Genomic DNA, 57,671 nt, shown 5'->3' with positions numbered 1-57,671 from the left:
TCATATGAAATGCGGTGCAAAATTTTGAAATTTCTTCTTCATTTATCCAGATGTAGCCACTCTCTCCCGTGCAACACTTACCGCCGCAGCTCTCGCAAAAGCTGGCATCAAACTCATAGCTAAAGCCTTGCACTCTCACGTTAGCTCCTGATAATCAACGCTGTTTGTATCAGCTTTTTTAAAAATTTCAATCGCCTCTTTTGTATGCGAGCCATTTTCACTCATCACTAAAGGTGGCAAAATTTTTAGCTTTGAGTTTGAATTATTTCTCACCTCAAATAAGGCTAAATTTGCTGGTTTATCAGCCTTTGTATGAATAAATTTTAGGCTTACTAAATTTAACTTAAACTCTTTTAGACACGCTACAATCTGACTAAGATCATCAGGTGCATAGCAAAAAAACGCCCTTTTGTGAGGCTTTAAATTTATGCTTATACCTTTTATAAAGTCTTTTAAACTTAAAGAGCTTGTGTATCTACTAGCCTTTATATGCTCATCTTCGCTTTGTTTTACACCCTCGTGATAAAATGGCGGATTTGATACGATGAGGTCAAATTTCTCCCTATCTTTAAAATTTGCAAAATCAGCATTTATGATTTCTGCCTCCAAGCCGTTCTTGCTGGCATTAAATTTAGAAATTTCACCATTTATTTGCAAGATATCAAGCAAGCTTAGGCTGGAATTTTTAAAGTCGCGTTTAAGCAAAAGCCCAAGTATCCCGCACCCTGTGCCAACGTCTAAAATCCTGCCCGAAAAATTTTTCAAACTTGAGCTTATAAAATCATAAAGTACCAGCGTATCGCTGTTGTAGCGATAGCCACTTTTTAGCTGAGCCAAGATCATCTATAAACCTTGATGATAAAGCCACGCGTGACATCTTTTACGATCACTTCTGAGCTAAAGCTGATCCTTGCAAAATCGCCAAATTCTTCTTTTATAAGCTCGGCTGCTGCCTTTGCACGCTCTTTACCAACGCCATAATTTACATAGTTATTTAGTCTACCAAGATCGTCTTTTTTGATGCTTTGAGCCACATTTGACGGGATGACAAAATTTTTCTTATCTACGATTGGAATTATCTCATAAAGGTAGTTTGAGTTAAATCTTTGCAAAAATTCGCTCACTCTATTCTTGCACATCACGCTAATCTTATCTTTTGCGTCCATGTCATCACACTCAAGGCTAGAGATCAAAACTAGCTTTGTTGGCGTCTCTGGCTTAGTTGTCGCCTGCAAGATATTTTTTAAATTCACATTTTCGTTTTCAAGCTCATCTTGCCTATTTAAATTTTGCTCGATATCTTTTTGAAGTTCGATGATTTTGGCATTTACTGGACTTCCTTTTACGCTAGATGAGCTAAGTTCATTTATTTTAGAATTTAACCTTTCAATCGTCTTATTACTCTCGTTTAACTTATGTTTTGCACTTTCAAGCTCATTTTGTAAGCTTAGTAAATTTTTACCACCACTTTTATTGCTATCAGCAAAAAGAGCCGACGTATCAGCTATCTTCTTTTGCAAAATATTTATTTGCTGACGCAAAATTTCATAATTTTGCATATCGATCTTTAGCGTTCTTTTTTGAGCTTCTAGCTCACTTTGCTTTGCTGCTAGCATTTGGCTTGTTTGCGTGAGATTATTTTCTAGCTCTTTTATCTTTTCATCTTTTAAATTTATCTTTGCACTTAAGTTTTTTAACTCGCTGTCATTTAAACCAAGCTTTTGAGTCTGCAAAGAGATAGTTTGATTTTGCTCAAACAAAGTTTTTAAAAATTTATTCGTCTTTGTATCAAGCGTCTTTAGCTCATTTCGTGCATTTTTAAAGCTCTCTTCACTTAAATTTAGCTTTTTATTTAGCTCACTTAGACTTGCATTTGCATCTAAATTTTGCTTCTCTAACTTTTTGTTTATCAAATTTACCCGTTCAAGCTCTTTTTTAAGTGAATTTATATTTTCATTTGCGAGTTTATTTTCCTGCTCGCTTTTAAGATTTTTTTCTTTTAGATCATTAAAACTTTTATGAAGTGCCGCAAGAGAGGCGTTTAGCTCTAAATTTTTACCATTATAGTTTTCAACTGCTAAATCTTTTGAGTTTAAATTTTTCTTTATCTCATCAAGCTCATAAATTCTGTCTTTTAAGGCAGTCTTGCTTGACTCAAGAGCCTCCTCAAGATCAATTATCTTGTTTGCCTTTTTTGAAAGCTCATCCTCCATAACACTCTTTTGTGTTTCAAAGCCATCAGTTAGTGCATTTATCTCTTTTTCGTAGCTAAATTTTTGTATATTAGCGTCACTTTTTGCTCGCTCGATCTCCTCTTTTAAAAGCAAAATTTCTCTTTTTTCGTTTTTATCTTTTTCATTTTGAGTATTTTCATACTCTTTTATTAGTGCATCTTTTTGAGCCAGTGTCGTATTTAGCTCTATATTTTGCTCTTTTAAAGCTGTGTAATTTGCCTCAGCTACCTCTTTAAATTTAGCAAAATTTGCTTCGACATCTTTTACCTTACTTTCATCACCATTTTTTGCCTCATTTATCGCATTTTCAAGGTCTATTATCTTTTTTTCATAAGCTTTTGAGCTCTCTATCATATCAGCTTGAGCTTCATTTAGCCGTTTTGTAAGAGTTTGTATATTTTCAAAGTGTTGTGCTTCAAGCTCGCCTAGCGTCTTTTGATTTTTTTCAACTATCTCATTTTTTTCATTTTCGATATTTTTTTTCATCTCTGAAATTTTGCTTATAAAGTCTAAATTCTTCTCGCTGATATCGACATTATCAGTAGCTAAAATTTTATTTTTTTTACTTAGCTCACGAACTTGTTCTTGAAGTTCGTTTACATCATTTGATAAATTTTGATCGTTCGTTTCAGTAAAATTTTGGATATAGCTTTTTGGAGTTATATATCCGCCATATTCGTAAAGATCGTCTTTGCTGATATATTTTTGTCTCTCTTCTTCCGGTAAATTGTCAAAATTTATAGAATAAATCGTTTGATTAGTATCTTTTGGTATCTCATCTTCTTTTGGATATTTAAAAAACGATAGGCAAAAGCCAGCTATCAAACAAAAAATAGCTAGTAAAATTTTATTTATCAAGCTTATGCCTTACCCTTTAAAATGTCTTTTATGACGTGATGAGCGTGATTTAGAGCAACGACTATTGAGCCGCCATTTTTTAGCACGATGTCACCGCCCACATAAAGTCCTGGTACGCTACTTTGGTAGTTGCTATCAACTATTGGAGTGCCTTTTTCATCAATTTTTATCTGACATTTTTGTAAAAAATCAACCGGGCTTGAGCCACCTATTGCATAGACAACTCTGTCATAAACGCGGATCTTGCCATTTTCATAATGCACTCTAACTTTGCCTGATTCGTTATCTATCTCTTTTATATCGTGATTTAGCCTAACTTTTATCTTGCCGTGCTTTTCTAACTCCCAAAGTGCGCTTAAATTTGTCTCATTTACGCGGCTAAAATTATCTTTTCTATAAGCGATTGTGGTTTTATTGTATTGGCAAAGCTCGATCGCATACTCAACTGCTGAGTTTCCGCCACCTACAACAAGCACCTTTTCGCCGTTCGTACAGCTATCAAGGTTAAAATTTACAACTGAGTTTAGTGAAGGCGGGATTTTATAATCAGGCTTATTCGGTCGTCCCATTTTGCCAATTGATATCATCACATTTTTAGCTTCATAGACGGCTTTTGAGGTAGTTACTTTAAAATTTTCTCCATCTTTTTTCACGCTCTCTACTTCAGAGTTAAAAAAAGCTTCAATCTTTTCAGTATCAAGCAGCTTGTCAAAATAATCAAGCGTGCTCTCTTTCGTGCCATCCTCAAATGAAACTACGCCATGTATCGTGCTATCTTGCCCTTTATACTCTTTATCTACACGTTTATTATCTTTATAAAATTTTCTTATCGTTTGGCTGTGATTATCGCCTTTTTCAAGAAGCAAAACGTTGTTTAAGCCATTTCTTTTTGCCTCAACTACGCTAGCAATTCCACAGGGTCCGCCACCAACAACGATTAGATCATAAACATTTACCATCTTTTTCTCCAAATTTTATAATTTTAAGCTTTTTTAACTAGATCAGCCATCAAAAACGCAAGCTCAAGTGCCTGATCAGCATTTAGCCTTGGATCACATTGTGTTTCATACCTTTGCTCAAGCGAGCTTTCAGTGATATTTAATGCCCCACCCGTGCACTCAGTCACGTCTTGTCCTGTCATCTCAAGATGTACGCCGCCAGCCCTTGTGCCCTCAGCCTTATGAATTTCAAAAAAGCTTCTAACTTCACTTATTATCTTGTCAAATTCTCTGGTTTTGTAGTTATTTGAGGTTTTTACGGTGTTGCCATGCATCGGATCGATACTATAAACGATATTTAGCCCTTCTCGCTTTAGCTCTCTTAAAATTTTTGGTAAATTTTCGCCTATCTTATCAGCGCCCATTCTGATTATCACATTTAGTCTACCAGCTTCATTTTCTGGATTTAGCTTATTTGCAAGTGCGAAGACGTCCTCAGCCTTTGCACTTGGTCCGATCTTTACGCCGATAGGATTTTTCACACCGCTTAAAAAATGCACGTGAGCGTCGTTTATACCACGTGTTCTCTCACCTATCCAAAGCATATGAGCCGAGCAGTCGTACCACTCACCGCTAAGACTATCAACCCTAGTCAATGCCTCTTCATAAGGTAGCAAAAGTGCCTCGTGAGATGTATAAACCGCGGTTTGATTTATGACTGGCGTATTTGCTGAAGTGATGCCACAAGCTGCCATAAATGAAAGCGTCTTTGTTAGTTCATCAGCTAGTTTTGCGTATTTTTCGCCGATCTCTGGCTTTTTGACAAAGCCTAAATTCCACTTATGTACTTGATGAAGGTCGGCCAAACCGCCTCTTGAAAAGGCTCTAAGTAAGTTCATCGTAGATGCACTTTGATAATACGCCTCGATCATGCGTTTTGGATCAGGCACTCTTGCCTTTTCGTCAAATTCAAAGCCATTTATGATGTCACCTCTATAGCTTGGAAGCTTAACGCCATTTACCTCTTCAAAATCGCTACTTCTAGGCTTTGCAAACTGCCCTGCCACGCGGCCCACTTTAACCACTGGATAGCCACCAGCAAAGGTTAAAACTATCGCCATTTGAAGTAAAACCTTAAACATATCTCTGATATTGTTTGCATTAAAATTTGTAAAGCTCTCAGCACAGTCGCCACCTTGAAGCAAAAATGCCTCGCCATTGCAAACTTTTGCAAGTTCTTCTTTTAAACTTCTAGCCTCGCCAGCAAAAACCAAAGGAGGAAGCGATTTTAATTTTTCTTCGACCTCTTTAAGCTCTTTTAAATCTGGGTAATTTGGTTGTTGCAAGATATTAAATTCTCTCCAGCTATCGCGGTTCCAAGTCATTTATTTTCCTATCTTTTTTGCCTTAAATTAGACGCTGATTATATCACGGCAAACTTAAAAAATAAAAGCCATTAATGGGCTATTAAAGATATTTTGCCTACAATCGCTACTTTAAATTTACCCAAAAAGGAGCAGAATTTTTTCATGATAAAAGGCATATTTTATTCGCTTTTGGCATCTGTTTTGTTTAACTGCATCTACTACATGTCAGTGCTCATGAACCCCATCAGCACGCAAGCTCTTGTTGGATACCGCATGATCTTTGCCATGCCTTTTGTCATCGCAGCCATTTTTTTGTTAAAACAGCAGCGAAATTTCAAATTTTTACTTCTAAAAATAAAGCTAAAACCTAAAATTTTACTAGTTTTACTAGCTACCTCGCTCATTGTCTCATTTCAGATGTGGCTCTATCTCTGGGCTCCAAGCAACGGATCAGCGCTAAAAGTCTCTATCGGCTACCTCATCATGCCAATAGTCATGGTCCTTTTTGGACGGATATTTTTTAAAGAGCACCTCTCTAAAACAAAGCTAGCCTCGATATTTTTTGCAGCCCTTGGCGTCTTTAGCACAGCTATACTAAGCGGCGGCATCTCGTGGGAGAGCGCTGTAGTTTTTTGCCTTTATCCAGTCTATTTTGCCATTAGAAAGTACTACAACCTTGCAAATTTCTCAAGCTTTGTTATAGAGATAATTTTTATGTTTTTATTCTCATTTTATTTTGCGCTCACAGCCGATATGAACTACGTGATGAGCCAAAATCCAAACATCTACTATCTGCTCATCTTGCTTGGTGCTATCAGCGGCATAGCCCTCATCGCTCAGATCCTCTCAAGCACACTTGTACCAATAAACGTCCTTGGCCTACTTACATACTTTGAGCCGATAATGATGCTTTTTGTCTCTTTTGCCATCGGCGAAAGGCTGGAGAAAAGCTCATACTTTTTAATGATCTGCCTAGCCATCTCGGTCACACTTTTGATGATAGATAGTATAAATTCTATAAAAGGCGACAAAAATACCAAGACTAAATGAGAGCCAAAAAGGCGTTATTCTCGCGCTTAGCGCCTTTTTTATGTGGGGGTTTTTGGCGGTTTATTTCAACCTCTTTAGCAAAGATGTCGATGCTTATGAAATTTTAGCTCATAGGGTCATTTGGTCATTTTTCTTAATGGCTGGAGTGCTTTATTTTAGTGGCAAAATGGGCGAAATTTTTACTTTACTTAAAGATATTCGTTCGCTAAAAATCCTATTTTTGAGTGGCATATTTATCACTACAAACTGGGGCGTTTATGTCTATGCAGTTAGCAATGGAAAAATTCTTGACACAAGTTTGGGCTATTTTATAAATCCACTAATAAGCATGCTTCTCGGTGTTATCATCTTTAAAGAAAGGCTAAATAAAAGCGGAATTTTAGCCATTTACATAGTCGTTTTAGCCATTAGTATACAAATTTATGCCCAAGGCGGATTGCCATTAGTTTCCATTATCTTGCCACTTTCATTTGGATTTTACGCAGCAGTTAGAAAGATAGCAAAGATTAGCGCATTTAACGGACTTTTTATAGAGACATTTTTTATGTTCCCATTTGCACTTGCCTACGTTTTTTACATAGCATTTTTAGGTAAAAGCCACTTTGGACTAAATGAGGACTCACTTTTAATGATCGCCTCAAGTATCGTAACCATCGTGCCACTTGTCGCTTTTAACGCAGCTGCAACAAGGATAAATTTAACAACGATTGGCTATTTGCAATACATCTCGCCAACCATCGCGATCCTTTGCGCGGTCTTCATTTACGGCGAAAATTTGGACGGCTACAAGGTCATCTCGTTTTGTATGATCTGGCTGGCACTTGCAATAATTAGCATAGATAAATTTAGAAAAAGGAGTAAAAATGAATAATGTGACAATTTATTTGCTACTTGCGTTTTTTGCAGCGCTTATTTTATATTTTCAGATACAAAAACTAACCAAAAAGCTAGATGAAGAAGGTGCTGTGCCAGCTTATCAAAAGGCTGCACAAGAGGTTTTAGAAAATTTAAGCAATGCTGAGAAATACCCTAAATTTTGTGGCATTATCCTAAAAAAGATAAATGGCTTAAGACAGGATATTTTATTTGAAGATGTGTTAAATGAGGCTGGCGACAAGGATAAGGCGCTTGATATGCTTGAGCAGATAAGAGATAAGGTCGAGGCGCTTTTAAAGCGGGAAAATGCAAACTGGGAGAGCGAACTCTTTGCGATCTTGGACAAGCTTGATGGCTTTGTAAGAGCAAATTTCAAAGACGGCGAAAACAAGTCCGAGAGCTTAAGAGACCAACTCAAAAGAGAATTTGATGGGTTGTGAGAGCAACTTTGGTAAATTTTAAAAATTAAAGGAGTAAGTATGTTTGAAGATATAGACTATGACGGTTTTAAGATTTATTGTGATGAGAATAAAAAAATGATAAAGAGCTCTACTGAATCATATCAGTCCTATTTAAGAAGCTCCATTAATTTTTTAAAAGACAACAAAATTTATTCATTTTCTGATTATCACAATGCAAATAAAAAATACTTAGAAAAAGAATTTATAAAGACAGGTAGAGACGAACAAACTTTTAATAAATATATGCGCGCAGTAAATTATTATATAGAATTTAAAAATGGCAAAGGATACACAATGCCAATAGCAAATAATCAACAACAAGAAATAAAAGCAAATTTTTCACTAAATCAAATTTTATACGGCCCTCCAGGAACTGGAAAAACCTATAGGCTTTCAAAGATTATGGATAAATTTACTCAAAATCTCAATGTAAAATCCAATAATGACACTGACGCCCTATATGAAATATTAAAAATAGAAAAGTACACTTGGTATCAAGTAGTAGCAGCCATCTTGTGTGATGCAGCTGAGTCAAACACTAATGGCGGTTGGCTTAAACTTAAATATACAAAAAACGACAACGACATAGTAAGCCATGATTTGTTTAAAATGCGAGCACTGAAAGCAAATTCTCAAGATCCAAAACAAACTGTTTCTAGAGACCTGCAAGCTCATGCAAGGCTAGATTGTGAATACGTAAAAACAAAAAGAACAGAGCCTTTTATCTTTGAAAAAAATGAAAAAAGCGAGTGGAGAATAGTAGACAAAGAAACCCTTGAAAATGAGTGCCCTAAAGCCATAGAACTTTACGAAAAATACAAAGAGATAAAAGAGCAAAAAGCAGGAACAAGCTACACTAAAGAAAATTTTAAATTTATAACATTTCACCAAAGCTACGGATATGAGGAATTTATTGAGGGCATAAAGCCTCTATTTGACAGTGAAAACGAAGATGGCAATATAACTTATGAGATATCAAAAGGAATTTTTTATCAGTGCTGCGAAAATGCTTTGCTTCTTAGTGGATACAAAGGAAAGCTTAGGGATTTTTGCGATTTGTCAAAAGAGGAGCGACAAAAGTTTTTTAATGAGAACACACCAAAATATGCCATCTTTATCGACGAGATCAACCGCGGAAATATATCTAAAATTTTTGGTGAGCTCATAACTCTTATAGAGCCATCAAAAAGGCTCGGAGCGACTGATGAGATAATGGTCGAGCTACCATACTCAAAAGAGAAATTTGGAGTGCCGTCAAATTTATACATAATAGGCACGATGAATACAGCAGATCGAAGCATAGCACTTATGGACACGGCTCTTAGAAGAAGGTTTGAATTTGTGGAGATGATACCAGAACACAATAATCTAAAAGAAGTTGCTGGCATAGATATCGGACAAATGCTAAAAACGATAAACGAACGCATAGAGTATCTTTACGACAGAGACCACACGATAGGACATGCTTATTTTATAAATGTGTCAGACATGGAAACGCTTGCAAATGTCTTTAAAAACAAAATTTTACCGCTACTACAAGAGTATTTTTACGACGATTGGGAAAAGATAAGGCTAGTATTAGGGGATAATGGGTTTATAAAAGAAAAAGAGAAAGATAGAAAATTACTTGTTTTGGATGGCAAAGAATATGAAACGGATAAAATTTTATATGAGATAAAATTTGAAGCCTTTGAAGAGCCAGAAAGCTATATAAAAATTTACGAACAAAACAAAATGCAAGAGCAATGACCAAATACTTAATAGAGTTTGAAAAATTTCGCCCGGAAGATAACCAAGACCTATTTAACGCCGTAGATGCATTTACTAGAGAAAATTTTGCCACAGTGGAGTTTTTAAAGCCCGGCAGAGACAAAAAGAGCGATTTTTTACAAGCTCAAAACTACGTCGGTATCATCCAGACAAAAAGTGGCGATAGCCTTGAGATACTTCCAAAGATCCACGATAACGATAATGGCAACAATAAAGAAGCGGTAGAAAATTCTAAAAGAATTTTACTAAGAATGTTAAAAACTTTAAAAAATCATCCATTTAAAAATATAAACATTGCGAATTTAAAAAGTTTAAATCTACCACTTCTTGAAATTTTTATATTGATGTTCCTAGATGAAGTATCAAAACTCATAAAAATAGGCATAAAAAGCGACTATGTAGAGCTTGAGGATAATCTAAAATTTTTAAAAGGAAAGCTAAAAATCTCGGAGCAAATACGTAAAAATATCATCCATAAAGAGAGATTTTACGTTTGCTATCAGGAATTTTCCATAGATAGAGCCGAAAATCGCCTCATAAAAAGTACGCTCGAGTTTTTATACAGGCACTCAAAATCAAGCAAAAATCAACGGCTTATTAGGGAATATTTATTTATCTTTGATGAAATTTTATCTAGCTCCGATATAAACGCAGACTTTAGCCGATTAAAACTAAATCGCCAAACAAAACACTATGAGCAAGCGCTTTTATGGAGTAAGATATTTTTACAAAATAAGTCGTTTAGCCCGTATAGAGGTAGCGATGTAGCTTTTGCTTTGCTGTTTGATATGAATACGCTTTTTGAAAGCTATGTCGGAAATTTTATAAAGAAAAAGCGTGCAGATGTTAGCTTGCAACACTCCGAAAAACACCTAGTAGAAGAGCCAAAGGGCTTTAGACTAAGGCCTGACATATTTTTAGAAAGCAAATTTATAGCCGACACAAAATGGAAGATAGTTAAGTCAAGAGATGATATCTCACAAGCCGACCTATATCAACTCTACGCTTACGGTAAGAAATACGAGTGCGGTAGGCTTTATCTTGTCTACCCAAGAATAAGTGGTGTTGACCAAAAAGCTATGAAATTTAGATATGAAAACAATATGTGGCTTAATGTTTTATACTTTGATTTAGAAAAAGACGAGATTGCTAGAAATTTACTAGTCTAAAGTACTTTTTAAAGTCTCTTAAAATTCCACTCTAATTTTCTATTTCTTAATAAGTGGATTGCAACTCATCAGAGCAACCATTAAAGCTTCGCTTTTAGAGCCATTATCCTCTTATATGAAGCATCGATTCGCTCTTTGCTGATCTTTTTCTCGTTTACTGCATCGACTATGATTTGAGCGACTAGATCGGCCGTTCTTTGGTTATTTATCTTGAACTCGCTAAAGAGCAAGATGTCGCCACCAGCGTTTATAAATTTCACCACTTTTTGCGCTAAAGCTTCGTCGCCAACGCCTTTCATTAGCATATCATCGCTGATAACCACGCCATTAAATTTAAGCTCATTTCGTAAGAGATCGGTTATTATTTTTTTAGAAAGTGTGGCTGGGTTATCCTCGTCTATGCCTTTTACAAAAAGGTGCCCGACCATGATGATCTGCGCTCTACCAGTGCTTATGGCGTCTTTATATGGTAGCAGCGCATCTTTACTTAGCGTGACTTCGCTCTTATTTTTATGCGAGTCCTCTTTTGAGCTGCCATGTCCTGGGAAGTGCTTAAGTGTTGTTAGGATGCCCTGCTCTTTAAATGCGTCCATAAAAGCATCAGCGTAGATCACAACCTTGCTTGCATACTCGCTAAACGCCCTTTGCTTAGCAGCGATGATCGGCGAGTTTTCGTCATGTAGATCGACCACTGGGGCGAAATTTAAATTTATGCCGCACTCTTTTAAATTTATAGCCATTTTTGAGTAGAGATCGTATGCGCTTTTGATATCAAGCGTGCTTGCGACCTCGTATGCGCTAGGATATGGGCCATCAAAGCTCTTATCCTTCATACGGCTTACGTTGCCACCCTCTTCGTCGATAGCGATGAAAATTTTAGGACTTTTCTCTTTGATAGCTTTTATGCTAGCTTTTAACTGGGCTTTGCTAGTCACGTTTCTGCCAAGTAGCATCACACCGCCAAACCTCTCATATCCAGCATCGCTTAGCATCGCACGAAACGCAGCGTCCTTTGTGCTAGCTCCATTAAAGCCAACCATTATCATCTGCGAGACCTTAGCTCTTAGGCTCACTTCTGCGCCATTAAGCTCCAGAGCAAAAATGGACACAAAAAGTATAAATTTTAAAGCTCTCATCTTCTTCCCAAAAGCGATTTGACACTCTCAAAAACGTCTTTGCCATTTAGCATATTTTCAACCTCGCTAGCGATCGGCACATATATACCCTTTTCTTTGGCGATCTTGCTAATAGCCTTTGCAGTATCGACGCCCTCAGCCACTTCGCCAAGCTCATTTAAAATTTTTTCTAATCTCTCGTGCCTTGCGATGCCAAGACCTACGCGGTAGTTGCGAGAGAGTATCGATGAAGCAGTCAAGAAAAGATCACCTGCGCCGCTTAACCCCATAAATGTCTCATCTTTTGCGCCAAAAAATTTGCCAAATCTAGCCATCTCGACAAGCCCACGTGAAATTAGGCTTGCTCTTGCGTTGTTACCAAGACCAAGGCCGTCACAGATGCCGCCAGCTATGGCGATCACGTTTTTATACGCCCCACACACTTCAGCGCCGATCACGTCATCTGAGGTGTAGGCTTTCATATAGCTTGGGAAAAATGAAGCAAATTTCAAAGCTAAATTTTCATTTTTAGAATTTACCACCAAAGCGCAAGGTAGCTTTTGCATGATCTCTTTTGCAAAGGTCGGCCCTGAAAGAAAGGCCAAATTTTCTCTATCAACAAAGTCTTCATAAATTTCATTTAGAAATTTGAGATTTGCCGTGTCTATGCCCTTGCTGGCGACTAGGATCTTTTGACCTTTGTTTTTGTAGTTTTGCTTTAGCCATAAATTTGTAGCTTGCGTTGGGATTGTGCAGACTAGGTATTCGCACTCCAAAGCCTCTTCTAATCTTACAAAATTTGGCATGTCTCTTGGCGTTCTTGAGCTGATGACGCACTCGTTATTTTCACTAAAAGCGTGAAATAGCGCACTGCCCCACTTGCCAGCTCCGATGACTGCTATGCTCATTTTAGCCCTTTTTTAGCCTATTTTAGCCTTTAAAAGCTCATTGACCTTGCCTGGATTAAATGCACCCTTGCCCTCTTTCATCACCTGACCGACAAAGAATCCAAACATCTTATCTTTGCCGTTTTTATACTCTTCGACCTTGTCGGCGTTTGCAGCCAAAATTTGATCTATGATCGCGATGATAGCTGAGTCGTCGCTCACTTGTTTTAAACCAAGCTTTTCGATGACGCTATCGACGTCCGCATCATTTTCCATTAGGTAGTCCAGAACCTCTTTTGCAGCCTTGCCGCTTATCGTGCCATCTTCTATACGTTTTAGTAAATTTATCATTTTGGTACTATTAACTGGGCTAGTCTCGATCGTTACGCCGTTATTTAAGCGGCCAAGAAGCTCGACTATGAGCCATGTAGTAGCAAGCTTTGGTTGAATTCCAGCAGCGATCAGCTCTTCAAAATATCTAGCCATCTCAACACTTTGGGTTAAATTTAGTGCATCACTCTCTTTTACGCCTAGCTCGCTAACATATCTTGCGACCTTTTGCTCGGCAAGCTCTGGAATTTTTATCGCTTCGTTATACATCTGCTCTGACACTTCAACAGGCAGCAAGTCAGGATCAGGGAAGTATCTATACTCCGCACTATCCTCTTTGCCACGCATTGATCTTGTCACTAAATTTGTCGTGTCAAATAGCCTTGTCTCTTGATAGACCTCTTCATCGTATTTGCCATCCTCCCACGCTGCACTTTGGCGCTCCACCTCGTAATCGATCGCTTTTTGGATAAATTTAAATGAGTTTAGGTTTTTTATCTCGACTCTTGTATAAAGTTTGGTGTCGCCTTTTGGACGGATAGAGACGTTTGCATCGCAGCGAAAGCTACCCTCTTGCATATTCGCATCACTTATATTTAAAAAGCGAAGGATTGAGTGCAATTTTTTAAGATAAGCCACCGCCTCATCACTGCTTCTAAGATCTGGCTCACTAACTATCTCAAGAAGTGGCGTGCCGGCTCTGTTTAGATCAACCAGACTCTCGGTTTCTTCATGGATGTTCTTTCCAGCGTCCTCTTCAAGGTGTGCTCTTGTTACACCGATACGTTTTTTAGTACCATTTACGTCGATTATTAGCTCGCCACCTTCTACGATAGGGATCTCAAACTGGGAAATTTGATATGCCTTTGGAAGGTCTGGGTAGAAGTAGTTTTTTCTATTAAAGACTGATTTTTTATTTATCTTAGCGTTTATCGCCGTGCCAAAGCTAATTGCTTTTTTGACAGCTTCTTTGTTTAGCACAGGTAGCGCTCCAGGAAGCGCTAGGCAGGTCGGACAAACGTGAGTATTCGCCTCGTCTCCGAAGCTAGTTGAGCAAGAGCAGAAAATTTTAGTTTTTGTATTAAGCTGAGTGTGAACTTCTAAACCTATAACGACTTCAAACATATTTTTACCTTTAAATTTATGCAAATTTTTAAGGCGTATTTTAGCGATACTTTCTTTTAAAATATCTAAAAATGAGCGTTTTGACTGGAAAATAAAGAAGGTGATTTAGAAATTTAAAGAATTTTAAAAAGTAAAAGCCATATAAAAATATGGCTTTAAATTTTAATGCTCGTGCTCACTAATAGCAACGGCACCAGCTAGATAAACGTAAGTTAGCATCATAAAGATAAATGTTTGCAAAACAGCCATAAGCGTTAGAAGCGCAAAAGCTGGAAGTGGAGCAAACCAAGGCGCAAGTGTAAGCATCGCAAGTAAGAACAAATCATCGCCTTTGATGTTACCAAAAAGACGAAATGATAGCGAAACTACACGTGAAAGATGCGAGATGACTTCAACTGGAAACATAATAGGAGCTAGAAATTTATTCGGCCCCATAAAGTGCCCAAAGTATTTGAAAAATCCATTTTCTCTAATGCCCTCAAAGTTGTAATAAACAAATACAACTAAAGCCAAAACTAGAGTTAAATTTAGACTTGATGTTGGTGACTCAAATCCAGGAATAATACCTACAACATTTGAAAAAAATACGATAAAACCGATAGTTGCAACAAGTGGGAGATATTTCCTTGCTAGTTTTTCACTACCTAAAGTATCTCTTCCCATCGATATAACACCCTCCAAATAAGCTTCAACTATATTTTGAAGACCTCTTGGTACAAGCTGCATCTTACTCCTTGCTATATAAGCAACTATGATAACAATCAAAGCTACAAGCAGAAAGTGAAACGCATAGATAAAGGCGTGGGAGCTATTTAGGAAATTTGAAAATAGAAACAAATCTTTCATTAATTTACCTTGGATTTAGAATTTTGCGTGATTGTAACAAAATTATTGTTAAAACATTTTTAATTTTAAACTCTGAAATAATCGAAAATCAATTTACAAATAGTCACTGCAACTACCATTAGAAACATTGTTCTAATAAATTTGACCTCTTTTTTAATGACAAGATTTGATCCAAAATATGCGCCTAAAATTTGACCAACTGCCATCAAAAATCCAACAGCCCAAAGCATCTGTCCGCCGGCTATAAAAATACCAAGAGCAACGATATTGCTAGTAAAATTTAAGAGTTTCGTATGAGCGACAGCCTTTTTTAAATTTAGCCCAATCAATGCCACTATCGCAAATGTCCAAAAAGAGCCTGTTCCTGGACCAAAAAAACCATCATAAAAGCCAAGTATCAGCCCAAAAACTACATAAAATAGTTTTTCATTCATCTTTGCAGCTCTATCATTTTCGCCGACTTTTGGCATAAAAAGCGTATAGATAAAAATAGCAATCAGTAAAAATGGGATAATTATCTTTAAAAAATTTGTATTTAAAAATAGGATAACCACCGCTCCGATGATAGCTCCAATAAAAGTAAAGATGATACCTACAAAGCACTCTTTATAATTAATTAATCCCCGTTTTGTGAAATTTAAAGTCGCTGTAAAGCTGCCAAAGACACCTTGAAGCTTATTTGTGCCAAGTGCAAGATGTGGTGGTACGCCCATCGCCATAATAGCTGGAAGCGTTATAAGCCCACCTCCACCAGCGATAGAATCGATAAAACCACCTAAAAACGCAGCTATAAAAAAAACGACATAACTAAGTAGATCAAAATCCATTTTTGCTCTTTTGATAATTGAAATAAAAGCAGATTGTAATTTATTTGTACTTATCTTTTTGTAAAATTTTTATATTTAAAATGAGAGATTTTTGAAATTTATAAATTTAAACGAGCCTTTAGATCTAGCTCAAAGACTCGTTTATTAAAGTGATTACTTAATAACGCCACAAAGCATTCTAGCACCGCCACCGCCAAGTGCTTTTGGATTGTCGCTATGATTATCACCACCAACATGAACCATTAATGAGTGACCTTTTAGCTCGTCAAGACTTTTTATCTTTGGGGCTAGCACTGGATAGTTCGCATTGCCCTCAGCATCTACGTAAAGTGCTGGCAAATCGCCTTTGTGACCCTTGTCGTCCCATGCAAAAGAGTGCATCTTTGTGCCAGCTGGATCCCAGTGACCGCCTGCTTTCATACCAAGGCCTTTTTCAGTCGCACCACAGTCAGCATTTTCATGGATGTGAAATCCGTGTAGTCCTGCAGTAAGTCCTTTTAAATTTGGAAAAAATGCAACGCCGTAGTTTGTCTTAACAGCTACTACTTCGCCGACACTCTTATCGCCCTTCTCGCTTAGTTCATTAACAGGTATAACTAGATGCTCTCCAGCTTTTGCATCAAAGTGATGACCTTCGTGAGCAAAAAGCAAAGTTCCTAGAACTGCACTTAGTAAAACGATTTTTTTCATACAAGCTCCTTATGGATAAAATTGTATGGCAAGTCTACCCTAAATTTAAAAATTTAGCAATAATTTTTATTTTTTGAGATTTTTTATGATAGTTTCTAACTCTTTACTCTGCCCTATTCTATAAAGCGCGAAGTCGTATTTTATCGGGTCTAGCTCGTCAAATTCTCTAAGTTTTTTTGTAAGATCCATGACTGCTTTGAAATCGTAGCTCTTTCTGTTTATAAGTCCTAAATTTAAAGAAACTCTATGCGTATGAACATCAAGCGGCATCAAAAGCCTATCTTTTGGTAAGTTTTTAAATAGCCCAAGGTCGATGTCGCTATCTCTAACCATCCAGCGAAGATACATATTATAGCGTTTATATGGGCTTTGTGGCTCTTTACTAAAGCTCTTGCCAAAGAAAAACTCATATCCGTCCGAGTGGTAAGAATTTAGCCCGTAAATAAATTTAATAAGCTCATTTACGCCCTCTATCATCTCACCATTTTTTGCAAGACCATGGCGTAAAATTTCCTCTATGTCACCCTCTTTTTTAAGGCGTGAGAGAGTAATAAAAATTTCTCTCACATCATTTTCATTTTGAAAGCGGTATTTGAAATTTGATAAATTTTTCTTGATATTTTGCTCACTCTCATCAAGCAAGTTAAAATCAAGCGAATTTAGAAATTTCACTATCATTTTTGCGTTGCCATAAGCAAATAAAGCACAAATGAGTGCTATGTTTGGCTCTTTAAATTTAGTGGCTACCTGAAGTGGATCTGGGGCTTCAAACAGCCCCAAATTTGTATTTTTACTAAGTACGTGCGAGTCTAAAAGGCTCTTTAACTCGCTCATTGTTTTAGTGAAAGAAGCGTGTCAAGCATTTGATCAACTGTCGTGATGATCTTTGCCGCTGCGCCGTAACTTGCTTGAAAGCGGATCAAATTTGTAAGCTCTTCGTTCGTATCTACGCCACTTGTTGATTGAAATTCCTCTTCAGCTGTCTTTTGTAAAGATGTATTTGTATCGTGGATCGTATTATTTGCCTCTGTATCACTCGCCATGTCAGTCGTAAGATAGCGGTAATATCCCTCAATCGTCTCATCTCTATCAAGCGCTATACCACTTGAGTAAAAGGTCTGCTTTTGATACTGAAGCTGGATCATTTTATTAGCAACTTCATTATTTCCGATAACTGGCTTTGAATAGGCACGAAGCTTTGTGTGGTCTTGGGTAAAATTTTGATTTATGCCGATACTATTTGAGTCAGTACCTGAAAAAAATCTATTTATGCCAACAGCGCCTGGAAAATTTGTACCGTGATCGACTATCGATATACTATAAAGCCCTTGAGCTTGTTTTGGAATGAGAGAAAATGTACCTTTTTGAGTATTTTTATCATAAAAATATGACGCCTCAAAAAAGTCATCAACGTCATTTAGCATATTATTGTCTTTATTGTCATCTGAGTTTGAGTTAAAGTCTTTGACGATAGAGTTACCATATCTTGTATCATTCATCGTCGTCGTACCATTTACATTTATAGTTTTTCTAGCCACGATATTGCCTTTGTTATCATAAACAATAGCTTCAAAACTTCCGTTTCTTATACTATTATCATGATTCATCAATGTCTTATCGCCTTCTAAATAACTTATCGGATCTGAGTTAGAAATTTCAACTGCGGATTCGGCATAGATATTATTTGTACTTGTTATCAATGTTTTACTAAATGTATTTAAATTATCAATGTATTTTTGGATCGTTCCGTCACTAAATTTATCATTATCTGGCTCGTAGTTTCTACCCCTAAGATCAAGTGCAGCTCCAATTTTACCACCTGTAATCTTTTCCTCCATTGGGATTCTTCTACCATCTTCTCTTTCATAATAAATTTTTGTATATCTTCCACTTTCGGTTGAACTCATAGAAATTTCATGAAAATTTACACCATCAACGATACTTACACCGCCAATGTTTAGATTGTAGTATTTTCCTTGATCTGTTATTCCTGTATCTACCCTAGAATTGCTCTTTAGATCGCTTTTATAAACTGCCGTATTTACCAGCTTTGACATAGCAAGCTCAAGCTCATCACGTTTATCACGAAGATCATTTGCATTTATTTTTATACCAGCATCCGCGCCTGATTCTATTCTTTGGATTTGCTTATTAATATTTGCTATTTGCCTGCCTAGCGAATTTATCTCATTTATATTTATTTTTATTGTTTCATCAATCTTTTCATGCATATCATAAAGCATCTTTGACGAGCGGTTAATACTTGCAGTCAATACACTTGCTTTATTTATCAAATTTACTTTCTGAGCACCTGCATTAGGATTTGAAGCAAAGTTATTCCACGCGGAAAAATACTCCTGAATATCTTTCACCATTCCATTATCTTTTAGATCAGGAAAATATTTTGTAGCTTCTTGCAAAATTCTTTGTTTATAGGCTGTGTTTTCTAAATTTGACGATGAGTATTTTAGTCTTGAGTAGGCAAACTCATCATGAAGTCTTGTTATAGTATCTACTTGCGTGCCTGTACCAACTCCGCCAGGTACTGTATTCATCGCTGGAGATGCGGATTGGACAACACGCTGCCTTGTATAGTAGTTGCTATCAGCGTTTGCGATATTATTTCCGGTTGTACTTATTTGAAGCTGGGCCGCATTTAGTCCTGAAACACCCGTGCCTAATGACATAAAAATATTAGCCATTTTTTAAACCCTTGATTTATAAAAATTATTATCTATGCTATTTCCATCTTGGCCGTATTCACTCGTTTTAGTTCCAAAAATTTTTTCATTAAGTGAGTCAAAAAATTCTTTAACAGCAACAACATGTCTTGCATATTCTTTATTAACTTTATGTAAATTTTCAAGCTTTGAACGCATAAGTACAAGCTTTGACTTCACTTCATCGTCTAAAACACTAGCAAGTGTAGTCGTACCGCTCTCTTTTGATACCTTTAAAAGCTCTTTATCTAGTGCTCTTTTTGTATCTTCAAATGCACGAACTAAGGCATTTTTTTTCTTTACACTCTCATCAACGCTTGAGTGCTTAGCCTCTTTTATATTTGCGATATCTTGTATGGTTAAATTTATGAGCTCATCAAGCTCGCCTATAGCCTCGTCCAAAAGCTTTTTTATCATTTAAATTCCTTAATTACAGCAGCGCATCAGCCACAGCCCTAGCCGTTTTTGAGATATCAACCTGATAAGTGCCATTTGCTATGGCATCAGCTATCTCTTTTAGCTTTGCGTTTTCGTTTGTTCTTACTTCTTTACTCTGAGTTTCGACTTTGGCATCGCTATTTTTATTTAGCGTATTTGCCTGAAAATTTGGTCTTTGATTCAAAGGTGTTATCATATTCATACCTCTTAAAATAAAATGTTTATATCACTACATCGGCAGAATATAAATTTACTTAAGAGTCTCTCTTTAAAAAATCGTACAAAAGTTCTGAAAAACCAAGATTTCCGCTCAATGCTTTACTCATTGCATCGTTATACATTGACCTATAAATGTCGCTACCAGCAGCCTTTGGATATAGCGAGTTGTGCTCGTCTTCTTTTAAAGCAATATCAAGAACAGCCTTTACCATATATGCCTCAAACGCATCAGTTTGCTCTTTTAAAAGTGCATCTTGTTTAGCATTTGCGTTTTTTATCTTATTTGTAGAAATTTCATTGTATGAATTTAGCGCTAAGGTGTTATCTATTTGCATTATATTATCTCCAGATCGACTTGTATCGCACCAACTCGCTTTAAATTTTCAAGTATCGATATGATATCACTTGGTGTCGCTCCAAGCTTATTTAGCGCTCTTGTTACATTTGCAACAGTAGTTTTTTCGCCTGAAATTTTAAGTAAATTTTGGCTAGGTGCGACAGATGTATCGCTTCCTATATTTACATCATTTTGTGCTGCTTCATCGTAGCTATTTGGCTCTATTTTTATTGTGATTGCACCATGCGTTAAAACAACTGGGCTAACCACAGCATTTATGCCACTTACTATCGTGCCAGTTCTTTCATCAACCACTATCTTTTCATCTGGCTTATACTCCACATCAAGATCAAGCACAGCGCTTGCAAGCTCGATAATGCTAACATCATCTGGCTTTTTAACGATAACCGTTCTTGGATCGATCGCCTTTGCAGCATCATCAGAAATATTTGCATTTATGGCATTTTGGATATCAAGAGCGATTTTAAAATTTGTATCTTTTAGACTTAGTCTTATAGTGTCTTGATTGTAAATGTCATAAGTTACTTCTCGCTCAACCAAAGCTCCATTTAGGATAGAACCGACGGTTGGGTGGTTCCCACCTGATCTGCCCACACTTTTACCACCGATACTTAAAGCACCCTGGGCCAAAGCGTAAATATCACCATCAACACCTTTTAGTGGTGTCATGAGAAGAGTGCCACCTTGCAAACTTTTTGCATCACCGATAGATGAGATCACGACGTCAAGCTTGTCGCCATGTCTTGCAAACGCTGGAAGCTTGGCTGTTACCATAACAGCAGCTGCATTTTTGGACTTGATATCATCTGGATTTATCTTTACGTTTACACCCTGAAGCATGTTTGATAGAGACTGGATAGTAAATTTTGACGTTGAGCCATCACCTGTGCCGTTTAGTCCGACAACAAGGCCGTAGCCTATTAGCTGGTTATCCCTTACGCCAACGATGTTTGCAAGCTCTTTTATCTGCGTAGCAAAGGCTGAAGTAGCTATCACTGAAGCTGCTACAAAAGATAAAATTTTTTTCATATTTTTTCCTAAAATTTAGCTATTTTAGGTTTTAAAGCAAAAGATGTTCCAAATTTACTATAAAAATTTATTGGAAGTAAGAGAGCGAAGTAGCTCCAAATTTTTTAAATTTTACAAGTTTATATGTAGAAATTTCATCACTAAATTTAAAGTTGCTGTTGTGTTCAAAAACTATCATATAAATTTTCTCTTTTTTTAGCTGTGAGATTAAATTTACAAGCTTTTCGTAGATGCCATCAAAGCCAGCTCTTATGTCAAATGGGGGATCAAGATAGAGCAAGACCTTGCCACTTTGAGAATTTACAATATCGGGTAAAACAGAAAAGGTATCGCCATTTATTGCTTTTAAATTTGAGCACTCTAGGCTAGCAAGATTGTTTTGTGTGATCTTAAAAGCGGCTCTATCTTTTTCAATAGCGATAGCCTCACGTGCTCCGTTGCTAACGGCCTCGCTTGCCATCACGCCACTTCCACCAAAGCTCTCTATAAATGTAAGCGAGTAAATTTCATCTCTAATGACGTTAAAGAAGGACTCTTTTACGATGCTTTTTGTGCTTCTAGTCGTGCTTAGGCTTGGCAGCTCAAGCCTTTTACCTTTAAATTTACCACTTGAGATTTTAGTGTAAAGCTTCACTGATTTACCCTTAGAATTTCAAGAAGATCGGCTTTAAATTTATCTATCAAAAGTGAAATTTTCTCCTCTAAGCCCTTTTCATTTTTAGCTTCATTTAGCTCATTTGCTTTTGAAATTTGCATAGCTGAGTAAAATTCTTCAAGCGTATCAAGAAGTGTTGTCTTGGTAAAAGGATGAGAAAGATGAGCATTTTTACCTATTATAAATAGCGGTTTTTTTGTCGCAATCTCGCGGTCACTCACTACAAAATCACAATCCTTATGATGAGCAGCCAAATTTCCACAAAAAAGTAGCAGTGTCTTTTGAAGTAAAATACACTCGCACTCAAATGAAATTTTCATATCTCTTCCTATAAATTTTTGCTCGATTTTAGCCTAAATAATCAAAAATTTATATAAACACTAAAGGATTTTAAAATTTTACCGATGTAGAAGCTAACGTAAGTTTTAAGGAGTAAAACTATGGAAATCTTTAAGGTAGCAGCAAATCAGGTGCTAGATACGAGCATGAGCACATCTGCTCAGCGTCAAATAGACAGCAGACCTATAGAGCATTCTGATGTTAAATTAAGTGCTGATAAAAACAATGAAAAAAAAGACATTAACGAGCTAGACGGGCTTAGCAACGAAGAGCTTGCCAAAAGAACAAGAGAGGTCACCGATAGACTGAACTATCAAATGCAACAGCTTGATACTAATGTAAGATTTGCTTACAACGAGAAGCTAAATTTAATGGTTGTGCAAGTAAAAGATGCTAAAACTGGCGAAGAGATAACACAACTACCAAGCAAAGAAGCTATAAGAATAAGCGAGTATTTCAAAGAAAGTATCGGAATACTTTTTGACAAGGAGAGTTAAAAATGGCAGTAGGTAACGTAACAAATTTAGGCTTAGGTACAAAAAATAGTGGACTAAATGATGATCTTATCAAGAAATTAAAAGAAGCAGATGAGGCAGGACAGATCAAGCCTTTAACAAAAAGGCTAGAAAGAAATGATCTAAAGCAAAAAGACCTTGCAGCACTAAAAACTCTAGTTAGTAACGTAAACGTAAGTGGCAAAACACTTGGTGGAGAGGCACTTTATCTAAAAAGAACTACAAATAATGCTGGCAAAAGCGTAACAGCCTCAGCGGCAAATGGCGTTAGCGTGCAAAATTTTAGTATCGATGTGCAAAAACTTGCTCAAAAAGATACATTTCAAAGCAAAAATTTCAAAAACGCTTCAAACTTAGTAGGTGCGACAAATAACGGCTCTTTTGATGTTGAGATCGATGGACAAAAATTTTCTATTAGCGTAACTAGATCAACCACATATCAAGATATTGTAGACAAGATAAATGATATTAGTCGTGGTAAATTGCAAGCTAGAATTTTAAATGTTGGCGGAGATAAGCCAAATCAAATCATGCTTCAATCAGGCAACACTGGCGCAACACAGACTATTAAATTTTCAAATGATACAGCTGGTGTTTTAGATAAAATTGGCTGGGATAGTACGCAGTTTCAAGATAAAGATGCAAATGGCACTCTGCTAACAAATCCTGATGGCACACCAAAGATGACATCAAATTTTGAAAAAAATAGAATTTTAAAGGCACAAGATGCGGAATTTACATATAACGGAGTAAATGTAAAGAGAAGCAAAAATACCTTCAACGACTTAAGACCGGGAATTTCTATTACATTAAATGAAACTGGCAAAACAAACGTGAGCGTCTCTCAAGATACAAAAGAGGTAATAAAAGCGGTTGAAGAATTTATCAAAGACTACAACCTAATGACCATGAACCTTGGCATAGCTACAAAATATGACGAGGAAAAAGGAGCTGGCACTTTCCAAGGCGTTAGCGAAATTTCAAGCTTAAGATCAAACATTGGTCGTCTTGTAAATGGACAAGATAGCGAAGGTAAAGCATTAAGCAAATATGGCATAGTGCCTGATAAAGACGGACAGCTTCAGCTTGATCTAAATAAGCTAAATGCAGCTCTTAGCAAAGATCCTGAAGAGATTCAGAAATTTTTCATGGGATCAAGCAAGATCGAGCCAATAAGCTATATGGGAGCATCGACTGTTAGTGCTGGAGCATTAGACATAAAAGCTGGTGATCTTACGATAAACGGCAAGTCGGTTACGTTCTCAACTACTGCCACAGCCACAGCCGAAGAGAACGCACTAAAACTTCAACAAGCTATAAATGACGCTGGTATAACTGGAGTTACAGCTAGTCTTGATAAAAGTGGCAAAAGAATCGTCTTAAAAAGAAGCGATGGCGAAAATATCGAAGTAAAAGGTAAAAATTCAGCCTTAACAGCTCTAGGTATGAATGAAGCTACCATAAATCCAGTAACCAAAAAGACAGATGGGCTATTTACAAAGCTAGCTAAAATGCTTGATGGTGTCGTTGGTAAAAAAGGCACAATGATCGCTATGCAAAATCAGCTAAAAGACGAAAACGAGTCGATCACAAAAAATAAAGAGAGCACACAAAAGCTTTTAGATGAGAAATATACAACAATGCAAGAGCGCTTTATAAAGTACAACGCTATCATCGCAAGCTTAGAAAATCAGTTCTCAACACTAAAATCAATAATAGATGCAGAGATAAATAGTAGAAAATAAGAGAGAAAGATGAATCAAAGTGCATATAGTGCATACGCACAGTCGAGTTTCGGGGGCATCGAGTCCCCGACTAAATTAATAGAAATGCTTTATGACGGAATTTTAAAATTTATATTTCGTACAAAAAAGGCGATAGAAGCTGGAGATATAGAGAAAAAAGTTTATTATATTAATAGGACAAACGCTATTTTTGTTGAGCTTTTAAATTCGCTTGATTATTCTCAAGGCGACGTAGCCCACTATCTTAGCGGTCTCTACACAAGACAGATGCAGCTTCTTGCTATGGCAAATATACAAAACGATGTCGTAGCTTTAAACGAAGTAACCAATGTCGTAAAGCAACTATCTGAAGCATGGAGAGAGGTAACTTCAGGTGAATAGTTGGATTAATGAGTTTAAATTAGCATTGATAAACGAAGACACAAGCAAGATAGCTGCATTGTCCCAAAATTTTAGTGAGGATATGTTTACAAGCCTAGCTCTAGCACAAGAAGCACAAGCACTAATTGGTGGAGCAATAGAGCTTTTAAAAAGCAAGTCTTCACATATTCAAAATGAGCTTATAAAACTACAAAAAGCTCAAAAATACGTAACAAACTAACCTGTTTTTATAAAATTAAAGGCACGGCGTTAAGCCGAGTTCTGTCTTGAGCGATCATTTATCTACGCTTGCTTTTACAAACAAGCTCTAGCGAAGGGTTTTAATATAAGACCGAAACCATCCCTTCTTGCTGCAGGTTGGGTTTATATGGCCACGCAAGTTACCAAGCGTGCCGGTGGGCTCTTACTCCGCCGTTTCACCTTTACCGCCAAAGCGGAAGTCTACTTTCTGTTACACTATCCCTTAGGTTTCCCTAGCCATCCGTTAGATGGAACCTTGTCTTATCGCAGCTCGGACTTTCCTCTTTTGCATGGTGCAAAAGCGACCGCTTACCGTGCCAGAGCGAAATTATAGCGGTTTTGGCTTAAATTTATAGCTTTAGCTTTTATTGCAACTACACTTACTTCTTCTAAGCCATATAATTTTACACACAAAAAAGTGACTTTATAGACAACCCTTTGAGCAAAAGTCCAGCTTACGTTTTATATAAATTTTTACTCTTAAAACAGCTGTATTTTTATATTAAAGTGCGATAAATTCTGCATTATTTATAGGACGCAAATCACAAGAATTGCCAAATTTTTTAATTATCTCGCGTGTAGCCTCCACAAAAGGCTCACAACCAAAGTGTGGTACTGTGAAAAAATCCACCAAATTTAAGCCTGTAAAATCGCTCATATTTGCACTATTTTCATCCATCAGTGTAGCATATTTCGTATCTGGCGCGGCCACGATCGCCCCTGCTGACTCACCGATATAAATTTTACTCGCTTTGACCGCATTTTTTATGGCTTGGGCGGCGCACGATTTTCGCAGCTCATTAAGCAGATAAAACGTATTTCCGCCGCTAACGTAAATGATGTCGCACTCATTAATAGTGGCTAAAATTTTATCGTAGCAAAATGGCTTATCTTGACTAGACACCGATACGACAGAACTCTGAGAGCAAGAGACGTCAAGGCGTCTTAGCTTCGCACCAAAATTTTCTAAAATTTCCACCGCTTCATCTACGTAAAAATTTACCTCTTCAAATTTTGCTGCCGTATCGATAAAAACAATATCTTTGCCTTGAAATTTTACCACTTCATTAATCTTGCTCGCAACCTCTGCGAAATAAGAGCAAAGAAAAATATTCGCCATTTTTAATCCTTTTAAAATATAAATTTGCAAACTCATTATATCTAAACGAGCCTAGAAATGCTCGTGTTTCACGTCGCTCGTGTCTTGCTCCACGGGTAAAATTTAGTGATGTTAAGGTACGGGTCTTAGTGCGCAAATTTGAGCTTAAAACAATAAAGTAAAGTATTTTTGTACCGCTTCGCTCACAGCTTTTAAAGAGCGTCAGGCGAGGCAGATTTTGACTTACAAAATTTAAACTTGAAAGTTAAGGCAAAGTCTTGTGAGATGGTTTTAAGTGTTTTCTGTGCCACTATGCTCGTAGCTAAACAAAAGAAGTAAATTTCGTCCAAAAGTAAGGCATACAGCCTATCGCGGAGCGAAATTTATACTCTGCTTGCAGTTACCAGCATAGACGCAAAAATCATTTAAAAGTACTCGCAAGATGAGCCGCCGCCCTACTCAAAGATATTTTTATGCAAGATTTCTTCTAGCACAACAGTCGCGTAGCTTCCTTTTTGCAGCATAAAATTTATCGTAAAGTGCGCCTTTTCCTCGTTGTATTTGTAGCTCGTATCCTCTAAATAACACCACGCAAAACGCCTAGACCCCGTCATTTTAGCTTTATATTCATTTGCTTGCTCGAAAATTTGATCCTCGACCATTCTCGCCGCGCCCTGCGCCTCATACGCCTTCACACCCGCGATCAGCCCGCAGCTAGTGATATCTCTAGCGTCAAAGCGCGCGCCCTCTGCGTCCAAATCCTCACACAAAAAGCACTTGCCGTGCGGGTAGTGACCCAAAACTTCGCCCTCTATCAGCTTAAAAAATCTCTTTTGCGATTTTAAATTTTTCAAATTTTCGCCGCCCAGATACGGGTAAATTTGAGCTAGCTCGCCTAGGCTAAAATCCTGCACAAACCTTGAAATCTCAACGCGTTTGCTAAGCCAGCGGTTAAAAAGATCGCTTTGATATGCCGAGATCAAAAAGTCGTTTAGCTTTACATTTTTGCTCTTTTTGCCATTTATCGTTCCATTTTTAAGTAGCTCAAGCCCAGTTTCTGCATTGTCCCCAAACTTACCAAAACGCTGATAGCCAAAGTAGTTTGCATAGCCCATTTTATCAATACTAATAAATGCTTGCTCTAGCTTTTTGGCATTATTTGGCAGCACCTTTTTAAGGCGGATAAAAAAGCTATTTCCCTTTAGATGTCCGATGCGAAGCTTATTTTTATGCGCATTTAAGCTTAAAATTTTCATCTTTTCGTGGCTAAAGTTTGCTAGATTGCTCTCAAATTTACGTGGCATAGAGATAAACTGCGTCGTCATGCCCTGCTTGTCCTTTAGTCCAGCATAGCCAAAGTCGCGCATCTTAGCCCCTGTAACCTCGCTTAAAGCGTGCAAAGCCTCCTGTGTCGTCATATCTTTTTTAGAAATTTCAACGATCAAGTGCTCGCCATCCCCGCTAAACTCGTAAAGTGGTATCTCGCGCACGACAAAATCATCTGAATTTTTAGAAAAGTAAGCCTCTATGGGTGCATGAGTGAGTGCATAAAGTGGCTTAAAAGTGGTGGTTTCTTGCATTTTGTTTTAACCTTTTATTTGAAATTTTTGCAAAGACGTTAATCTTTGTCCGTGTTTTTGCGGCGATCCTTTTGATAGCGTTTAAATTTTTAGGACAAAAAGTAAATAAAATTTCATACTCCTCGCCGCTACTAAGCTCAAATTTACTTAGCTTTTTTGTAAATTTAGCACCCTTTTTGCTAGCCTTTAAAAGCTTAGTAAGATCGGCATTTAGCCCATCTGAGATATCCATAGCGGAGTTTATAAGATGAGCTGCTTTGTAGAAAAATTTATCTCTTAAAATAGGCTTTTTAAATCGCGAGTTTTTTGAAATTTTAGCTAGCCTCAGAAGCGAATTTAGCCCCTTTTTGCTACCTCCAAGCTCGCCAGTAAAAGCTACCAGATCGCCGTATTTTGCATTTTTCCTAAGCACAGCTTTACCATTTAGCTCGCCAATTATACTAACGCTTATATTTAAAATTTTGCTACTTATCGTGTCGCCACCGATTATCTTTACGCCAAACTCCTCGCAAGCTCTGTTTATGCCGCTACTTAGCTCTTTGATTTGCTGCGGTAAAAAATTCTTTGGCAAACTAAGTCCAAGAAGGACAAATTTTGGTCTAGCATTCATCACGATCGTATCTGAAAAATTTACGATCATCGCCTTGTAGCCGATCTCTTCAAGGCTTAGCCAGCCATGCTCAAAGTGCGAATTTTCAGCAAATATATCCTTGCTAAAGACCTGCTTGCCAAGCACAGCCGCATCATCGCCAATATAAGCGTTACCAAAGCATCCAATCGTGAAATTTTCTTTATCCATCGGGCCATTATAATGAAACTCCTTTTAATTTTAGGATAAAATAAGCCAAAAAAGGAGCCAAATGCAAAAAATAGAAATTTTTAGATTTAATGCAAAAAAGGATATTTTGTCGTATTTCAAACCATATTTTTTAGAAATTTTAGATTACGCAAACCTCGATGAACTATTTTTGCATGTTAAAAAAAATGATCCCTATTTTCAGCCAATAACTGGCTTTGTGAAAGTAAATGATGTCGTAGTGAGCACTGCTGAACCATTAGTAAATTTATATGAAAAATTTGCAGACGAGCTTGTGATTTCGCCACTTGATGAAAAACGAGCGGTTTTAGATCTTGAGATAAATGATGACGACTTTTGGGAGAAATTTAAGCCATTTGATAAATTTTGCGATCAAGCAGACAAAGAATTTTATGCAAGCTTAAAGCCATATTTTTATGCTGATTTTGTGAGAGAGTACGAGCCAAATTTTATAGGTGCAGCGGCCATCATACTAGCTAATCATCTTTATAAGAAAGAAAAAAATGATGAGATCATGAGGCTTATCAACAATGAAAATGGTATTTTAATAGCTTGCAAAATTGATGATTTTATCTTTGGCGGAAGCGAAATTTATACCGAAGCGATTAGGTTTTTTAAAGAAATTTTAGGGATAAAAGAGGATGAAACCTCAAAAAATGAGCTTGAAAAGATAAAGAGCTTGGATAAATTTAAAGAGTTCAAAATAGCCGTAAGCGATAAAATCTCTGAAAATTTAGATAAATTTAGAGCAAATTTTATAAATCTAAACAATAAATTTCCTTGTGGATTTGAGCTTTTAAAAGTAAACGAAAAGCTTGCATTTGCACTTGCAAGCAAGACCATCTTTAATGCGTTTGATAGCGGGGCTGATTTTTTACTAGCTAGCAATGATACTGAGTTTTATATGTTTGACACACTTTCAAAAAAGCTTGAAAAATTTACAAACAGAAGCTTGCAGGATTTTTATATTTTAAGAGTTAGCGAACTGATAGAGCTTGAAAATGGCAAAATTCCAGCAAGCCTAAAAGAGCATACGCTAAAAGTAAATCTAGTCTAAAACTAGAGAATTTATTTTTGCAAAGTCACATTTTGCTCGCTTAAGGCTTCTTCTTTTTCGTCTTCTTGTCTTATCTCATCGTACCTTGCTTTGGCATTTTCATAAACACCAGCTGGAAGGCTTATGTTTAAATCATCCCTTAAGCTCATCACATCATCACAAGCATTTTGGTAGCCAAGGTCGCAGCTTTTCATATAATAACTCACGCCAAGCTCGATATTTGAGTGCTTTTTTAGATCACTATCCATTTGCTCATTTATCTCTTCATTTACAAACATATCGCCCAAAGCCTCGCATGAAAGCACATCTTTTTGCTCACAGCCATCATAGAAAATTTCATACGCAGTTGCGTAATCTCCGGCATTTAGCGCCTCAATACCTCTGTCATAATCATCAATATCAAAGCCAAATACCAAATTTAAAGCTAGGATTAAAAAAACTATCTTTTTCATATAAAGCTCGGTGCATCGTTTGAAAATAGTATGAGATCGCCAGCACGCGTATTTTGAGCTAGAATTTCTTGCATTTTATTTTTATCCTTTAAGATGATGATCTTTGGCTTTATGATGTACTTTAGTAAAACTTCAGCATTTAGCGAGCTTGTGATGATGACAAGATCAAAAATTTCATTTATCACCTTGGCTAAATTTGCATTTTGCTCCGCATCGCTCTCGACGATGCCTGGTGTTAACAGCACTTTTCTGCCAGCGTAGGTACTTACAAGCTCGTAGCTTGCACTCATACCTGAGAAATTCCCATTAAAACTATCATCAATTATCAGCTTGCCGCCAGCCTCGATCTTACTTAAGCGGTGCTCTACGTTTTTCATCTTAGATAGCGCTCTATTTACTGCTTCATCGCTCATTTTCAGATATCTTGCCACCTTGATACAAACGGCTAAATTTGTAGCGTTAAATTTGCCAAGTAGCGGCGAAGCGTAACTCTTGTCACCAAGCGTAAACGAAATTCCATCTAAATTTGCATTTATATCTTTTAGGCTCTCATCGTAAATTTCTATATTTTCGCTTGGCTCTTTTTTTGTCGAGCTATGTAAAAATGCCATTTGCAAACGAGTGCTTTGAAGTGCTTCAAGCTTGGTAGAGCGGATATTATCAAGCGTTTTAAAATACTCAATGTGTTGCGCGCCGATCTCACCTACGATGACGATTTGTGGATTTAGAAATTTAGTGATCTCTAGGATGTCGCCCTTTAGCCTAGCGCCTGCTTCAGCGATGTAAATTTGCGTTTGCTCGCTTAAGTTTTCATTGATATCTTTGATGATGCCAGCCATTGTATTTACGCTGCGAGGCGTTTTGTAGCAGTCAAAGCTATCTTTTAAAATTTCAAAAAGAAAATTTTTGATGCTAGTTTTGCCGTAGCTTGCTGTGATTAGGATGATCTTTAACTCTTTGTTTGCGCCCAGTTTTTTAAGTGCCTTATTTTTAAAGCCTTGAAATTTTATCTTTTCTAAAATTTCACTAAAAAATAGGCTCACGACCAAGACAAAAAGTGGCATAGGAGCCAAAAACGCCTTGTGGATGATGAAATTTAAAGCGTAGTTTAAGATGATAGCACAAGCAAGGATCACAAAAAAATGCTTGATCCTAGCAGTAAAAACTAACTTTTTATCAAGCTTTTTGTGCCAAAGATAAAGAGCTGGCAAAAGCGCAAAGTAAAAATAGATAAAAAACCACTTGCCAGTCGTGTAAAATAGCACCAAAGGCACTATAAAGAAAAAGACGTGCCAAGCGGGTTTTGTGAAGTGAAAGAGCACGCGCTCAGGCCTATATGAAAACCACTGAAAGCAAGTAATCACATAAAAAGCGAGCGCAAAGATAAATAAAACTGTGCTTATGCTTAAAAATATATTCATCTTATCTCCTCGATCCCGCTCTCATCGTCATCTAGCACAACATTTTTTGCTTCATTTGGCTCAAATTTTAGCCCTTTTTCTATCTCTTCGCTTATAAAATTAGCGTGAAGCAAAAAGAAAAAGTGATCGCCACTAAGCGGGAAAAATGAGCTATGTTTTATGAGCTTATGTATGCTCTCCCCGCTTGTTATAGGTGTTGCCTTATCATTTTCGCCCCAAAATATCAAAGCCTTGCCGCTAAAGCTAGCAAAATGCTTTGTAAAATCCTCATCAACTACGTTTTTTAGGGTCTCATACATCACTCTACTCATACCACTCACATCTTTTGTGGCAAAGAGTTTATAAAATTTTCCAAATCCAAAAAGCTTAAAAATTTTAAAAATAGCGATCTTTGCGCGCACGATAAATGACTTTTTGACAACTATACCGGCTGAGCTTAAAAGCACAAGATATGGCGGCTTCAGAAGTGTTGCGACCTTGCCGCCAAAGCTATGACCTACGATAATATCTGGCTTTATGCCAAGCTCAGCGCAAAAATTTTCAACGATTTTTGCATAATCACTTGTTTTTAAAGGATCCAAAATAGAGCTTTTACCAAAACCTGGCATATCGATATAAATATGGCAAAAATCACTTAAATAAGAGCCAAAAGCCTTTTTCATTATCTCTTTATTAGCACCCCAGCCGTGCAAGAAAAGCACTATTTTTTTGCATTTTGGATTTACTACTTCGTAGCTGATCTCATACTCGTCTGAGCCGTATTTTACCGTTCTACTCGCCATCGTTTTCTCTTTTTTTTGCAGTATAAATGCTCTCAAGCACGCTCACTGCTTCGCAAAGGCGCTCATACTCTTCCATATTTAAAAGTACAGCTTCAAATTTATTATTTTTAACAATGACCGCTCTTTTTAATTCATTAGCTCCCACGCGAGAGAGCACTGAACTAAAATTTCTAACCACTTCAGTTGCTGTATAAATTTCATCTTTTGTAAAAGTTACCATTGTCGCTCTTTGTGTAAAATTTTACGTAAAATATCACAAACTACTTTATAATCTACTAAATGGCCTAAATTTTTCCGCGACCTTTTACTGAAGTGATCGAGTTTATAAAGCTATAATCGATCTTTATATTACGCTCTCTTGGAAGTGAGTTTGCAAGAGCATTTAAAGTGCTCTCAAAATCCTCAAATAGATAGTTTGCAAGGCTTCCTGGATTTGGGTTTATCTCATTTAGATAGACCTCATCATCTATCACGAAAAAGTCGCATCTAATGATCGCTCCGTCAAAGCCGCAATCATAAATTTTAGAAAAATTAAATTTGAGCTTTTGTTTTAGCTCCTCAGAGATATCGGCCTCTTTGACCTTACTCTCGTTTGAAAAGCTAAGATACTTTTGCTCATAATCTAAAAATTCTTTCTTTTTTGGCTCTTCGATGATAGAAAATTTTATCTTTCCATCTATCTTACAGCCTGCAAGGTTGTACTCTTTTACTCCCTTTATAAAAGGCTCGACAAGCACATCTTTATCAAACTCAAATGCCACGTCTTTTGCATAAGCTAGCTCGCTGGCGTCATGCACTATATTTACGCCGATGCTACTTCCAAGTCTTGCTGGCTTTAAGATAATAGGATAGTGAAATTTTGGCTGGCTCTCACGAGTTAGCATCTCATAGTCAAGCGCCTTTACACCAGCTTTTTGCGCTAGAAATTTAGTAAGCTCTTTGTTGTAGCTAAGTGCGCTTGCTTCAAGCCTTGAACCTATATATTTGACCCCGTAAAAGTCAAAAAGTGCCGCTATCTTGCCATCTTCGCCGTCCATGCCGTGGATCAAATTTATAATGACGTCGCACTCTACTTTTTTATCACCAAAAAGAGAGTGTATGAAAAATCCGCCTTTAGATAAAATGAGCTTTTTTGAATTTTTGTACTTGCCTGAGCTAAAGAAATTTGCTCTCATATTTTTTTCTTCAATGAGATAAAAGCCCCTATCTGAATCACAAAATATAAATTTTAGCTCTTGTTTTAGGACATTTTTTAAAACTATCGCACTAACTATGCTTATCTCATGTTCATAGCTCTTTGCTCCAAATATTACACCTAAATTCATCTTTTTAATCCTTATCCTAATTTCTTTAATGCTTCTTTTATAAGATCGCTCGTATTTTCACTCTTGCACTCAGGCAAAATTTTCACTATCTTCTCACGTTTAAAGCCAAGCGCCTCAAGTGCCAAAAGTGCCTCATTTTGGTAGCTTGGCACACTCTCATCACTTATTAGCTTTGCGTCGCTTAGCTCAGCTATGATGCGTCTAGCAGTCTTTGGTCCGATACCTGGCACACTTTTAAAGGTATCTGCATCGCCGCTTATTATGGCATTTGTAAATGCTTGTGAGCTTAGACTTGAACAAACTGCCATAGCCGTGCTAGCTCCGATGCCATTTAGCTTTATTAGCATCTCAAACATCTTTTGCTCATTTGCATCCAAAAAGCCGTAAAGTAAATTTGCATCCTCTCTTATGATCTGCGTTATGGCAAGCTCGACTTTTTCGCCCTTGCTAAGCTTGGCTGAGCAAAAAAGTGAGATAAAAATTCCATAACTTACGCCGCTATTTGTCTTTAATATCACAAATGCAGGGTCTTTTTTGCTGACGATACCTTCGATCGCTTTTATCATCATTTAACCTTTTATTCTTAGAAATTTGTATCTGTGTAGTCTTCTAATTTATTTGACTTTTTGATCTTATACTCAGCCTCATCGCCATCGCCGATCTTCTCCAAAGTAATGGCATGAGCGGTTTCATTTTGCTTTGAGATATAAGTGACATTTTGCGGAGGATCAACGATAACAAATCTAATCTCATTTAGTTCAACCCAGTTGCCTCTATTTATCACTTTTGCAGAAAATATTCCATTTTGCATGATCTCAAGCTCATCTTTTAGAGTAGCTAGCAACTCTTTTTTATCTTTAAAAATTTTTAATAAAGTGTTGTATTCATTGACTAGACCTTGATACTCTTTTAGCTTTTTCATAAAGGTAACTGGCGGTATCACTTTAGCTTTTGAGAGCTCTTCTACCTTTGCTTTTATGGTATAAATCGAGTCTTTATTTTCATTTATGACATTTTTCTTTGTTTCAATATTTTTTAGAAGTGAGGCAAGCTCTGCTTTTGTATATTCGATCTTATTTAATTGTTCTTGCGTAGCCTCAGCACTCTCAGGCATTTTGCTAGTATCGATTATAAATTTATTGTCAGTGCCTCTTAGATATCTTACGTCTATTAAGTGTGAAGCTGTGATAGTGCAGTTTGAACCAAGTGTGTTTATTTGGATATTTTGAGCGGTTATAGAGCCACCAACGACGCTATTTATCTTAACCCTTTTTGCTACTACGTTTCCGCCTTCTAGCCTATCTATCTCGACATTTTCAGCTTCAACCTTACCGATATGGATAGAAATTTTTGCATTCTTTGCATAAATTTTAGCCTTTTGGTGTGTTTGACCGCCGATTATTACTTCATTTGCTTTAACCATCGCATTTGCACCGACATTTCCTTTTACTTCGATCTCATCAGCCTCCACGATTATACCAGTGCCGATCGCATCCTTTATCGTGTCAGTTTCCCTAACCACCAAAGTCACATTTGTATCAGTGCCTGCTTGAATAGAGCCAGTTGTTTTAAAATTTGCCTCATTTATCTCTATACGCTCTTCGATATCAAATGAGCCATTTTTCTCAACTACATATCCTGATTTTTTAGCGATATATATTATGCTATCGTCATTTTCTACTCTCTCTATATTTTCGCTTATGCTTATCTCTTTACCAGTATCTTCTTTTGGCTTTTCTACTGCTAATAATTTACCTCTCGCATCACGGCCATTTTGCCCTTCGTGAGACTTTTTCTCTTCCATTATCACTTCATCTTGTGCCACGCCAAAAACAAAACCTCTATCAGCGTAATCAACCTTATCTTCCTCTTTTATCGCATCAAGTTTATCTTTGTAGTAGTAAAGTATCTTTGCATCGGTAGCTTTTTTTGGATTTATACCTTGTGTTATGTTTAGCATGTAGTCTTTATCAAGTTCGCCCTTTACATGCACAACTGAGGCGATTTGTTTTAACTCATCTTTTAGTTTGCCGATCCTTATACCTATTAAAATTTGAGCTTTCATAAGCTGTTTGGCGATATATTCAAAAAGCTTATCTTCATAATGCTGTTCGTATTCACAATCTTTTGTGGCTTTTACCTTTGCGACTACTTTTGTAACCGTTGAATTTACACCGATTTCTATCTTTGGAAGCTTTGGCACAGCATTTAGCCTAACATCAAAAAATTCCACATCATAGACCTGCTCGATCTCTAGTGTCTCGTCAAGATAAAAAGCATTATCATCAAAAAAGTCTAAATTTTCTTCAGGAACAAAAACTGGCTCTTCATTATCTTTATTTTTATAATAAGTCAAAATATCTAAAATTTTAAAATCTATAAATTCTACCGGTACGCTGTGTTGCTTGCTTAATTCTTTAAGCGATATATAAGGCGTTGAAGTTTGAATTTGCGTTGGCGGTAAAAATCTCTCGTTTTCTTGCACGTTCTCGCTCAAAATTGATCCATTTCACATAAAATTTGGCTCTTATTATCGCCAAAATTTTATTAAATTTGGGTTATGTAAGCTTTAAAGCATCTTTTGTTACTATTGCGTTTTCAAATTTAATAGGTGGGCGATGTTTATAAAAGGCTTTTTTTCAAACTCAGTTGGCATTATGGTTTCAAGAATTCTTGGACTTATAAGAGACCTTTTAACAGCCTCCATCCTTGGAGCTGGCATATTTAGCGATCTTTTTTTTATCGCTTTTAAAATACCAAATTTATTTCGCCGCATATTTGGAGAAGGTGCCTTTACACAAGCATTTTTGCCAAATTTTGCAAATAGCAAGAAAAAAGCGATCTTTCAGGCTGAAATTTTCATCAAATTTCTACTTTTTATAGGCGTTTTGACACTTCTTGTAAATTTATTTACGCCCTACTTTATAAAGATCATCGCAAGTGGCCTGAGTGAGCAAAATATCATGGGTGCAGTGCCGCTTGTGCGTATAAATTTCTACTATCTAGCCCTTGTTTATATCGTCACTTTTATGGGCGCATTACTTCAGTACAAAGGACACTTTGCTACAACTGCGTTTTCTACGGCACTGCTAAATTTAGCCATGATAGCTTCACTACTTTTAGCTCGTGGCAAGAGCGAGAGCGTGGTTGCGCTTTATCTTAGCTTTGGCGTCGTTGCAGGCGGTATTTTGCAAGTTTTGGTGCATCTAATCGCTATGAAATTTAACGCCTTAAATAAAATTTTTTGGGGCGGTTTAAGCGGATATTTTAAAGGCAAAAAAGCTAGCAGCAAAGGTTTTTTTGTAAATTTTTACCACGGCTTACTTGGCTCAAGTGCGATGCAAATAAGCGCATTTATGGACACTTGGCTAGCTAGCTTTTTAGTAAGTGGCTCGATAAGCTACCTTTTTTATGCAAATAGAATTTTTCAGCTTCCGCTTGCTATCTTTGCGATCGCACTCTCTCAAGCGCTCTTTCCAAAGATCACTAGGCTTTTAAAGCAAAAAGACGAGGTAAACGCCCTAGTTTGGACAAAAAAGAGTTTTTACTTGCTTCTTTGTGCTCTGCTAGCAGCCACCATCACAGGCGTAGTGCTAAGCGAGTTTATCATCTGGCTCTTGTTTGAGAGAGGGAATTTTGTAAGGGCAAACACCATTGAATGCGCTAAGGTGCTAAGTGCCTATTTGGTGGGGCTTACGCCATTTGGGCTGGCTAAAATTTTCTCACTTTGGCTCTATGCAAATATGAAACAAAAAGAGGCAGCCAAAATTTCTATCATCTGCCTTGTGATAAATTTGATCCTAGCTGTCATTTTGATGCAGAAATTTGGAGCAGCTGGCCTTGCATTTGCAAGCTCACTTGGGGGATTTTTACAGCTTATTTTATATATAAGAGCCTTTGGAGCTAAGAGATTTTTAGCTATAATCGAGCCTAAATTTATAGCCGCTATCACTATTGCGGCGGTTTTGCTTTATTTTGGTTTAACATTTTTAAAGGATATATTTAATGCGAATTTTTGATACTTCTAAAAGAGAAAAGGTTGAGTTTAGCCCTATAAGAGAAGGTGAGGTTAGCATCTATCTGTGCGGTCCAACGGTCTATGACGATGCACATTTAGGACACGCAAAGTCAGCCGTTAGCTTTGATCTTTTAAGAAGGGTCTTAAAAGCACTTGGTTACAAGGTAAAATTTGCAAGAAATTACACTGATATCGACGATAAAATTTTAAAAAAAATGGCTGAAACTGGTCAAACTTTAGAAGAGATAACCAACAAATATATAGCACATTACGAAAGCGACATGAATGCTCTAAACGTGCTTGATCCAGACTTTAAACCAAAGGCAACGCAGTGTCTGGAGGCGATCATTGGCTACATCGAGCTGCTTATGCAAAAAGGGGCGGCGTATAAAACCAGTGATGGAATTTACTTTGATACAAACAAGGATAGCGGATATTTTAGCATTAGCGGCAAAGAGAATAACACCGAGCTCATCGCACGTGTGGCGAGCTTTGGAGAAAAAAGAGACGAAAAAGACTTTGTGCTTTGGAAATTTGACGAGAAATGGTACGAGAGCCCATTTGGCAAGGGTCGCCCTGGCTGGCACACCGAGTGCGTGGCGATGATAAGAGAATTTCTAAGTGATAAAGAAAATGAGGAATTTGAGATCGACATCCACGCTGGTGGCATCGACCTACTCTTCCCGCACCATGAAAATGAAGCAAGTCAGTGCAGATGCGCCTATCATAAAAATTTAAGCAAATACTGGATGCACAATGGCTTTATAAAAGTAAATAACGAAAAGATGAGCAAGAGCCTAAATAACAGCTTTTTTGTAAAGGACGCCCTAAAAAACGTTCATGGCGAAGTGCTTAGATTTTATCTGCTTACAAGCCATTACAGGGCTCATTTTAATTATTCAGATGAAGATTTAGTGGCTTCAAAAAAGAGACTTGATAAAATTTATCGCCTCAAAAAAAGAGTTGATGGAGTACAAGCAGGCACAGCAAATGAGAGCTTTAAAAATGAGCTACTTGAGGCACTAAGTGATGATCTAAACGCTTCAAAAGCGCTTGCAAGTGTTGATGAGTTTGTAAAAACAGCAAACGAAAGGCTTGATAATAGCCCAAAAGATAAAGCATATAAGGCCGAAGTAGTGGCGAATTTAGAGCTTATAAGTGAAATTTTAGGCATTGCCAGCACAAACTATGTGGAGTATTTTCAATTTGGTGTAAGCAACGAGCAAAAGGAGCAAATTAAAAGGCTTCTTGATGAGCGCGCATTTGCCAAAAAAGAGAAAAATTTTACAAGAGCTGATGAGATAAGAGATGAGCTTTCCAGCCTAAATATCTCTATCATGGATACGCCAAATGGCGTAGTTTGGGAGAAAAATAATGACTAACTTTGGCTTAAAAGATGTACTAAAACGCTTTGGTCCTTATTTTAAAGACTACATTCCACACTTCATCCTAGCCTTCATTGGCATGGGGCTTGCAAGTGGCGGAACAGCGGTCAGTGCATATCTAGTGGAGCCAGTACTTAATAAAATTTTTGTTGAAAAAAACGAAACATTGCTTTATATGCTGCCATGTGCGATCATTGCTATTTATCTGTTAAAAAATGTTGGAACTTTTATGCAGGCCTATTTTACCGCGTATATTGGTCAAGATACGATTAGAAGATTTCGTGAAAAGATGGTCGAAAATTTACTAAATTTGGACATGAAATTTTTTAATGATTTTAGAACAGGCGAGCTAATAAGCAGAACCACGAACGACATAGAGCGCATAAGATCTATTGTTTCAAGCATCATACCTGAGCTTATTAGGGAGCTTGTAACTATCATAGGTCTGCTTTGTGTAGTCATCTATCAAAGCCCTAAATTAGCCTTTTTTGCACTTGTTGTTATGCCATTAGCGATTTATCCGATCTCGCGCCTTGCTAAAAAGATGAAAAAAATCTCAAAAAAATCGCAAGAAAAGACATCTGATATAACCTCAGCCTTGAGTGAAATTTTTACAAATATCGAGATCATCAAGGCAAATAATGCCCAAAAATACGAGCACTCACGTTTCGTTGAAGAAAATAACAAATTTTTTAAGTTAAACCTTAAAACCGTAAAAATCGAGCAACTAGTAAGCCCACTAATGGAAACAATTGGCTCAATCGGCGTGGCAGCTGTCATCATAATAGGCGGCAAAGACGTCATCGATGGAAATATAAATATGGGTGCATTTTTCTCGTTTTTAACTGCGCTTTTCATGCTCTACACCCCGCTAAAACGTATCGTAAATATATACAATAAAATGCAAGATGCCATCGCAGCGAGCGAGAGGACCTTTTTCCTGATGGATAAGGTAAGCCAGATAAAAGATGGCCAAAAAGAGCTAAATGAAGAGATAAAACTTATCAAATTTAACGATGTCCGCCTAAGCTACGGCGACAAAGAGGTCTTAAAAGGGATAAATTTAGAGGCAAATAAGTCAGAATTTATAGCCCTTGTTGGCTCAAGTGGCGGCGGAAAAAGCTCGCTTATGAATTTGCTTATGAGATTTTACGATGTAAATGGCGGAGAAATTTTGATAAATGGCATAAATTTAAAAGATATCAAAATTCACTCACTTCGCCAAAATATCGGACTTGTTACCCAACGCGTCTATATCTTTAACGATACGATCGCTAAAAACGTGGCTTACGGCAGAGAATTTAACGAAGATGCCGTGATAAACGCACTAAAAATGGCAAATGCTTATGAGTTTGTAAGCAAACTAGATGATGGTATCCACTCTATCTTAAATGAATTTGGTACAAACCTTTCGGGCGGTCAAAGACAGCGTATAGCAATAGCCAGAGCACTTTATCAAAATCCACAAATTCTTATCTTTGACGAGGCCACTTCAGCACTTGATAATGAGAGTGAAAAAGAGATCACAAAGGCGATAAACAATCTAAGAAGCAAAAAGATCATCTTTGTCATCGCTCACCGTCTAAGTACGGTTGAGAGTGCTGACAAGATCGCGCTTTTGTGCGATGGAAAGATAGTTGATATCGGAAGCGATGAAGAGCTTAGCAAGAGAAATGAAATTTATGCAAAACTTAAAGGCAAAGCCTTAGTTTAAGGCGATTTTTGCTAAGATTTGCACAAATTTTTAGGCATTTTAAAGAGGTTAAAATGAACTTAAACTACGATACTTTAAAATCTATATTTTTTAAATTCGATCCTGAAACTGCCCATAAAATCGTAGAACTTGCAATGATCGGAGCAAATAAAATTTTTCCAGGATCATTAAGCTTTGTAGCAAATAAGTGCGTGGTCGATGACAATGCGCTAAAACAAAATTTATTCTCAAGCAGCTACCACAACCCAGTTGGTATAGCTGGAGGCTTTGATAAAAACGCCACGATGTTTGAAGCGCTCACGGCTCTTGGATTTGGGTATTTAGAATTTGGTACATTTACTCCAAAACCTCAACCTGGCAACGACAAACCAAGACTTTTTAGGCTTATAGACGAAGAGAGCATCCAAAACGCGATGGGCTTTAACAACGAAGGCTGTGAGGCTATTAAAAATAGAGTCAAAAAACTTTATCCTTATACTTTACCTATCTGGGCAAATATAGGCAAAAACAAGGTCACACCAAACGAAGACGCAATAAAAGACTATGAAATTTTAGTAAGAGAATTTAGTGAAATTTGCGACACCTTCGTTATAAATGTCTCATCGCCAAACACGCCAAATTTAAGAGCATTGCAAGATGAGAGCTTCATAAAAGAGCTTTTTAGCGTCATTTTACCACTTACTAAAAAGCCAGTCATCTTTAAAATAGCTCCTGATATGAGTCACGAAGATGCGATCAAACTTTGTAGCTGCGCGGTAGAAAACGGCGCTAGCGGCGTGCTTGTCTCAAATACAAGCGTTGATTATTCGCTCTCTCACTCGTCAAATTTAAAGGATTTTGGCGGACTAAGCGGCAAGGTGATCGCTCAAAAGTCAAAAGATATATTTAAAGCCGTTGCAGACGAGCTTTATGGCAAGACGACACTTATCGCATGTGGCGGCATAGATAGCGGTGCAGAGGCTTATGAGCGCATAAAAATGGGAGCAAATTTGGTCCAAATTTTTACAAGCTTTATCTTTAAAGGGCCGATGATTGCAAGAGATATAAATTTAGAAATTTTAGAGCTTTTAAAAAGAGATGGTTTTGCTTCTATCAACGAAGCAGTCGGCGCAAGCGTTAAAAAATAGAGGGCAAGAGATTGATAAAATTTAATAAATTTAAACTAGATAATGGACTTGAAATTTATCACGTGCCAGTAAATCCTGGCTCAAAAGTGATAAGCGTCGATGTTTTTTATAAAGTTGGCTCCAGAAACGAAGTGATGGGCAAAAGCGGCATCGCTCACATGTTAGAGCATCTAAATTTTAAATCAACCAAAAATTTACGAGCTGGGGAGTTTGACGAGATCGTAAAAGGCTTTGGTGGCGTAAATAACGCAAGTACAGGCTTTGACTATACCCACTACTTTATAAAAGCTTCAAATGAAAATTTAGACAAAACGCTTGGTCTTTTTGCTGAGCTTATGAAAAATTTAAGCCTAAAAGATAAAGAATTTCAGCCAGAGCGAGACGTGGTGCATGAAGAACGCAGGTGGCGAACAGACAACAATCCTATGGGATACCTCTACTTTAGACTCTACAATCACACATTTATCTACCACCCATACCACTGGACGCCAATAGGCTTTATAAAAGATATCGAAAACTGGAATATCTCCGACATAAAAGAATTTCACGCTACATACTATCAGCCAAAAAATGCGGTTTTGATGATAAGTGGCGACATTGACAAGGATGAGGCATTTAAGATAGCTAAGAAAAATTTCTCCAAAATAAAAAACAAAAGAGCCATCCCAAAAACTCACTGCAAAGAACCTGAGCAAGATGGGGCTAGAAGAGCTATTATCTACAAAGATAGCCAAACACAAATGCTAGCGATCGCTTATAAAATCCCAAATTTTAAACACACTGATCAAGTAGGTCTAAATGCGATAAGCGAATATCTAGCCACTGGCAAAAGCTCTATTTTACAGCAACGTCTAATCGATGAGCTAATGCTCGTAAATCAAATTTATGCTTATAATATGAGCTGTGTTGATGAAAATTTATTTATATTTTTAGCAGTTTGCAACCCAGATATCGAAGCAAACGCGGTTGAGGCTGAAATTTTAAAGATCATAGATGATTTAAAAAATAAACCAATCGACAAAGATGATGTTTTAAGAGTTAAAAATTTGATAAAAACTGATTTTATTTACTCATTTGAGAGCGCAAGTAAGGTCGCAAATTTATATGGCTCATACCTTGCTAGAGGCGATATAAAGCCATTTTATGAGCTTGAAAAAAATATTGATAAAATCGATGCAAAACTTTTAAAAGAGATAGCAAATAGATATTTTAATGAAAAAACCAGCACAACAATAATTTTAAAAAAGGAATAAACGTGGAAAATTCGCTTCAAGGTGCGATGACCGCACTCATTACGCCATTTAAAAATCAAAAAGTGGATGAAGTCAGTTTTGAAAAACTAATAAAAAGACAGATAAAACATGGCATAGATGTTGTTGTGCCAGTTGGAACTACTGGTGAGAGTGCAACACTGACGCATGATGAGCATAGAATTTGTATCGAAATAGCCGTAGATGCATGTAAAGGCACAAATGTAAAAGTACTAGCTGGTGCTGGTAGTAATGCGACTCACGAAGCTATTGGTATCGCTAAATTTGCTCAAGCTCATGGCGCAGATGGTATCCTTTCAGTTGCGCCCTACTACAATAAACCAACACAGGAAGGGCTTTACGAGCACTACAAGGCCATTGCAAATAGTATTGAAATTCCAGTGCTTCTTTACAATGTTCCTGGCAGAGTTGGAGTGGATATCTTACCAGCGACTGTTTTTAGGCTTTTTAAAGAGTGTAAAAATATCTACGGCATCAAAGAGGCAACAGGCAGTATCGATAGATGCGTCGATCTACTGGCTCACGAGCCAAATTTAGTAGTCATCAGTGGCGAAGATGCGATCAACTATCCTATCATATCAAATGGCGGCAAAGGCGTTATCTCAGTTACTGCAAACCTCTTGCCAGATCAAATTTCTCAGCTAACGCACCTTGCAATGAACGAAGAGTACAAAAAAGCAAAACTAATAAACGACAATCTATACACGATAAATAAAACACTCTTTTGCGAAAGCAATCCGATACCGATCAAAGCAGCGATGTATCTGGCTGGACTCATCGACTCTTTAGAGTACCGCTTGCCACTTTGCAAACCAAGTAAAGAGAATTTTAAAAAAATCGAAGAAGTAATAAAAAATTATGAAATAAAGGGATTTTAATGAAGGACACACTAAACGAATTTAAAGGTAAAACGCTAGTTATCAGTGGCGGCACTAGAGGTATCGGCAGAGCCATAGTTGAAGAATTTGCAAAAGCTGGTGTAAATATAGCATTTACCTACAACTCAAACGAAGAGCTTGCCAAAGAGCAGGCAAAAGAGCTTGAGGCTACTTATAAGATAAAAGCAAGAGCTTACGCACTAAATATCCTCGAGCCAGAGACTTATAAAGAGCTATTTTTAAAGATAGACGAGGACTTTGATAGGATTGATTTTTTTATATCAAATGCAATTATTTCAGGTCGTGCAGTAGCTGGTGGATACACTAAATTTATGAAGCTAAAACCAAGAGGCATAAACAACATCTTTACAGCAACTGTAAATGCCTTTGTCGTAGGCACCCAAGAAGCTGCAAAACGCATGGAAAAAGTGGGTGGTGGTAGCATCATCAGCCTAAGCTCTACTGGAAATTTAGTCTATATAGAAAACTACGCAGGCCACGGCACAGCAAAAGCAGCCGTTGAAGCCATGGCAAGATACGCTGCGACCGAGCTTGGCGAAAAAAATATCCGTGTAAATGTCGTAAGTGGCGGCCCTATCGAGACAGACGCACTAAGAGCTTTTACAAACTACGAAGAGGTGCGCGATATGACGGCAAAACTTAGCCCGCTAAACCGTATGGGACAGCCGACTGACCTAGCCGGAGCATGTCTATTTTTGTGCTCATCTAAGGCTAGCTGGGTGACTGGACATACATTTATAATAGATGGTGGCACAACTTTTAAATGAGAATAGTGAAATTTCTAAGCATAAAGGCATATTTATGAGTTTAAATTTACCAAATTCATTGGCATTTTTTAGGATACTTCTGGCTCCGCTTATGTTTTTTATGCTCGTAAATGCGCCAGGAATTTTTACACAAATTCATATGAGCTGGATAAATTACTTCGCAGCTCTTATTTTTGTGATCGCCTCGGTGACTGACTTTTTTGACGGTTACATCGCAAGAAGCTGGGATCAAAAAACTAAACTTGGAGCGATCCTTGATCCGTTAGCAGACAAGATGCTAATTCTTGCTGCATTTTTAGGCCTCATGATGCTTGGTAGAGCGAGCGCTTGGGCTGTTTATCTCATCTTGGTAAGGGAGTTTTTCATAACTGGCTTTCGTGTCGTAATGGCAAGTGATGGCGTAGAGGTAGCGGCTTCGATGGCTGGCAAGGTAAAAACAGTCTCACAGATGTTTGCAGTTGGTTTTTTACTGATGAGCTGGCCTGGTGGCGAACTTTTGCTATGGATAGCTGTTGCGCTTACACTTTATTCTGGATTTGAGTATATCTTTGCCTATGTAAAGGCGATGAAAAAGAGCTAAAATTTCTTTCGTTCGTGAGGCCCAAAGTTTTTACTTGCAAAATTTATATAAACAATAAAAACTTCATTTTCTAAATAAGTAAAATTAAGTTAAAAATTTCTCCTAGCTAAAAGAAATTTTTAGCTAAATGCCGTTTGAGAGTAAATTTATAAACTTTGGCTAAAATCTCATCAATTTTTTCAAAAAAAAGGTAAGTTTTGAAAGGCATTCTCTTCACGCTAGCCCTGCTTTGCATCGGGCTTTATACGTATTCGTTTTATTTTTTAGTGACCGTTTTAGCCATTAGTTTTCTCATATTTTTTCACGAGCTTGGCCACTTTTTGGCAGCAAGAACACTTGGTGTAAAGATAAACACCTTTAGTATTGGATTTGGCGAGAAAATTTACACCAAAAACGTTGGCGGCACCGACTACTGCCTAAGCGCGATCCCACTTGGTGGATACGTACAGCTAAAAGGTCAAGACGACACCGACCCAAAGGCCAAAAACTACGACCATGATAGCTACAATGTGCTAAGCCCTATAAAGCGAATTTACATCCTCTTTGCAGGGCCATTTTTTAACTTTATCTTAGCGTTTTTTATATACATTTTGCTTGGATTTATCGGTGTTGAAAGACTTGCACCAAGTGTAGGCCACATAGCTGAAGGCTCGGCAGCTGCGAGCGCTGGACTAGCTAAAAATGATAAAATTTTAGCAATAAATGGCGTAAAGATAAACGAGTGGGACGAGATCAGTAAAAATGTAAAGCTTGAGCCAAGCACCATTTTGATAGATCGCAACGGCTCACAAATGACTATAAATTTAACACCAAAAATAGGCGAGACGATAAATCTATTTAATGAAAAGGTGCAGCGCCCACTGATCGGAATTTCTCCAAATGGAGAAGTGATAAAAATTTACCACACTGGTCTTGCAGGCATAAATTTTGCCTTTAGTGAGACGATCGAGGCATCAAAACTAATCTTTAAAAGCTTTACCAAACTAGTAAGTGGAGCTGTGCCACTAAAAGAGGTTGGCGGTATCGTACAGATCGCTGATGTCACTTCAAAAGCCGCAAAAATAAGTCTTGGCGTACTTTTGACGATCGTCGCTTTAATCTCAGTAAATTTAGGTGTCCTAAATTTATTCCCCATCCCAGCACTTGATGGTGGGCACATACTTTTTAACTTATATGAGCTAATTTTTAGACGTGAGGTAAATGAGCGAGTACTCACAACGCTTACCTACTGCGGCTGGGCCCTACTGCTTGGCATAATGGTGCTTGCAACCTTTAATGACATTATAAGATTAAGCGGAGGTTTATGATGATAGTTTTAAAAGAGCTGCTTGAAAAGATCGAAAATTTAAGCAAAGACGTGACACTAATCGCCGTTAGTAAAAATGTCACAAGTGCTGAAGTAAAAGAGCTTTACGCACAAGGGCAAAGAAATTTTGGCGAAAACAGAGTCCAAGAGCTAGCCAAAAAAGAGCTAGAACTGCAAAATTTTACTGATATAAAATGGCATATGATCGGCCGCTTGCAAAATAACAAAATAAATCAAATGATAAGTCTAAAGCCAACACTTTGGCAAAGCTGCGATAGCTTTGAAAGGGCCGTAGAGGTCGATAAAAGACTCAGCTACAAGCTCGATACCTTGCTTCAAATAAACTCGGCTGATGAAGATACAAAGCAAGGTGCAAGCGTAGCAAATGCGGCAGAAATTTATGAGCGTATCCAAAGCGAGTGCAAAAATATAAATTTAAAAGGTGTGATGAGTATCGGAGCGCATGTGGATGAGCCAAAAGAGATTCAAAAGAGCTTTGAACTAACTTATAAAATTTTTGATAGTTTAAAGCCAAAAGGTGCAACTATCTGCTCAATGGGCATGAGTAGTGACTTCGAGCTAGCGATAAAATGTGGCTCAAATATGATCCGCCTTGGCACTATGCTTTATCTGTAATTTTATCGCTTTTGCATGCTCCTACTGCTAACGAAATAGATTACTGCTGGAACTATGTAAATTTCTACCCAAAGAGACTTGAGAAAAAATTAAAATTTAATGTTTAGCATCAGCCAAAACTAGAGCAAAAAGTACTTTTACGCCAGCTTTTTCGAGAGTATTTTTAGCTTCAAGTATTGTAGTGCCAGTAGTTACGATATCATCTACTAAAATAACTGGAGCAGTGATCCTTTTTAGGATTTTAAAATTTCTTGGGTTATTTTGTCTAAATTGTAAATCCCTACCACTATAACTGGTCTTGCTGGTTGCATGCAGTGCGTGAAATATGGGCTTTAGATTTTTAGCCCTTAGTGCATTTGCCAAAATAGCCGTGTGCGAGTAGCCATGATGCACTCTATCATCTATCGGCAAAGCATAGACTTGCTCCGGAAAGCTAAAACTTTTAGCAAATTTCTTAAATGCAAATTTAGCTAAGTTTTTATATATAAAATATCCGTGCATTTGGTGCTTGGAGTGGATGAGTTCTTTTATTTCAGAGTAGCCGTAAAAGCTATAAATTTTAAAGCCCTCTAGTTCTCTTACTATCGGGCTTGGCTCGCTTAAAATTTGTGAGCAAATTTTACAAAATGTATTTAGCGTAAAGCTCTTGCAAAACGCACAAAACATTAGCTATTTAAAATAGCAATTGCTGTGCGTTTGATGGCATCATTTATGATCTCAGTTAAAAATGGCTTAAATGCTCCACCTGTGGGAATTAACTCAAATTTGGTTTGATTATTTGAAATATTTTTAACGATACTTTGATCGCCTTTTTGGATCTTAAGTGTAATCTTAATATTACCTTTTGTATTATCAGTACCGTATCCACTCATATTTGCTTCAAACTCGTTGATAAAAATTTCAACCACGACTCCACCCATGCCATTTACATTTGCGCCACGTGCCATAAGCTCTTTTTTAAGAGAATCGCTAAAATAAGTAGCAAGATCGTTTTGAAGCACGACATATTCTTTTACTGTGCCTTTACTATCAGTGATCGTAGCAATGGTACTTTTATTTTTTCGGTTGTCATGCACCGCGCTTATATAGGCCTCAAAGCCATTATTTTGCTGGTTCACAACAGTCTTATATGGATCAAATGCGACAACACTTTGACTTGGTGCACAACCAGTTAAAAACAAAACAAAAAGTCCAAAAATAGCTAAAATTTTAAATTTATTCATCGTTTTTCCTTTTAAAGTTTAGTGATCTCATCGGCTACTTTTATCGCAGCTTGTTTAACTAAAAGTGCGATAAAAAAGTCAAACTGCTCAGATTTTGAAGCCTCAAGCTTCTCTACATGGTGCCTAGTCGAGATAGGTAAAGTTTTTTTGAAATTTATATTTGAAAGCACAAGAAGACCTTTTAGATGTCCGTTTAACATTTCTGAACTTCCTGAGTAGCTTCCTCTAAGCTCGTCAAATCTAAAATCAAGTCTATATGTGTAAGGCGATGTTTGAGTATCGACAACAACGATCCCGCGAGAATTTAACTCACGCTGCAAAAACATATAAAAAAGCACTTCAAGGCGCGGATTTGAGTTAAAAACTGCAGTATTTCCTTCAACACCTGTGTAATATATCGATCTTGCACTACTTCTAGCATCGACGATCCTATGAAAATAGACCTTTTTTAATCCAACGTTAGTATCGATCATATTTTTTTCTAAGCAGCAGTTTATCGCTACATCACTTTTGTATTTGACACCATTTATAAAAAGACCATCACCCCTACCTTTGCAAGCACTGCAATCAGCCGGTATCCTCATAACCTCTTCAAAATACATCTTATCTTCGCTGTTTATGCTCGCACTTTGCACACCGTCTATTCCCTCGCACGATAGACAAAGGCTAGCTTTTGCCATGCAGCCCGTCATAAAAATAGCCATAAGTATCGTTAGTAGTGTCGTTCTTAGCATTTTACTTCCTTTTGCTCTTTTTGTTTTTTGCGGAGATTTTTCACGCTCTCACCTGCGATGCCGTAGTTGTTCGTATCGATCTCATCGATAATGACAACGGTATTTTGAGCGCTTCTACCTAAAATTTCGCTTATTAGTTTAGTGACCCCACTTATCATCTTCTCTTTTTGCTCTACACTCGGACTATCACCCTCTTTTGTCACACAAATTTTCACAAATGGCATAGTGCTCCTTTTTACAAATTTAGCATTTAAATTTTAATCAAAACCTATCCACCAAAATAAGATACTTGCTGCGGCAGTATCGCAAAGCCAGACGAGGCGTGGGTAAAATTTACGACGGGAGTTACCATGGCAGGTAATGACCAAGTAAATTTTAGACACAACAAAGTATGACAAAGCGAGACAACGCATTAGTCTATTTTTAAAACAGAGAGAAACGCCTCTTGCGGTAAATTCACCTTTCCTATCGCCTTCATCCGCTTCTTTCCCTCTTTTTGCTTTTCAAGCAACTTTCTCTTACGCGTGATGTCGCCGCCGTAGCACTTGGCGGTTACGTTTTTACCCATTGATTTTACGGTTTCACGGGCGATTATTTTATTACCGATGCTAGCTTGTATCGCCACTTCAAAGAGCTGACGTGGTACGATCTCTTTCATCGCCTTTACAAAGTCCCTGCCCTTTGTCTGTGCCTTGCTCTCAGGCACGATGATAGAGAGTGCATCGACCGTCTCGCCGGCCACTTTTACGTCAAGCTTTACTAGATCGCCCACGCGGTAGTCGCTTGGCTCGTAGTCAAAGCTTGCGTAGCCTTTTGTGCTTGATTTTAGTTTGTCATAAAAGTCCATAACGATCTCGTTCATCGGTATGTCATACTCAAGCAAAACACGATCAGTCGTGATGTAATCCATCTTTGTTTGTATGCCACGACGGTTGTTTAAAAGAGTGATGATATTGCCCAAAAACTCGCTTGGCGTGATGATAGTAGCCTTTACGTATGGCTCAAGGATTGAGTCTATTTTATTTACAGGCGGCAACTGACTTGGGTTTTGAATTTTTAAATTTACCCCGTCAGTTTGGATGACTTCGTAAGTCACAGTCGGCGCTGTGGCGATTAGATCAAGATCAAACTCGCGCTCGAGCCTCTCTTTGACGACCTCCATGTGAAGAAGACCCAAAAAACCAACCCTAAAGCCAAATCCAAGTGCGACCGAGGTCTCTGGCTCGTAGCTAATCGAGCTGTCATTTAGCTTTAGCTTATCCAGCGCGTCACGCAGATCTTCAAATTTATCAGTTTCTATTGGATAAAGTCCCGCAAATACAAACGGCTTAGCCCTCTCAAAGCCACCAACTGGGTCCTTTAGAGAATTTCTTGACTGAGTTATAGTATCTCCAACTTGAACATCGCTAACGTTTTTAAGCCCCAAAACAACGATACCAACCTCGCCAGCGCTAAGCGTTTTGGTCTTGATCGGAGCTATAGGATTTGGATACATGAGGTCTAGTACGATGTGTTTTTTGCCTGTACCCATGACCAAAATTTCATCATTTTTTGAAATTTCACCATCATAAACACGCACAAGGGCTAACGCACCAAGGTAGTTGTCAAACCAGCTATCGTAAATGAGCGCCTTTGTAGGCTTATTTGCATCGCCATTTGGCGCAGGGATCCTCGTGATGATCGCTTCAAGCAGCTCTTTTATGCCAACGCCTGTTTTTGCGCTCACTTCGATAGCTCCTGAGCAGTCAAGTCCGATGATGTGCTCGATCTCGTCTTTTACCCTAGCAGGGTCAGCCGCTGGTAGGTCGATCTTGTTGATGACTGGGATGATCTCTAGGTTGTTTTCAAGTGCAATATAGACGTTTGCGATGGTTTGCGCCTCCACGCCCTGACTGGCATCCACGACAAGAAGCGCGCCCTCGCAACTAGCTAGGCTGCGGCTCACCTCGTAGCTAAAATCGACGTGACCTGGGGTGTCTATCAAATTTAGAACAAAATTTTCGCCATTTAGTGCATAGTTTAGGCGGACAGACTGGGCTTTGATCGTGATGCCACGCTCTTTTTCGATATCCATCGTGTCCATGATTTGCGAGCTCATCTCACGGTCGCTTACGGCGCCACACTCCTGAATAAGGCGATCAGCAAGCGTACTTTTGCCATGGTCGATATGAGCGATAATGCTAAAGTTTCTAATGTTTTTCATATAAGTTTTACTTTTTACTAAATTTTGGGCTTTATTTTGCCTAAAGTTGATTTAAAATTTGCATAATCTAATTTTAAACATTAAGTAAAAAGTAGTTAAAATCACAACTTTAAAAATAAAATCATGAAGGTTAAAAATGGCAATTCAAAGCGTAGAACCAAATGTAGCTGATAAGATAAATAGTGAATTAAAATCATATAAACTAGACTACAAATTAGAACAAGAAAGCTTAAATCAAGAAATAAGACAACGCCTTGCTAGAATACGCCTCTAAAGGTGGAGGAAAAGGCGGTAATAGACCTGATGCGAAGTTGCTTTTGCAAGATAGCAGTTTAAATTTTTATCCAATTTTAATCGAATACAAAGGCTATGCAGACAAATTAGAAAAACTAGACATTGATGGAAATATAGAAAATAAAACAGCCAAAAACGAGCCAAATTTTAAAAATATAAAAGAATACGCAGTAAACGGAGCGATCCACTATGCAAACGCCCTACTTCACCACACAAGCTATACTGACATCATCGCCATTGGCGTTACTGGCTCTAAAGACAACAAAGGCAAACTTCAAACAAAAATCGGAGTCTATTACGTCTCAAAGTCAAATTTAGGCATAGGACAAAAAGTTAGCGATTTTAGCGACCTTTCATTTTTAAAAGGATCAAATTTTGATGAATTTGCAAAAAGCCTAAAAGATCTAAATTTATCACACGATGAGCTTGAAAAGATAAAACAAAAGCGCGAAAAAGAGATCGATACAAGTTTAGTAAAGCTAAATAATGATATTTATAATAACGAAAAAGGACTTGGCGAAAACGACCGCGTCTATCTAGTCGCAGCCTCTATCATCGCTACCCTTGGCATACCTGGCAGGGTCGCTCCACTAGAAAAATCACAGCTAAAATCATCACCGGAGCAAGGCAACACTGATGGCGAAATTTTAATGAGAAAGATAAAAGCTTTTCTAGAGTGCAAAAATATTCCAACAGATAAAAAAGATCTCATCCTTCGCACACTCTCAAATACGATTTTGTCTGAAAATATAAACAAAATTTCAGATGGACAAACACAGCTTAAAAGAGTATTTTGCAAAATAGTTGATGATTTGGGAATTTATTACAAAATCGGACTTACCACTGATTTTACTGGCAAACTATTTAACGAAATGTATTCATGGCTGGGTTTTTCGCAAGATAAATTAAATGATGTTGTTCTTACGCCTTCATATGTTGCGACGCTTTTAGTGCGCCTTGCACGGGTAAATAAAGATAGTTATGTCTGGGATTTTGCCACAGGCTCAGCTGGACTCTTAGTGGCTGCTATGAATGAGATGATAAAAGATGCTAAAGATAATATAAAATCACCTGAAGAATTTAAGCAAAAAGAGCTAAAGATAAAAGCAGAACAACTTTTAGGACTTGAAATTCTTCCATCTATTTATATGCTAGCAGTTTTAAACATGATAATGATGGGTGATGGAAGCTCAAATATTTTAAATAAAGATAGTTTAAATGATTTTAGTGGCGAATATGGCTTTGGTGATATTAAAGAGAAATTTCCCGCAACCGCTTTTGTGCTAAATCCGCCATATTCTGCGCCTGGAAATGGTATGATTTTTGTAGAAACTGCTTTAAATATGATGAGCAAAGGCTACGCCGCCATAATCATACAAAACTCAGCTGGTAGCGGAAGAGCACGTGAATTTAATAAAAAGATTTTAAAACGCAACACCCTTATCGCGAGTATCAAAATGCCAACCGATCTTTTCGTTGGCAAATCAAGCGTGCAAACAAATATCTACGTCTTTAAAGTAGGCGAAAAGCACGAAAAAGACGAAATGGTGAAATTTATTGACTTTTCAAACGACGGCTACGCAAGATCAAATCGCAAAAAAGCGAGTAATAATTTAAAAATCGCCGACCGCGCACATGAACGCTATGATGAGCTGGTAAATTTGGTGCGTTTTGGCGCAAGTAAGCTTGAAATTTTCACGCAAAATGAATATTACGAAGCGGCAATCGACCCAGATAATGGCACAGACTGGAATAAATCCCGCCCCGTAGATAACATGCCGACACTAGCGGATTTTAAAAAGAGCGTAAGCGACTACCTAAGCTGGGAAGTATCGCAAATTTTAAAAAAGGATAGTCCCAGTAGAAGCAGTATTGTAAATCAACGAATTGCAAATTTAGAACGAGAATTTAAAGCAAGTGGCGGGGAATTTAAAGAATTTTGTATAGGTGATTTATTTGATGTTGAAAATACTTGGATTTATGGTAAAAACAAAAATTACATAACACGATATGACAAGCCAAGTATTAACTCAGTTGCAGTCATAAGTGGAATTACTACAAATAATGGCGTAAATTATTATACAAATGATAAGCTACCAGAAAACGAGATATTTAAAGATTGCCTAACGATTTCAACTCGTGGCGAATATTCTGGAACCGTAACATATCATTCAGGAAAATTTGTTTTAGCAAATAATATTTTAGTTATGCCTATGCCAAATTGGTCTAATCGTGCTCAACTTTTTATCGCTACAGCTATAAATGCGTTAAATTACGGAGGTTATTCTAACTATCCAAAAAAAGAAACATTAAAAAACGACAAAATTCTCTTGCCGACGCTAGGCGGCAAGATAAATTTTTCCTTTATGGAAAAATTTATCGAAGAGCTCGACGCGTATTTACGCGCCACTGGGCTTAAAAATTATGAATTAACACAATCAGAAAAATCAGCCTTTGCTAAATTTGACGAATTTAGCAAACGGGGGGGGGTAGCACGTGAATTCACATTAGAAAGTCTATTTGACAATATACGGCAAGGCAGAAGACTTAAAAAACAAGACCAAAAAGCAGGTGCAATTCCTTTTATAATGGCAGGAGTTACAAATAACGGAGTAGCAAATTATATATCCAATCCTGTCGCCAAATTTCCCGCAAACTCAATAACTGTCGATATTTTCGGCAATACATTTTATAGAGATTATGAATTTGGCGCAGGGGACGATACGGGCGTTTATTATAATGTCGCACAAACATATACGAAAGAAACAATGCTTTATTTTACGACAGTAATTTCAAAATCGCTATTTGGCAAATTTTCTTATGGGCAAAAATTAAGAAGCTCACAAAGTTTAAATTTCAAAATCAAACTACCAACCAAAAACGGCGAAATCGACTACGAATTTATGGAAAATTTCATAAAAGCCATTGAAAAACTAGCCATAAAAGACGTCGTGCTTTGGGCTGACAAAAAGATAGAAACAACCAAAAAAATTATCAATAAAGCTTAGATTAGTGATGATGCCCGCAGTGATCATCTTCATCATTTAGCTCGCAGATGAGATCATCTTTGTGTCCAAGGCTCTCGCTCTCAAACTGAAGCGTGACGTGACCGATGCCTGCGTGAGAAAGCTCGTGCTCGATGTGCTTTATCATATTTGAAATTTCAGCCACGCTTAGCGCATCATCCACCACCACGTGGGCTATGAGCGCATTTGTGCCAGCATTTATCGCCCAGATATGCAGGTCATGCACGATTTTAACGCCATTTACGCCCTTTATAACGCCTAAAATTTCATCCGTATCAAGCTTAAGCGGCACCGCTTCGATCAGGATATTAAAGCTATCTTTTAGCAAGCTAGCGCCGCTTTTTATGATGAGTAGCGAGACAAAGATACTTGCGATACTATCAGCCTTCGTGAAGTTAAATTTCATCACAAACAAAGCCGCGATAATCGCACCAACTGAGCCAAGCGTATCACCAAGCACGTGCAGATAAGCACCTTTCATATTTAAATTTTCTTTTGTATCAGCGCTTTTATGCATATAAACAGCCACGACTAAATTTATAATAAGCCCCAAAATACTAACTATAAGCATCGTCTCAGCTTTGATCTCTGGCTCGTTAAAAAGCCTGATGATCGCTTCTACTATTACAAAAACAGCAAGTGCGATAAGAGCGATGGCGTTTATAAAAGCGGCGATAATCTCGACCCTTTTGTAGCCAAAGGTCTTTTGTAAATTTGCTCTTTTTTCGGCGATCTTAAAAGCAACTAGCGATAAAAAGAGAGCTGCGGCATCTGATAGCATGTGAAATGCGTCACTGATGAGTGCAAGCGAGTTTGAAACGAAGCCAAAGACCGCCTCAACTATCATAAATGTGAAAATTAGAAAAAATGAATTTCTTAAAACAGTTTTATTGCTCGTGTGAATGTGCATACCGCCATGCTCGGCATGAGAGTGATGAGAGTGGGTCTCTTGCATCTAAAATGATCACCTTTTACTGATAAATTTAAGCATCCATAGCAAGCTCTGGCGCCACCTGACTAGAGGCTAAGCAAGCTAAAAACTGTATAAATATGCCCTGCATCTGCTTTAGTGCCGCTTAAAGATTGAATTTTAAAAATGATAAAAATTTTGTTGTAACTCTTGACATTACAACTAAAAATTATTATACTTCGCTCATCGGTTGTAAATAAAAATATTACAACACAAAGACAAGGAGAACAAAATGAAAAATTATCAAGTTGCAAAGATCGCAAACGAACCAAGAGTCGAACTAAAAGAGTCTTTAAATTTAACTGGCTGTGAGGTATCTATAAACGAGCTTCCGGCAAATGTGAGCGTGCCATTTGTCCATGCACATAAGCAAAACGAGGAGCTTTACATCATTCTAGATGGTGAGGGTGAGCTTTTTATTGATGGCGAAGTGATAGTAGTTGGCAAAGGAGACGCGGTGCGCATAGATCCAGAGGGTAAAAGGTGCTTTAGAGCTGGCAAAAACGGCATCAAAATGATCTGTATCCAGGCAAAATGCGGTAGCCTAGAGCAATACACTATGAGTGACGGCGTGATAGTTGATGACGTAAAGCCAAACTGGCTGTAAATTTAAAAACAAAATTTAAAAGAGAAATAATGAAAATAGCAATCATAGGCGCAAATGGTAAAAGCGGTACAAATTTGGTGAACGAGGCTTTAAAGCAAGGCTATGATGTCACAGCGATAGTTAGAAATAAAGAGTATAAAAACGAAAGCGTAAAGGTTATCTATAAAGATATTTTCGAGCTTACAAAGGCTAATCTAGCAGGCTTTGACGCGGTTATCAGCGCATTTGCAGCGTGGAGCGAAGAAACATTTGCGCTTCATAAAAAAGTGGCCACTCACCTAGTAAATTTACTAGAAGGCACTAGCACAAGGCTCATCGTAGTTGGTGGCGCTGGCACGTTATTTGTTGATAGCAAAGGCACTATGGTTATGGACACCCCAGACTTCCCAGCGGCATATATGGGCGTGGCAAAGGCGACTGCGGAGTCTTATTTTGAGCTAAAAGATAGGAGCGATTTACTTTGGACATACGTAAGCCCAGCAGGTGACTACGACGCAAATGGTGCTCGTACTGGCAAATACGTGCTTGGTGGAGATAATCTCATCTTAAACTCAAAAAATGAGAGCTATATAAGCTATGCAGACCTTGCGCTTGCGATCATAGACGAGCTAAAAAACAAAAAATTTATACAAAAATGCTTCACAGCAGTTGGCGAGCGAGCATAAAAATTATAGATTTGACATAGCTGGCACAAAAAGCCAACTTGTCAAATCTAAACTAAAAAATAAACTGCTTTTAGTAAAAATTTAAAGTATAATCAGAGAAAATTTCAAGGACATTTATGCAAGTAGGGATCAAGTTTTCAACCGCGATCCATGTAGTTTTAGCAGCTTGTTTTTTCAAAGACGAGAAAGTCACGAGCGAATTTATAGCAGGCAGTATAAACACAAATCCGGTCATAGTTAGGCGCCTACTTGGTACTCTAAAGGCTGCAGGACTTGTGAATGTTGTAGCTGGAGTTGGTGGTGTAAGTCTTGCGAAAGAGCCAAAAGATATAACCCTCCTTCAAATTTTTAACGCAGTAAATAATAAAGAAAAACTTTTTAAGATCCACTCTGACTCACCTAAAGCCTGCCCGCTCGGTAGCAAGATCGAAGGACTCTTAACCAACCACTTCCTAAAAGCACAAGAAGCTTTAGAGAATAGTTTAAGAAGTATTACTTTACAAGATCTATTAGATGAGCTTATTAATTTAT

General features: G+C 37.5%; 59 protein-coding genes, 1 other RNA gene and 1 pseudogene (1 of these 61 cut by a window edge). 25 read left to right on the top strand and 36 right to left on the bottom strand.

Annotated elements, in window-relative coordinates; translation table 11 throughout:
- The 5 genes in view from F3H00_RS07355 to F3H00_RS07335 are tightly spaced (at most 23 nt apart) and all read right to left on the bottom strand, a layout consistent with a single transcriptional unit that may run on beyond the window.
- Window positions 1–139: the start of a YkgJ family cysteine cluster protein gene (locus F3H00_RS07355; RefSeq protein WP_021091298.1), read on the bottom strand. Its footprint begins 227 nt before the window's first position; only the first 139 of its 366 coding nucleotides appear in the window; the start codon lies at window positions 137–139; the stop codon falls past the left edge of the window.
- A complete protein-coding gene (locus tag F3H00_RS07350) occupies window positions 136–843 on the bottom strand; it encodes a tRNA1(Val) (adenine(37)-N6)-methyltransferase (RefSeq protein ID WP_148799798.1) in 708 nt (235 codons plus the stop codon). Before F3H00_RS07350 ends, F3H00_RS07355 begins: the two co-directional genes overlap by 4 nt.
- Window positions 840–3,092: a vesicular transport factor Uso1p gene (locus F3H00_RS07345; RefSeq protein WP_148799796.1), complete on the bottom strand. Its 2,253-nt coding sequence runs from the start codon at window positions 3,090–3,092 to the stop codon at window positions 840–842. The genes F3H00_RS07350 and F3H00_RS07345 overlap by 4 nt, the downstream gene beginning before the upstream one ends.
- Before the next feature lie 2 nt (window positions 3,093–3,094).
- Window positions 3,095–4,051, bottom strand: coding sequence for an NAD(P)/FAD-dependent oxidoreductase (locus tag F3H00_RS07340; protein WP_103641514.1), 957 nt, complete (start codon window positions 4,049–4,051; stop codon window positions 3,095–3,097).
- 23 nt (window positions 4,052–4,074) lie between these two features.
- The gene (locus F3H00_RS07335; RefSeq protein ID WP_148799795.1) at window positions 4,075–5,415 is read right to left on the bottom strand and encodes a class II 3-deoxy-7-phosphoheptulonate synthase; all 1,341 of its coding nucleotides are present in this window, start codon (window positions 5,413–5,415) and stop codon (window positions 4,075–4,077) included.
- 144 nt (window positions 5,416–5,559) lie between these two features.
- Between F3H00_RS07335 and rarD (F3H00_RS07330) the strand changes: the two genes are divergently transcribed.
- The 5 genes from rarD (F3H00_RS07330) to F3H00_RS07310 are packed head-to-tail and all read left to right on the top strand — an operon-like array spanning window position 5,560 to window position 10,723.
- Entirely contained in the window at window positions 5,560–6,447 is an 888-nt protein-coding gene (gene rarD, locus F3H00_RS07330) for an EamA family transporter RarD (RefSeq protein WP_021091407.1), read from the top strand.
- Window positions 6,431–7,318, top strand: coding sequence for an EamA family transporter RarD (rarD, locus tag F3H00_RS07325; RefSeq protein WP_148799793.1), 888 nt, complete (start codon window positions 6,431–6,433; stop codon window positions 7,316–7,318). The genes rarD (F3H00_RS07330) and rarD (F3H00_RS07325) overlap by 17 nt, the downstream gene beginning before the upstream one ends.
- A complete protein-coding gene (locus F3H00_RS07320; protein ID WP_148799791.1) occupies window positions 7,311–7,763 on the top strand; it encodes an aryl-sulfate sulfotransferase in 453 nt (150 codons plus the stop codon). The genes rarD (F3H00_RS07325) and F3H00_RS07320 overlap by 8 nt, the downstream gene beginning before the upstream one ends.
- A gap of 39 nt (window positions 7,764–7,802) precedes the next feature.
- A complete protein-coding gene (locus tag F3H00_RS07315) occupies window positions 7,803–9,533 on the top strand; it encodes an AAA family ATPase (RefSeq protein WP_223155259.1) in 1,731 nt (576 codons plus the stop codon).
- Window positions 9,530–10,723 carry an McrC family protein gene (locus tag F3H00_RS07310; RefSeq protein WP_148799789.1) on the top strand — a complete coding sequence of 398 codons (1,194 nt, stop codon included), beginning with the start codon at window positions 9,530–9,532 and terminating at the stop codon, window positions 10,721–10,723. Before F3H00_RS07315 ends, F3H00_RS07310 begins: the two co-directional genes overlap by 4 nt.
- A gap of 80 nt (window positions 10,724–10,803) precedes the next feature.
- Here F3H00_RS07310 and F3H00_RS07305 read toward each other — a convergent pair whose 3' ends face one another.
- From F3H00_RS07305 to F3H00_RS07240, 14 genes are all read right to left on the bottom strand, one after another.
- Window positions 10,804–11,859, bottom strand: coding sequence for a glycoside hydrolase family 3 N-terminal domain-containing protein (locus F3H00_RS07305; RefSeq protein ID WP_148799787.1), 1,056 nt, complete (start codon window positions 11,857–11,859; stop codon window positions 10,804–10,806).
- A complete protein-coding gene (locus F3H00_RS07300) occupies window positions 11,856–12,746 on the bottom strand; it encodes an NAD(P)H-dependent glycerol-3-phosphate dehydrogenase (protein ID WP_148799785.1) in 891 nt (296 codons plus the stop codon). The genes F3H00_RS07305 and F3H00_RS07300 overlap by 4 nt, the downstream gene beginning before the upstream one ends.
- Window positions 12,747–12,758: 12 nt before the next feature.
- Window positions 12,759–14,180 (bottom strand): Asp-tRNA(Asn)/Glu-tRNA(Gln) amidotransferase subunit GatB, encoded by a 1,422-nt coding sequence (gene gatB, locus F3H00_RS07295; protein ID WP_103648923.1) that lies wholly within the window; start codon window positions 14,178–14,180, stop codon window positions 12,759–12,761.
- A gap of 162 nt (window positions 14,181–14,342) precedes the next feature.
- A complete protein-coding gene (locus F3H00_RS07290; protein ID WP_054196701.1) occupies window positions 14,343–15,026 on the bottom strand; it encodes a F0F1 ATP synthase subunit A in 684 nt (227 codons plus the stop codon).
- A gap of 65 nt (window positions 15,027–15,091) precedes the next feature.
- Complete coding sequence (locus F3H00_RS07285) at window positions 15,092–15,853, bottom strand: TSUP family transporter (RefSeq protein ID WP_148799783.1); 762 nt, start codon at window positions 15,851–15,853, stop codon at window positions 15,092–15,094.
- 153 nt (window positions 15,854–16,006) lie between these two features.
- Window positions 16,007–16,543 carry a superoxide dismutase family protein gene (locus F3H00_RS07280; RefSeq protein WP_021091394.1) on the bottom strand — a complete coding sequence of 179 codons (537 nt, stop codon included), beginning with the start codon at window positions 16,541–16,543 and terminating at the stop codon, window positions 16,007–16,009.
- Between the two features lie 66 nt (window positions 16,544–16,609).
- Complete coding sequence (locus F3H00_RS07275; RefSeq protein ID WP_148799781.1) at window positions 16,610–17,377, bottom strand: TIGR02757 family protein; 768 nt, start codon at window positions 17,375–17,377, stop codon at window positions 16,610–16,612.
- Window positions 17,374–19,245, bottom strand: coding sequence for a flagellar hook-associated protein FlgK (gene flgK, locus F3H00_RS07270; RefSeq protein WP_148799779.1), 1,872 nt, complete (start codon window positions 19,243–19,245; stop codon window positions 17,374–17,376). The genes F3H00_RS07275 and flgK overlap by 4 nt, the downstream gene beginning before the upstream one ends.
- Before the next feature lie 3 nt (window positions 19,246–19,248).
- Window positions 19,249–19,680, bottom strand: a complete 432-nt coding sequence (gene flgN, locus F3H00_RS07265) for a flagellar export chaperone FlgN (protein WP_072594306.1) — start codon at window positions 19,678–19,680, stop codon at window positions 19,249–19,251.
- A gap of 13 nt (window positions 19,681–19,693) precedes the next feature.
- Entirely contained in the window at window positions 19,694–19,897 is a 204-nt protein-coding gene (locus F3H00_RS07260; protein WP_187424106.1) for a flagellar biosynthesis anti-sigma factor FlgM, read from the bottom strand.
- Window positions 19,898–19,955: 58 nt separating this feature from the next.
- Complete coding sequence (locus F3H00_RS07255; protein ID WP_054196705.1) at window positions 19,956–20,255, bottom strand: rod-binding protein; 300 nt, start codon at window positions 20,253–20,255, stop codon at window positions 19,956–19,958.
- Window positions 20,255–21,307, bottom strand: a complete 1,053-nt coding sequence (locus F3H00_RS07250) for a flagellar basal body P-ring protein FlgI (RefSeq protein WP_148799777.1) — start codon at window positions 21,305–21,307, stop codon at window positions 20,255–20,257. The genes F3H00_RS07255 and F3H00_RS07250 overlap by 1 nt, the downstream gene beginning before the upstream one ends.
- Window positions 21,308–21,374: 67 nt before the next feature.
- Complete coding sequence (gene rsmD, locus F3H00_RS07245; RefSeq protein ID WP_148799775.1) at window positions 21,375–21,941, bottom strand: 16S rRNA (guanine(966)-N(2))-methyltransferase RsmD; 567 nt, start codon at window positions 21,939–21,941, stop codon at window positions 21,375–21,377.
- Complete coding sequence (locus F3H00_RS07240) at window positions 21,938–22,282, bottom strand: hypothetical protein (RefSeq protein ID WP_054196708.1); 345 nt, start codon at window positions 22,280–22,282, stop codon at window positions 21,938–21,940. The genes rsmD and F3H00_RS07240 overlap by 4 nt, the downstream gene beginning before the upstream one ends.
- A 120-nt stretch (window positions 22,283–22,402) precedes the next feature.
- On the opposite strand from F3H00_RS07240, the gene flaG reads away from it, so the two are divergent.
- Genes flaG through F3H00_RS07220 form a run of 4 tightly spaced genes read left to right on the top strand, consistent with a single transcriptional unit; the run spans window position 22,403 to window position 25,162 of the window.
- The gene (gene flaG / locus F3H00_RS07235; RefSeq protein WP_148799773.1) at window positions 22,403–22,798 is read left to right on the top strand and encodes a flagella length regulator FlaG; all 396 of its coding nucleotides are present in this window, start codon (window positions 22,403–22,405) and stop codon (window positions 22,796–22,798) included.
- Between the two features lie 2 nt (window positions 22,799–22,800).
- Window positions 22,801–24,561: a flagellar filament capping protein FliD gene (gene fliD, locus F3H00_RS07230; protein WP_148799771.1), complete on the top strand. Its 1,761-nt coding sequence runs from the start codon at window positions 22,801–22,803 to the stop codon at window positions 24,559–24,561.
- Between the two features lie 9 nt (window positions 24,562–24,570).
- The gene (fliS, locus tag F3H00_RS07225; protein ID WP_148799769.1) at window positions 24,571–24,942 is read left to right on the top strand and encodes a flagellar export chaperone FliS; all 372 of its coding nucleotides are present in this window, start codon (window positions 24,571–24,573) and stop codon (window positions 24,940–24,942) included.
- A complete protein-coding gene (locus F3H00_RS07220) occupies window positions 24,935–25,162 on the top strand; it encodes a hypothetical protein (RefSeq protein WP_148799767.1) in 228 nt (75 codons plus the stop codon). Before fliS ends, F3H00_RS07220 begins: the two co-directional genes overlap by 8 nt.
- 14 nt (window positions 25,163–25,176) lie before the next feature.
- On the opposite strand, the gene rnpB is transcribed toward F3H00_RS07220, so the two are convergent.
- From rnpB to F3H00_RS07200, 4 genes are all read right to left on the bottom strand, one after another.
- Window positions 25,177–25,503, bottom strand: an RNA gene (gene rnpB / locus F3H00_RS07215) — RNase P RNA component class A.
- Window positions 25,504–25,684: 181 nt separating this feature from the next.
- Window positions 25,685–26,302 carry a Type 1 glutamine amidotransferase-like domain-containing protein gene (locus tag F3H00_RS07210; protein WP_187424105.1) on the bottom strand — a complete coding sequence of 206 codons (618 nt, stop codon included), beginning with the start codon at window positions 26,300–26,302 and terminating at the stop codon, window positions 25,685–25,687.
- Window positions 26,303–26,736: 434 nt separating this feature from the next.
- Window positions 26,737–27,861 (bottom strand): tRNA pseudouridine(13) synthase TruD, encoded by a 1,125-nt coding sequence (truD, locus tag F3H00_RS07205; protein ID WP_148799763.1) that lies wholly within the window; start codon window positions 27,859–27,861, stop codon window positions 26,737–26,739.
- Complete coding sequence (locus F3H00_RS07200; RefSeq protein WP_149703790.1) at window positions 27,839–28,660, bottom strand: thiamine-phosphate kinase; 822 nt, start codon at window positions 28,658–28,660, stop codon at window positions 27,839–27,841. Before F3H00_RS07200 ends, truD begins: the two co-directional genes overlap by 23 nt.
- A gap of 61 nt (window positions 28,661–28,721) precedes the next feature.
- On the opposite strand from F3H00_RS07200, the gene F3H00_RS07195 reads away from it, so the two are divergent.
- Window positions 28,722–29,735: an HdrB C-terminal domain-containing protein gene (locus F3H00_RS07195; RefSeq protein ID WP_148799759.1), complete on the top strand. Its 1,014-nt coding sequence runs from the start codon at window positions 28,722–28,724 to the stop codon at window positions 29,733–29,735.
- An 11-nt stretch (window positions 29,736–29,746) separates the two neighbouring features.
- On the opposite strand, the gene F3H00_RS07190 is transcribed toward F3H00_RS07195, so the two are convergent.
- From F3H00_RS07190 to F3H00_RS07160, 7 genes are all read right to left on the bottom strand, one after another.
- On the bottom strand, window positions 29,747–30,187 hold the full coding sequence (locus tag F3H00_RS07190) for a hypothetical protein (protein ID WP_148799757.1): 441 nt from the start codon (window positions 30,185–30,187) through the stop codon (window positions 29,747–29,749).
- A complete protein-coding gene (locus F3H00_RS07185; protein ID WP_148799755.1) occupies window positions 30,184–31,608 on the bottom strand; it encodes a Mur ligase family protein in 1,425 nt (474 codons plus the stop codon). Before F3H00_RS07185 ends, F3H00_RS07190 begins: the two co-directional genes overlap by 4 nt.
- A complete protein-coding gene (estV, locus tag F3H00_RS07180; protein WP_148799753.1) occupies window positions 31,605–32,390 on the bottom strand; it encodes an EstV family lipase in 786 nt (261 codons plus the stop codon). The genes F3H00_RS07185 and estV overlap by 4 nt, the downstream gene beginning before the upstream one ends.
- The gene (locus F3H00_RS07175; protein ID WP_021091404.1) at window positions 32,380–32,610 is read right to left on the bottom strand and encodes a type II toxin-antitoxin system Phd/YefM family antitoxin; all 231 of its coding nucleotides are present in this window, start codon (window positions 32,608–32,610) and stop codon (window positions 32,380–32,382) included. The genes estV and F3H00_RS07175 overlap by 11 nt, the downstream gene beginning before the upstream one ends.
- 64 nt (window positions 32,611–32,674) lie before the next feature.
- Window positions 32,675–33,715 carry a D-alanine--D-alanine ligase gene (locus F3H00_RS07170; RefSeq protein ID WP_148799751.1) on the bottom strand — a complete coding sequence of 347 codons (1,041 nt, stop codon included), beginning with the start codon at window positions 33,713–33,715 and terminating at the stop codon, window positions 32,675–32,677.
- Window positions 33,716–33,726: 11 nt separating this feature from the next.
- Window positions 33,727–34,281: a Holliday junction branch migration protein RuvA gene (gene ruvA / locus F3H00_RS07165; RefSeq protein ID WP_087578896.1), complete on the bottom strand. Its 555-nt coding sequence runs from the start codon at window positions 34,279–34,281 to the stop codon at window positions 33,727–33,729.
- Window positions 34,282–34,298: 17 nt separating this feature from the next.
- Window positions 34,299–36,212, bottom strand: coding sequence for a flagellar assembly protein A (locus F3H00_RS07160; protein ID WP_148799749.1), 1,914 nt, complete (start codon window positions 36,210–36,212; stop codon window positions 34,299–34,301).
- A 121-nt stretch (window positions 36,213–36,333) separates the two neighbouring features.
- On the opposite strand from F3H00_RS07160, the gene murJ reads away from it, so the two are divergent.
- The 10 genes from murJ (at window position 36,334) to F3H00_RS07110 (ending at window position 47,418) form a co-directional block, all read left to right on the top strand.
- Window positions 36,334–37,734 carry a murein biosynthesis integral membrane protein MurJ gene (gene murJ, locus F3H00_RS07155; protein WP_148799747.1) on the top strand — a complete coding sequence of 467 codons (1,401 nt, stop codon included), beginning with the start codon at window positions 36,334–36,336 and terminating at the stop codon, window positions 37,732–37,734.
- Window positions 37,721–39,115 carry a cysteine--tRNA ligase gene (cysS, locus tag F3H00_RS07150; RefSeq protein ID WP_149703789.1) on the top strand — a complete coding sequence of 465 codons (1,395 nt, stop codon included), beginning with the start codon at window positions 37,721–37,723 and terminating at the stop codon, window positions 39,113–39,115. Before murJ ends, cysS begins: the two co-directional genes overlap by 14 nt.
- A complete protein-coding gene (locus F3H00_RS07145) occupies window positions 39,108–40,832 on the top strand; it encodes an ABC transporter ATP-binding protein (RefSeq protein ID WP_148799743.1) in 1,725 nt (574 codons plus the stop codon). Before cysS ends, F3H00_RS07145 begins: the two co-directional genes overlap by 8 nt.
- A 53-nt stretch (window positions 40,833–40,885) precedes the next feature.
- Window positions 40,886–41,959, top strand: a complete 1,074-nt coding sequence (locus tag F3H00_RS07140; protein WP_148800010.1) for a quinone-dependent dihydroorotate dehydrogenase — start codon at window positions 40,886–40,888, stop codon at window positions 41,957–41,959.
- A gap of 11 nt (window positions 41,960–41,970) precedes the next feature.
- Window positions 41,971–43,212, top strand: coding sequence for a M16 family metallopeptidase (locus F3H00_RS07135; protein ID WP_148799741.1), 1,242 nt, complete (start codon window positions 41,971–41,973; stop codon window positions 43,210–43,212).
- Between the two features lie 26 nt (window positions 43,213–43,238).
- Complete coding sequence (gene dapA / locus F3H00_RS07130) at window positions 43,239–44,108, top strand: 4-hydroxy-tetrahydrodipicolinate synthase (RefSeq protein WP_035167707.1); 870 nt, start codon at window positions 43,239–43,241, stop codon at window positions 44,106–44,108.
- Window positions 44,108–44,896, top strand: a complete 789-nt coding sequence (locus F3H00_RS07125; protein WP_054196728.1) for an enoyl-ACP reductase — start codon at window positions 44,108–44,110, stop codon at window positions 44,894–44,896. The genes dapA and F3H00_RS07125 overlap by 1 nt, the downstream gene beginning before the upstream one ends.
- 34 nt (window positions 44,897–44,930) lie before the next feature.
- Window positions 44,931–45,476, top strand: a complete 546-nt coding sequence (gene pgsA, locus F3H00_RS07120) for a CDP-diacylglycerol--glycerol-3-phosphate 3-phosphatidyltransferase (RefSeq protein WP_148799739.1) — start codon at window positions 44,931–44,933, stop codon at window positions 45,474–45,476.
- Between the two features lie 197 nt (window positions 45,477–45,673).
- Window positions 45,674–46,783, top strand: a complete 1,110-nt coding sequence (gene rseP, locus F3H00_RS07115) for an RIP metalloprotease RseP (protein ID WP_148799737.1) — start codon at window positions 45,674–45,676, stop codon at window positions 46,781–46,783.
- On the top strand, window positions 46,780–47,418 hold the full coding sequence (locus F3H00_RS07110; protein WP_187424104.1) for a YggS family pyridoxal phosphate-dependent enzyme: 639 nt from the start codon (window positions 46,780–46,782) through the stop codon (window positions 47,416–47,418). The genes rseP and F3H00_RS07110 overlap by 4 nt, the downstream gene beginning before the upstream one ends.
- A 96-nt stretch (window positions 47,419–47,514) precedes the next feature.
- On the opposite strand, the gene F3H00_RS07105 is transcribed toward F3H00_RS07110, so the two are convergent.
- The 5 genes from F3H00_RS07105 to lepA all read right to left on the bottom strand — a co-directional run bounded on the left by F3H00_RS07105 (window position 47,515) and on the right by lepA (window position 51,578).
- Window positions 47,515–48,084: a phosphoribosyltransferase family protein gene (locus F3H00_RS07105; protein WP_148799735.1), complete on the bottom strand. Its 570-nt coding sequence runs from the start codon at window positions 48,082–48,084 to the stop codon at window positions 47,515–47,517.
- Complete coding sequence (locus F3H00_RS07100) at window positions 48,084–48,641, bottom strand: YajG family lipoprotein (protein ID WP_148799733.1); 558 nt, start codon at window positions 48,639–48,641, stop codon at window positions 48,084–48,086. The genes F3H00_RS07105 and F3H00_RS07100 overlap by 1 nt, the downstream gene beginning before the upstream one ends.
- Before the next feature lie 11 nt (window positions 48,642–48,652).
- Window positions 48,653–49,375, bottom strand: a complete 723-nt coding sequence (locus F3H00_RS07095) for a hypothetical protein (protein WP_148799731.1) — start codon at window positions 49,373–49,375, stop codon at window positions 48,653–48,655.
- Window positions 49,369–49,599 carry a 2-hydroxymuconate tautomerase family protein gene (locus F3H00_RS07090; RefSeq protein ID WP_009294206.1) on the bottom strand — a complete coding sequence of 77 codons (231 nt, stop codon included), beginning with the start codon at window positions 49,597–49,599 and terminating at the stop codon, window positions 49,369–49,371. The genes F3H00_RS07095 and F3H00_RS07090 overlap by 7 nt, the downstream gene beginning before the upstream one ends.
- Before the next feature lie 188 nt (window positions 49,600–49,787).
- Window positions 49,788–51,578 (bottom strand): translation elongation factor 4, encoded by a 1,791-nt coding sequence (lepA, locus tag F3H00_RS07085; RefSeq protein ID WP_148799730.1) that lies wholly within the window; start codon window positions 51,576–51,578, stop codon window positions 49,788–49,790.
- 136 nt (window positions 51,579–51,714) lie between these two features.
- On the opposite strand from lepA, the pseudogene F3H00_RS10595 reads away from it, so the two are divergent.
- Window positions 51,715–53,737, top strand: a pseudogene (locus F3H00_RS10595) (HsdM family class I SAM-dependent methyltransferase); the annotation flags it as partial.
- Entirely contained in the window at window positions 53,711–54,880 is a 1,170-nt protein-coding gene (locus F3H00_RS10590) for a restriction endonuclease subunit S (RefSeq protein WP_223155265.1), read from the top strand. The pseudogene F3H00_RS10595 and the gene F3H00_RS10590, both read left to right, overlap by 27 nt.
- A 1-nt stretch (window position 54,881) precedes the next feature.
- On the opposite strand, the gene F3H00_RS07075 is transcribed toward F3H00_RS10590, so the two are convergent.
- Window positions 54,882–55,853, bottom strand: coding sequence for a cation diffusion facilitator family transporter (locus F3H00_RS07075; protein ID WP_223155258.1), 972 nt, complete (start codon window positions 55,851–55,853; stop codon window positions 54,882–54,884).
- A gap of 247 nt (window positions 55,854–56,100) precedes the next feature.
- Between F3H00_RS07075 and F3H00_RS07070 the strand changes: the two genes are divergently transcribed.
- The 3 genes from F3H00_RS07070 to F3H00_RS07060 form a co-directional block, all read left to right on the top strand.
- Window positions 56,101–56,475 (top strand): cupin domain-containing protein, encoded by a 375-nt coding sequence (locus F3H00_RS07070; RefSeq protein WP_148799728.1) that lies wholly within the window; start codon window positions 56,101–56,103, stop codon window positions 56,473–56,475.
- A gap of 29 nt (window positions 56,476–56,504) precedes the next feature.
- Window positions 56,505–57,140 (top strand): NAD(P)-dependent oxidoreductase, encoded by a 636-nt coding sequence (locus F3H00_RS07065; RefSeq protein WP_148799726.1) that lies wholly within the window; start codon window positions 56,505–56,507, stop codon window positions 57,138–57,140.
- Window positions 57,141–57,256: 116 nt separating this feature from the next.
- Window positions 57,257–57,671 (top strand): Rrf2 family transcriptional regulator (locus tag F3H00_RS07060; protein WP_149703808.1); only part of this gene is annotated, 415 nt, incomplete at its 3' end.

The organism is Campylobacter concisus (assembly GCF_902460845.1).
In the GTDB taxonomy this organism is placed as follows: Bacteria; Campylobacterota; Campylobacteria; order Campylobacterales; family Campylobacteraceae; genus Campylobacter_A; species Campylobacter_A concisus_X.
Note: the sequence above shows the minus strand (reverse complement) of the source record. Positions and strands in the feature narration are given on the sequence as shown.

Bases quoted from the DNA above. Each gene is read 5' to 3' on its own strand.
- F3H00_RS07350 (WP_148799798.1), bottom strand. From the start codon at position 843: ATGATCTTGGCTCAGCTAAAAAGTGGCTATCGCTACAACAGCGATACG.
- F3H00_RS07340 (WP_103641514.1), bottom strand. From the start codon at position 4,051: ATGGTAAATGTTTATGATCTAATCGTTGTTGGTGGCGGACCCTGTGGA.
- F3H00_RS07335 (WP_148799795.1), bottom strand. From the start codon at position 5,415: ATGACTTGGAACCGCGATAGCTGGAGAGAATTTAATATCTTGCAACAA.
- rarD (WP_021091407.1), top strand. From the start codon at position 5,560: ATGATAAAAGGCATATTTTATTCGCTTTTGGCATCTGTTTTGTTTAAC.
- F3H00_RS07320 (WP_148799791.1), top strand. From the start codon at position 7,311: ATGAATAATGTGACAATTTATTTGCTACTTGCGTTTTTTGCAGCGCTT.
- F3H00_RS07315 (WP_223155259.1), top strand. From the start codon at position 7,803: ATGTTTGAAGATATAGACTATGACGGTTTTAAGATTTATTGTGATGAG.
- F3H00_RS07310 (WP_148799789.1), top strand. From the start codon at position 9,530: ATGACCAAATACTTAATAGAGTTTGAAAAATTTCGCCCGGAAGATAAC.
- F3H00_RS07305 (WP_148799787.1), bottom strand. From the start codon at position 11,859: ATGAGAGCTTTAAAATTTATACTTTTTGTGTCCATTTTTGCTCTGGAG.
- F3H00_RS07300 (WP_148799785.1), bottom strand. From the start codon at position 12,746: ATGAGCATAGCAGTCATCGGAGCTGGCAAGTGGGGCAGTGCGCTATTT.
- gatB (WP_103648923.1), bottom strand. From the start codon at position 14,180: ATGTTTGAAGTCGTTATAGGTTTAGAAGTTCACACTCAGCTTAATACA.
- F3H00_RS07290 (WP_054196701.1), bottom strand. From the start codon at position 15,026: ATGAAAGATTTGTTTCTATTTTCAAATTTCCTAAATAGCTCCCACGCC.
- F3H00_RS07285 (WP_148799783.1), bottom strand. From the start codon at position 15,853: ATGGATTTTGATCTACTTAGTTATGTCGTTTTTTTTATAGCTGCGTTT.
- F3H00_RS07280 (WP_021091394.1), bottom strand. From the start codon at position 16,543: ATGAAAAAAATCGTTTTACTAAGTGCAGTTCTAGGAACTTTGCTTTTT.
- F3H00_RS07275 (WP_148799781.1), bottom strand. From the start codon at position 17,377: ATGAGCGAGTTAAAGAGCCTTTTAGACTCGCACGTACTTAGTAAAAAT.
- flgK (WP_148799779.1), bottom strand. From the start codon at position 19,245: ATGGCTAATATTTTTATGTCATTAGGCACGGGTGTTTCAGGACTAAAT.
- flgN (WP_072594306.1), bottom strand. From the start codon at position 19,680: ATGATAAAAAAGCTTTTGGACGAGGCTATAGGCGAGCTTGATGAGCTC.
- F3H00_RS07260 (WP_187424106.1), bottom strand. From the start codon at position 19,897: ATGATAACACCTTTGAATCAAAGACCAAATTTTCAGGCAAATACGCTA.
- F3H00_RS07255 (WP_054196705.1), bottom strand. From the start codon at position 20,255: ATGCAAATAGATAACACCTTAGCGCTAAATTCATACAATGAAATTTCT.
- F3H00_RS07250 (WP_148799777.1), bottom strand. From the start codon at position 21,307: ATGAAAAAAATTTTATCTTTTGTAGCAGCTTCAGTGATAGCTACTTCA.
- F3H00_RS07240 (WP_054196708.1), bottom strand. From the start codon at position 22,282: ATGAAAATTTCATTTGAGTGCGAGTGTATTTTACTTCAAAAGACACTG.
- flaG (WP_148799773.1), top strand. From the start codon at position 22,403: ATGGAAATCTTTAAGGTAGCAGCAAATCAGGTGCTAGATACGAGCATG.
- fliD (WP_148799771.1), top strand. From the start codon at position 22,801: ATGGCAGTAGGTAACGTAACAAATTTAGGCTTAGGTACAAAAAATAGT.
- fliS (WP_148799769.1), top strand. From the start codon at position 24,571: ATGAATCAAAGTGCATATAGTGCATACGCACAGTCGAGTTTCGGGGGC.
- F3H00_RS07210 (WP_187424105.1), bottom strand. From the start codon at position 26,302: ATGGCGAATATTTTTCTTTGCTCTTATTTCGCAGAGGTTGCGAGCAAG.
- truD (WP_148799763.1), bottom strand. From the start codon at position 27,861: ATGCAAGAAACCACCACTTTTAAGCCACTTTATGCACTCACTCATGCA.
- F3H00_RS07200 (WP_149703790.1), bottom strand. From the start codon at position 28,660: ATGGATAAAGAAAATTTCACGATTGGATGCTTTGGTAACGCTTATATT.
- F3H00_RS07195 (WP_148799759.1), top strand. From the start codon at position 28,722: ATGCAAAAAATAGAAATTTTTAGATTTAATGCAAAAAAGGATATTTTG.
- F3H00_RS07190 (WP_148799757.1), bottom strand. From the start codon at position 30,187: ATGAAAAAGATAGTTTTTTTAATCCTAGCTTTAAATTTGGTATTTGGC.
- F3H00_RS07185 (WP_148799755.1), bottom strand. From the start codon at position 31,608: ATGAATATATTTTTAAGCATAAGCACAGTTTTATTTATCTTTGCGCTC.
- estV (WP_148799753.1), bottom strand. From the start codon at position 32,390: ATGGCGAGTAGAACGGTAAAATACGGCTCAGACGAGTATGAGATCAGC.
- F3H00_RS07175 (WP_021091404.1), bottom strand. From the start codon at position 32,610: ATGGTAACTTTTACAAAAGATGAAATTTATACAGCAACTGAAGTGGTT.
- F3H00_RS07170 (WP_148799751.1), bottom strand. From the start codon at position 33,715: ATGAATTTAGGTGTAATATTTGGAGCAAAGAGCTATGAACATGAGATA.
- ruvA (WP_087578896.1), bottom strand. From the start codon at position 34,281: ATGATAAAAGCGATCGAAGGTATCGTCAGCAAAAAAGACCCTGCATTT.
- murJ (WP_148799747.1), top strand. From the start codon at position 36,334: ATGTTTATAAAAGGCTTTTTTTCAAACTCAGTTGGCATTATGGTTTCA.
- cysS (WP_149703789.1), top strand. From the start codon at position 37,721: ATGCGAATTTTTGATACTTCTAAAAGAGAAAAGGTTGAGTTTAGCCCT.
- F3H00_RS07145 (WP_148799743.1), top strand. From the start codon at position 39,108: ATGACTAACTTTGGCTTAAAAGATGTACTAAAACGCTTTGGTCCTTAT.
- F3H00_RS07140 (WP_148800010.1), top strand. From the start codon at position 40,886: ATGAACTTAAACTACGATACTTTAAAATCTATATTTTTTAAATTCGAT.
- dapA (WP_035167707.1), top strand. From the start codon at position 43,239: ATGACCGCACTCATTACGCCATTTAAAAATCAAAAAGTGGATGAAGTC.
- F3H00_RS07125 (WP_054196728.1), top strand. From the start codon at position 44,108: ATGAAGGACACACTAAACGAATTTAAAGGTAAAACGCTAGTTATCAGT.
- pgsA (WP_148799739.1), top strand. From the start codon at position 44,931: ATGAGTTTAAATTTACCAAATTCATTGGCATTTTTTAGGATACTTCTG.
- F3H00_RS07110 (WP_187424104.1), top strand. From the start codon at position 46,780: ATGATGATAGTTTTAAAAGAGCTGCTTGAAAAGATCGAAAATTTAAGC.
- F3H00_RS07105 (WP_148799735.1), bottom strand. From the start codon at position 48,084: ATGTTTTGTGCGTTTTGCAAGAGCTTTACGCTAAATACATTTTGTAAA.
- F3H00_RS07100 (WP_148799733.1), bottom strand. From the start codon at position 48,641: ATGAATAAATTTAAAATTTTAGCTATTTTTGGACTTTTTGTTTTGTTT.
- F3H00_RS07095 (WP_148799731.1), bottom strand. From the start codon at position 49,375: ATGCTAAGAACGACACTACTAACGATACTTATGGCTATTTTTATGACG.
- F3H00_RS07090 (WP_009294206.1), bottom strand. From the start codon at position 49,599: ATGCCATTTGTGAAAATTTGTGTGACAAAAGAGGGTGATAGTCCGAGT.
- lepA (WP_148799730.1), bottom strand. From the start codon at position 51,578: ATGAAAAACATTAGAAACTTTAGCATTATCGCTCATATCGACCATGGC.
- F3H00_RS07075 (WP_223155258.1), bottom strand. From the start codon at position 55,853: ATGCAAGAGACCCACTCTCATCACTCTCATGCCGAGCATGGCGGTATG.
- F3H00_RS07070 (WP_148799728.1), top strand. From the start codon at position 56,101: ATGAAAAATTATCAAGTTGCAAAGATCGCAAACGAACCAAGAGTCGAA.
- F3H00_RS07065 (WP_148799726.1), top strand. From the start codon at position 56,505: ATGAAAATAGCAATCATAGGCGCAAATGGTAAAAGCGGTACAAATTTG.